47 protein-coding genes and 2 pseudogenes are annotated in these 51,664 nt (G+C 63.4%); 24 read left to right on the top strand and 25 right to left on the bottom strand.

The genetic code is table 11. The features are described from left to right. Positions 1-219 precede the first annotated feature (219 nt). From dapE to ACFOKJ_RS13160, 4 genes are all read right to left on the bottom strand, one after another. Complete coding sequence (gene dapE / locus ACFOKJ_RS13175) at positions 220-1,347, bottom strand: succinyl-diaminopimelate desuccinylase (RefSeq protein WP_390280321.1); 1,128 nt, start codon at positions 1,345-1,347, stop codon at positions 220-222. Further along, positions 1,344-1,694: an ArsC family reductase gene (locus ACFOKJ_RS13170; protein ID WP_390280319.1), complete on the bottom strand. Its 351-nt coding sequence runs from the start codon at positions 1,692-1,694 to the stop codon at positions 1,344-1,346. Before ACFOKJ_RS13170 ends, dapE begins: the two co-directional genes overlap by 4 nt. A gap of 133 nt (positions 1,695-1,827) precedes the next feature. Continuing rightward, positions 1,828-2,943, bottom strand: a complete 1,116-nt coding sequence (locus tag ACFOKJ_RS13165) for a PilT/PilU family type 4a pilus ATPase (protein ID WP_390280317.1) — start codon at positions 2,941-2,943, stop codon at positions 1,828-1,830. Positions 2,944-3,122: 179 nt separating this feature from the next. Then, positions 3,123-3,851: a peptidylprolyl isomerase gene (locus ACFOKJ_RS13160; RefSeq protein WP_390280315.1), complete on the bottom strand. Its 729-nt coding sequence runs from the start codon at positions 3,849-3,851 to the stop codon at positions 3,123-3,125. Between the two features lie 395 nt (positions 3,852-4,246). Here ACFOKJ_RS13160 and ACFOKJ_RS13155 point away from each other — a divergent pair, with 395 nt between their 5' ends. The 3 genes from ACFOKJ_RS13155 to ACFOKJ_RS13145 all read left to right on the top strand — a co-directional run bounded on the left by ACFOKJ_RS13155 (position 4,247) and on the right by ACFOKJ_RS13145 (position 6,948). Further along, positions 4,247-4,747: a GNAT family N-acetyltransferase gene (locus tag ACFOKJ_RS13155; RefSeq protein ID WP_390280313.1), complete on the top strand. Its 501-nt coding sequence runs from the start codon at positions 4,247-4,249 to the stop codon at positions 4,745-4,747. Positions 4,748-4,854: 107 nt separating this feature from the next. Further along, a complete protein-coding gene (locus ACFOKJ_RS13150) occupies positions 4,855-6,108 on the top strand; it encodes a nitronate monooxygenase (RefSeq protein ID WP_390280311.1) in 1,254 nt (417 codons plus the stop codon). Positions 6,109-6,261: 153 nt separating this feature from the next. After that, a complete protein-coding gene (locus ACFOKJ_RS13145; protein WP_390280309.1) occupies positions 6,262-6,948 on the top strand; it encodes a MarC family protein in 687 nt (228 codons plus the stop codon). A 240-nt stretch (positions 6,949-7,188) separates the two neighbouring features. On the opposite strand, the gene ACFOKJ_RS13140 is transcribed toward ACFOKJ_RS13145, so the two are convergent. Further along, on the bottom strand, positions 7,189-7,455 hold the full coding sequence (locus ACFOKJ_RS13140) for a SemiSWEET transporter (RefSeq protein ID WP_390280307.1): 267 nt from the start codon (positions 7,453-7,455) through the stop codon (positions 7,189-7,191). 138 nt (positions 7,456-7,593) lie between these two features. Between ACFOKJ_RS13140 and ACFOKJ_RS13135 the strand changes: the two genes are divergently transcribed. Together ACFOKJ_RS13135 and ACFOKJ_RS13130 are read left to right on the top strand one after the other, a co-directional pair. Next, entirely contained in the window at positions 7,594-8,352 is a 759-nt protein-coding gene (locus ACFOKJ_RS13135) for a sulfite exporter TauE/SafE family protein (RefSeq protein WP_390280305.1), read from the top strand. Positions 8,353-8,596: 244 nt separating this feature from the next. After that, positions 8,597-9,295, top strand: coding sequence for a TerC family protein (locus ACFOKJ_RS13130; RefSeq protein ID WP_390280303.1), 699 nt, complete (start codon positions 8,597-8,599; stop codon positions 9,293-9,295). Between the two features lie 54 nt (positions 9,296-9,349). On the opposite strand, the gene ACFOKJ_RS13125 is transcribed toward ACFOKJ_RS13130, so the two are convergent. Beyond that, complete coding sequence (locus ACFOKJ_RS13125) at positions 9,350-9,688, bottom strand: cysteine-rich CWC family protein (protein ID WP_390280301.1); 339 nt, start codon at positions 9,686-9,688, stop codon at positions 9,350-9,352. Next, positions 9,685-10,260 carry a HutD/Ves family protein gene (locus ACFOKJ_RS13120; protein ID WP_390280299.1) on the bottom strand — a complete coding sequence of 192 codons (576 nt, stop codon included), beginning with the start codon at positions 10,258-10,260 and terminating at the stop codon, positions 9,685-9,687. The genes ACFOKJ_RS13125 and ACFOKJ_RS13120 overlap by 4 nt, the downstream gene beginning before the upstream one ends. A 57-nt stretch (positions 10,261-10,317) precedes the next feature. On the opposite strand from ACFOKJ_RS13120, the gene ACFOKJ_RS13115 reads away from it, so the two are divergent. Together ACFOKJ_RS13115 and ACFOKJ_RS13110 are read left to right on the top strand one after the other, a co-directional pair. Then, positions 10,318-10,860 (top strand): GNAT family N-acetyltransferase, encoded by a 543-nt coding sequence (locus ACFOKJ_RS13115; RefSeq protein ID WP_390280297.1) that lies wholly within the window; start codon positions 10,318-10,320, stop codon positions 10,858-10,860. 140 nt (positions 10,861-11,000) lie between these two features. Then, positions 11,001-12,197 carry an amino acid aminotransferase gene (locus tag ACFOKJ_RS13110; RefSeq protein WP_390280328.1) on the top strand — a complete coding sequence of 399 codons (1,197 nt, stop codon included), beginning with the start codon at positions 11,001-11,003 and terminating at the stop codon, positions 12,195-12,197. A 128-nt stretch (positions 12,198-12,325) separates the two neighbouring features. Here ACFOKJ_RS13110 and ACFOKJ_RS13105 read toward each other — a convergent pair whose 3' ends face one another. The 3 genes and pseudogenes from ACFOKJ_RS13105 to ACFOKJ_RS13095 all read right to left on the bottom strand — a co-directional run. Beyond that, positions 12,326-12,703 (bottom strand): glycine zipper domain-containing protein, encoded by a 378-nt coding sequence (locus ACFOKJ_RS13105; protein ID WP_390280295.1) that lies wholly within the window; start codon positions 12,701-12,703, stop codon positions 12,326-12,328. 381 nt (positions 12,704-13,084) lie between these two features. Then, positions 13,085-13,438 carry a CZB domain-containing protein gene (locus ACFOKJ_RS13100; protein ID WP_390280326.1) on the bottom strand — a complete coding sequence of 118 codons (354 nt, stop codon included), beginning with the start codon at positions 13,436-13,438 and terminating at the stop codon, positions 13,085-13,087. A gap of 78 nt (positions 13,439-13,516) precedes the next feature. Next, positions 13,517-13,780 (bottom strand): annotated as a pseudogene (locus ACFOKJ_RS13095) (methyl-accepting chemotaxis protein); the annotation flags it as partial. A 915-nt stretch (positions 13,781-14,695) separates the two neighbouring features. On the opposite strand from ACFOKJ_RS13095, the gene ACFOKJ_RS13090 reads away from it, so the two are divergent. Next, complete coding sequence (locus ACFOKJ_RS13090) at positions 14,696-16,576, top strand: ATP-binding protein (RefSeq protein WP_390280293.1); 1,881 nt, start codon at positions 14,696-14,698, stop codon at positions 16,574-16,576. Continuing rightward, positions 16,569-17,900, top strand: a complete 1,332-nt coding sequence (locus ACFOKJ_RS13085; protein WP_390280290.1) for a two-component response regulator AauR — start codon at positions 16,569-16,571, stop codon at positions 17,898-17,900. The genes ACFOKJ_RS13090 and ACFOKJ_RS13085 overlap by 8 nt, the downstream gene beginning before the upstream one ends. A gap of 19 nt (positions 17,901-17,919) precedes the next feature. On the opposite strand, the gene ACFOKJ_RS13080 is transcribed toward ACFOKJ_RS13085, so the two are convergent. Beyond that, a complete protein-coding gene (locus ACFOKJ_RS13080; RefSeq protein WP_390280288.1) occupies positions 17,920-18,660 on the bottom strand; it encodes a fimbrial biogenesis chaperone in 741 nt (246 codons plus the stop codon). Positions 18,661-18,681: 21 nt separating this feature from the next. Then, positions 18,682-19,188, bottom strand: coding sequence for a fimbrial protein (locus ACFOKJ_RS13075; protein WP_390280286.1), 507 nt, complete (start codon positions 19,186-19,188; stop codon positions 18,682-18,684). Positions 19,189-19,737: 549 nt separating this feature from the next. Here ACFOKJ_RS13075 and ACFOKJ_RS13070 point away from each other — a divergent pair. Then, positions 19,738-20,316: an RBBP9/YdeN family alpha/beta hydrolase gene (locus ACFOKJ_RS13070; RefSeq protein WP_390280283.1), complete on the top strand. Its 579-nt coding sequence runs from the start codon at positions 19,738-19,740 to the stop codon at positions 20,314-20,316. A 24-nt stretch (positions 20,317-20,340) separates the two neighbouring features. Here ACFOKJ_RS13070 and ACFOKJ_RS13065 read toward each other — a convergent pair whose 3' ends face one another. Then, entirely contained in the window at positions 20,341-20,859 is a 519-nt protein-coding gene (locus tag ACFOKJ_RS13065) for a methylated-DNA--[protein]-cysteine S-methyltransferase (protein ID WP_390280281.1), read from the bottom strand. A gap of 162 nt (positions 20,860-21,021) precedes the next feature. On the opposite strand from ACFOKJ_RS13065, the gene ACFOKJ_RS13060 reads away from it, so the two are divergent. After that, complete coding sequence (locus ACFOKJ_RS13060; protein ID WP_390280279.1) at positions 21,022-22,422, top strand: NAD(P)/FAD-dependent oxidoreductase; 1,401 nt, start codon at positions 21,022-21,024, stop codon at positions 22,420-22,422. Between the two features lie 96 nt (positions 22,423-22,518). Here ACFOKJ_RS13060 and ACFOKJ_RS13055 read toward each other — a convergent pair whose 3' ends face one another. Continuing rightward, positions 22,519-22,803: a BON domain-containing protein gene (locus ACFOKJ_RS13055; RefSeq protein WP_390280277.1), complete on the bottom strand. Its 285-nt coding sequence runs from the start codon at positions 22,801-22,803 to the stop codon at positions 22,519-22,521. A gap of 308 nt (positions 22,804-23,111) precedes the next feature. Here ACFOKJ_RS13055 and ACFOKJ_RS13050 point away from each other — a divergent pair, with 308 nt between their 5' ends. From ACFOKJ_RS13050 to ACFOKJ_RS13020, 7 genes are all read left to right on the top strand, one after another. Then, positions 23,112-23,525, top strand: coding sequence for a type IV pilin protein (locus tag ACFOKJ_RS13050; protein WP_390280274.1), 414 nt, complete (start codon positions 23,112-23,114; stop codon positions 23,523-23,525). Beyond that, positions 23,522-23,989 (top strand): GspH/FimT family pseudopilin, encoded by a 468-nt coding sequence (locus ACFOKJ_RS13045; RefSeq protein ID WP_390280272.1) that lies wholly within the window; start codon positions 23,522-23,524, stop codon positions 23,987-23,989. Before ACFOKJ_RS13050 ends, ACFOKJ_RS13045 begins: the two co-directional genes overlap by 4 nt. Before the next feature lie 2 nt (positions 23,990-23,991). Further along, a complete protein-coding gene (gene pilV, locus ACFOKJ_RS13040; RefSeq protein ID WP_390280270.1) occupies positions 23,992-24,591 on the top strand; it encodes a type IV pilus modification protein PilV in 600 nt (199 codons plus the stop codon). A gap of 2 nt (positions 24,592-24,593) precedes the next feature. Beyond that, positions 24,594-25,652, top strand: coding sequence for a PilW family protein (locus ACFOKJ_RS13035; RefSeq protein ID WP_390280268.1), 1,059 nt, complete (start codon positions 24,594-24,596; stop codon positions 25,650-25,652). Beyond that, complete coding sequence (locus tag ACFOKJ_RS13030) at positions 25,652-26,113, top strand: PilX N-terminal domain-containing pilus assembly protein (RefSeq protein ID WP_390280266.1); 462 nt, start codon at positions 25,652-25,654, stop codon at positions 26,111-26,113. Before ACFOKJ_RS13035 ends, ACFOKJ_RS13030 begins: the two co-directional genes overlap by 1 nt. Before the next feature lie 20 nt (positions 26,114-26,133). After that, positions 26,134-29,310: a pilus assembly protein gene (locus ACFOKJ_RS13025; RefSeq protein WP_390280264.1), complete on the top strand. Its 3,177-nt coding sequence runs from the start codon at positions 26,134-26,136 to the stop codon at positions 29,308-29,310. A gap of 220 nt (positions 29,311-29,530) precedes the next feature. Then, entirely contained in the window at positions 29,531-29,971 is a 441-nt protein-coding gene (locus tag ACFOKJ_RS13020) for a ProQ/FINO family protein (protein ID WP_390280324.1), read from the top strand. Positions 29,972-30,293: 322 nt separating this feature from the next. Here the strand turns inward: ACFOKJ_RS13020 and ACFOKJ_RS13015 are convergent, their stop codons facing one another. Next, entirely contained in the window at positions 30,294-31,172 is an 879-nt protein-coding gene (locus ACFOKJ_RS13015; RefSeq protein WP_390280262.1) for a LysR substrate-binding domain-containing protein, read from the bottom strand. A gap of 112 nt (positions 31,173-31,284) precedes the next feature. Between ACFOKJ_RS13015 and ACFOKJ_RS13010 the strand changes: the two genes are divergently transcribed. From ACFOKJ_RS13010 to ACFOKJ_RS12995, 4 genes and pseudogenes are all read left to right on the top strand, one after another. Further along, entirely contained in the window at positions 31,285-32,439 is a 1,155-nt protein-coding gene (locus ACFOKJ_RS13010) for a methionine aminotransferase (protein WP_390280260.1), read from the top strand. A 10-nt stretch (positions 32,440-32,449) separates the two neighbouring features. Further along, a complete protein-coding gene (locus tag ACFOKJ_RS13005; RefSeq protein WP_390280258.1) occupies positions 32,450-33,256 on the top strand; it encodes a carbon-nitrogen hydrolase family protein in 807 nt (268 codons plus the stop codon). A 33-nt stretch (positions 33,257-33,289) separates the two neighbouring features. Then, on the top strand, positions 33,290-34,057 hold the full coding sequence (locus ACFOKJ_RS13000) for a transporter substrate-binding domain-containing protein (RefSeq protein WP_390280257.1): 768 nt from the start codon (positions 33,290-33,292) through the stop codon (positions 34,055-34,057). A gap of 307 nt (positions 34,058-34,364) precedes the next feature. Continuing rightward, positions 34,365-34,499, top strand: a pseudogene (locus ACFOKJ_RS12995) (IS1595 family transposase); the annotation flags it as partial. Positions 34,500-35,229: 730 nt separating this feature from the next. Here ACFOKJ_RS12995 and ACFOKJ_RS12990 read toward each other — a convergent pair. The 8 genes from ACFOKJ_RS12990 to ada all read right to left on the bottom strand — a co-directional run bounded on the left by ACFOKJ_RS12990 (position 35,230) and on the right by ada (position 46,538). Next, entirely contained in the window at positions 35,230-35,550 is a 321-nt protein-coding gene (locus ACFOKJ_RS12990; protein ID WP_390280255.1) for a YdbL family protein, read from the bottom strand. A 9-nt stretch (positions 35,551-35,559) separates the two neighbouring features. Beyond that, positions 35,560-35,739 (bottom strand): YnbE family lipoprotein, encoded by a 180-nt coding sequence (locus tag ACFOKJ_RS12985; RefSeq protein ID WP_088968300.1) that lies wholly within the window; start codon positions 35,737-35,739, stop codon positions 35,560-35,562. Then, on the bottom strand, positions 35,736-38,441 hold the full coding sequence (locus ACFOKJ_RS12980; protein ID WP_390280252.1) for an intermembrane phospholipid transport protein YdbH family protein: 2,706 nt from the start codon (positions 38,439-38,441) through the stop codon (positions 35,736-35,738). Before ACFOKJ_RS12980 ends, ACFOKJ_RS12985 begins: the two co-directional genes overlap by 4 nt. Next, positions 38,438-40,780, bottom strand: a complete 2,343-nt coding sequence (locus ACFOKJ_RS12975) for a putative bifunctional diguanylate cyclase/phosphodiesterase (RefSeq protein WP_390280250.1) — start codon at positions 40,778-40,780, stop codon at positions 38,438-38,440. The genes ACFOKJ_RS12980 and ACFOKJ_RS12975 overlap by 4 nt, the downstream gene beginning before the upstream one ends. A gap of 70 nt (positions 40,781-40,850) precedes the next feature. Continuing rightward, positions 40,851-43,046 (bottom strand): patatin-like phospholipase family protein, encoded by a 2,196-nt coding sequence (locus tag ACFOKJ_RS12970; RefSeq protein ID WP_390280247.1) that lies wholly within the window; start codon positions 43,044-43,046, stop codon positions 40,851-40,853. Between the two features lie 487 nt (positions 43,047-43,533). Continuing rightward, the gene (locus ACFOKJ_RS12965; protein WP_390280245.1) at positions 43,534-44,436 is read right to left on the bottom strand and encodes a DNA-3-methyladenine glycosylase family protein; all 903 of its coding nucleotides are present in this window, start codon (positions 44,434-44,436) and stop codon (positions 43,534-43,536) included. 367 nt (positions 44,437-44,803) lie between these two features. Next, positions 44,804-45,457, bottom strand: a complete 654-nt coding sequence (gene alkB, locus ACFOKJ_RS12960; protein ID WP_390280243.1) for a DNA oxidative demethylase AlkB — start codon at positions 45,455-45,457, stop codon at positions 44,804-44,806. Further along, on the bottom strand, positions 45,447-46,538 hold the full coding sequence (gene ada / locus ACFOKJ_RS12955) for a bifunctional DNA-binding transcriptional regulator/O6-methylguanine-DNA methyltransferase Ada (protein ID WP_390280241.1): 1,092 nt from the start codon (positions 46,536-46,538) through the stop codon (positions 45,447-45,449). Before ada ends, alkB begins: the two co-directional genes overlap by 11 nt. A gap of 228 nt (positions 46,539-46,766) precedes the next feature. Here ada and ahpC point away from each other — a divergent pair, with 228 nt between their 5' ends. After that, a complete protein-coding gene (gene ahpC, locus ACFOKJ_RS12950; protein WP_144372445.1) occupies positions 46,767-47,330 on the top strand; it encodes an alkyl hydroperoxide reductase subunit C in 564 nt (187 codons plus the stop codon). Between the two features lie 174 nt (positions 47,331-47,504). After that, positions 47,505-49,079, top strand: a complete 1,575-nt coding sequence (ahpF, locus tag ACFOKJ_RS12945) for an alkyl hydroperoxide reductase subunit F (RefSeq protein WP_390280239.1) — start codon at positions 47,505-47,507, stop codon at positions 49,077-49,079. Between the two features lie 265 nt (positions 49,080-49,344). Here ahpF and ACFOKJ_RS12940 read toward each other — a convergent pair whose 3' ends face one another. Beyond that, complete coding sequence (locus ACFOKJ_RS12940) at positions 49,345-50,220, bottom strand: hypothetical protein (protein WP_390280237.1); 876 nt, start codon at positions 50,218-50,220, stop codon at positions 49,345-49,347. A 93-nt stretch (positions 50,221-50,313) separates the two neighbouring features. Continuing rightward, positions 50,314-50,889 carry an NADPH-dependent F420 reductase gene (locus ACFOKJ_RS12935; RefSeq protein ID WP_390280235.1) on the bottom strand — a complete coding sequence of 192 codons (576 nt, stop codon included), beginning with the start codon at positions 50,887-50,889 and terminating at the stop codon, positions 50,314-50,316. Positions 50,890-51,664: the final 775 nt, after the last annotated feature.

Raw genomic sequence — 51,664 nt, 5'->3', positions numbered from 1 at the left:
TCGAGCTGGGCAAGCAGACGTTGAAAGGATTGGGTATCCATCATCGCGCTCCTGGTGAGGTGCTTGCTTCAGCTTAGTTACCAACTCGTAATTGGGACATAGCCAAAAAAAAACCGCACGGTGTCGTGCGGTTTTTTGTGCCGGCAGGTAGGGCGATCCGCCAATGTAGTTGGTAGCCCGGATAAGCCGCAGGCGCATCCGGGAAACGGCTAGGCGACCTTATCCCAGCAGCTTGTGCAGCGTCTTCTCGTACACCTGCGACAGCGGCTCGATGTCGTCCACGCTCACGCATTCGTTCAGCTTGTGGATGCTGGCGTTGATCGGGCCGAACTCCACCAGTTCACGGGCGATGCGCTTGATGAAGCGGCCATCGGAGGTGCCGCCGGTGGTGGACAGCTGGGTTGTCACGCCGACTACTTCGTGAATGGCGCTGCTGATGGCATCGGTGAGGCGTCCGGGCTGGGTGATGAACGGGTTGCCGGACAGCGCCCAGTGCAGCTCGTAGGCCAGGCCGTGGCTGTCCAGGATCTGGTGCACGCGATCCTTCAGCGTTTCCGCCGTATGTTCGGTGGAGAAGCGGAAGTTGAACTTGATGTCACAGTGGCCGGGAATCACGTTCACCGCGCCGGTGCCGGCGTGGATGTTGGAGATCTGCCAGCTGGTGGGCGGGAAGTAGTCGTTGCCATGGTCCCATACCTCGGCGGCCAGCTCGGCCAGTGCCGGTGCCGCCAGGTGAATGGGGTTCTTCGCCAGGTGAGGGTAGGCGATGTGGCCCTGGATGCCATGCACCACCAGGTGGCCGGACAGTGAGCCGCGGCGGCCGTTCTTGATGGTGTCGCCGAAGACCTGGTCCGAGGTCGGCTCGCCCACGATGCAGTAGTCGATATGTTGGCCGCGCGCCTCCAGTGCATCCACCACGCGCACGGTGCCGTCGGTGGCCACGCCTTCCTCGTCCGAGGTGATCAGGAAGGCGATGATGCCGTCGTGCTCCGGTTTGGCGGCCACGAAGCGCTCGGTGGCAGTGATGAAGGCGGCCAGCGAGGCTTTCATGTCGGCGGCGCCGCGGCCGAACAGGTGGCCGTTGCGGATGGTGGGGTGGAACGGGTGGCTCTGCCACTGTTCCACTGGGCCGGTGGGCACCACGTCGGTATGGCCGGCAAAGCACAGCAGCGGGCCGCTGTGGCCGCGATGCGCCCAGAAGTTGCTCACGTCGCCAAACGGCATGCGCTCGATGGTGAAGCCCATGTCTTCCAGGCGGGCGATCATCAACTCCTGGCAACCCTCGTCACGCGGGGTGATGGAGTCCAGCTGCATCAGGTCCTGGGTCAGTTGCAGTGTCGTGCTCATTTGCCGAAGGCCTCCTGCCAGATCTCTGCCTTGAAGCCCACGCTCAGCTTGCCGGCATGGTCCAGCACCGGGCGCTTGATGATGGACGGTTTGACCTGCAGCAGGGCAATGGCGCTCTCGGCGCTGGCCGCCTGGGCTTTTTCCGCATCGCTGAGCGCACGCCAGGTGGTGCCGGCGCGGTTGATCAGCTTGTCGAGGCCGATGTCGGCGATCCAGCGCTGCAGCAGCGCGGCGTCTACGCCCTGTTTCTTGAAGTCGTGGAACTGGAAATCCAGATCATTGGCGGTCAGCCACAGGCGGGCTTTCTTGACCGTGTCGCAATTGGGAATGCCGTACAGGGTAATCATGGGTGTGTGGTGCCTATTGCTGTCTATGGCCGGCGCCAGACGGGCGCCGTGGCGGTAACTGGCGGCCATTGTGGCGAAAGCTGCTGATGGCTGCAATCGGCAGCGCTGCGGCCAAGGGTTGGCCGCAGCTTGCTCAGTGCTGCAGGGTGAAGCCGGAAAAGCTGGCACCTTCGTCGTTGCTGGCGGTGCCGCCGCTTTCGTGGTTGATCAGCCAGTACAGGTTGGTGGGCGAGTCGGCGTACTGCATGGCGGTGTCCAGGCTGATGTGGCCGGCCTTGTACAGGCGGAACAGCGATTGCTCGAAGGTCTGCGAGCCATCGCTCATGCTGGCCTCGATCGCCTCCTTGATCTTGCCGATTTCGCCGTTGCGGATCAGTTCGGCAATGTGCGGCGAGTTGATCAGCAGCTCCATCGCCGGGCGGCGCTTGCCGTCCACGGTGGGCACCAGACGCTGCGACAGCACTGCCTTCAGCGTTTCCGCCAGATCCATCAGCAGCGCGTTGCGGTTTTCCAGCGGGAAGAAACTGATGATGCGGTTCAGCGTGTGATAACTGTTGTTGCCGTGCAGGGTGGAGATGCACAGGTGGCCGGACTGCGCGTAGTTGATGGCGTGGGTAAGGGTTTCCGCATCGCGGATCTCGCCGATCATCAGCACATCCGGCGCCTCGCGCATGGCGTTTTTCAGCGCATTGCTGTAGCTCAGGGTGTCGATGCCGATTTCGCGCTGGTTGACGATGCTTTTCTTGTGCTGGAACACAAATTCGATCGGGTCTTCCACCGTCAGGATATGGCCGCTGATACTGCGGTTGCGGTGGTCCAGCATGGCCGCCACGGTAGTGCTCTTGCCGGAGCCGGTGGAGCCTACCACGAACACCAGGCCACGCTTGAGGTGTACCAGTTCCTGCAGGCTGGTGGGCAGGTTGAGGCCCTCCAGGCTGGGAATCACCGGCGCGATGAAGCGGATCACGATGGCGACATCACCGCGCTGGCGAAAGATGTTCACCCGGAAGTTGCCGAGGTCTTCCACCTGGCGGCCGAAGTTCATCTCCAGCGTGGTTTCGAACTCGGTGATTTCTTCCTCGTTCATCAGGCTGTAGGCCAGCCGTTTGACGTGTTCGCCGGTAAAGGCCTTGTCGTTGACCGGCATGATGGTGCCTTCGATCTTGATCTGCGGCGCCATGTCGGCAGTGAAAAACAGGTCGCTGGCCTTCTTGTCGGCCATCAGCTTGAAAAACGGATACATCAGCATCGGTCTTGCCCCGGCTTGGAACGGATAGTGCTAAGTCTAGTCGGAAGCGTGCCGGGCGGCGAAATGTTTCTGAATGTAAATTTGCAGTATGTAAATTCGGTAGAGACAACAACGGCCGGAAGCCCGGCCGTTGTTGATGGCGACAGCAGCCCCGCGCGGTGCGCAAGGGCCGGTGTGCATTACTGCATCTTGAAACCCTGGATATCGGCAGCCTGAACCAGCTTGCTCAGGTACTCGTGCATGGCCTGACGGGCAGCCATTTCGTTCAGGTATTGCTGCAGACGCGGCTTGACGTCATCCAGGCTGATCTGGCCGCCTTCGCTGCGCTCGGTCACCTGAATGATGTGGTAGCCGAACTGGGTTTCCACCAGGTTCGGGGTGATGTTGCCTGCGGCGGTGCTGAATACCGCCTGCTCGAACTCCGGCACCATCTGGCCGCGGCCGAACTGGCCCAGCGCGCCGCCTTGCTGGCTGGACGGGCAGGAGGAGTGTTCGCGAGCCAGGTCGGCAAAGCGTGCCGGGTTGGCCTGTACATCGGCCAGTACGCCTTCGGCCTTGGCGCGGGTCAGCGATTTGGCCAGCTCGTCAGCAGCTTCGGTCTTGAACAGGATGTGGCTGGCAGCCGCGCTGTCGCCCTGGCGGAAGTATTCCGGGTGGGCAGTGTAGTAGGCCTCGCAGGCGGCATCGTCCACCGGGGCGAATTGCAGTTCCTTGTCCAGCAGGGCGCCGATGGCTTCGCCTTCGTTGGCATTGTCAAAGCCGGCGGCACGCGCGGCTTCCAGCAACAGGCGATGCAGGATCAGCTGCTGGGTGGCAGCTTCGCGCGGGGACGGGGTGTCTTCGTGGTTCGGCAGCTCGGCTTGCACCATGGCTTCGGTAATTTCGACACCGTTGACGGTAATGGTCATGAAAGTTTCCTGTGAGATAAAGGGTTGTGTCTTGCGAATGGAGATGCAAGCAAAAAGGCGCCAGCAAGCCAGATATGGGCGTGGGCGGCAAAATCAACAGTGCCGGCAGGGAAATCAGCGAACTTGCCGCTGGATTTTGCCCTGGGTCGGCATTCCTGTTACCTTGCGGCTGCCCCGCGTATCGGTGGCGGTACCTTGCCAGCAAGTGGCAGGCTTGTCACCCGCCCAGAGGGAGTAGGGCACTTCGAAAAAGCCGGATTTCCTGTTCAGACGAGGTGCCGACAACGCAGACGCGCAGCTTCGGTTTGCCATGCAGGAAGGCTTTTTTGCAGGTAGTGCGATATCGCAACCAACGCTGGCGTTTTTCGAGGTGCCCGGCAGATCAAGGAGTCGCCATGCAGCCCATCCGTACTTCGCGCTTGATCCTGCGCGAATTCACCCTGGACGATACCGCCGTGGTGCTGGGGGTGTTGAATGATCCAGACTTCATCCGCTTCGTGACTGATCGTGGCGTGCGTAGCGTGGCGCAGGCACGCGCCTATCTGAGCGAGGGGCCACTGGCCAGCTATGCCCGCCACGGACACGGACTGTGGTGTGTCGAACGGCTGGAAGACGGTCTGGCACTGGGCATGTGCGGCCTGATTCGCCGCGACAACATGCCGCATGTCGATCTTGGCTATGCGCTGTTGCAGCATGCCCGTGGCCAGGGCTATGCCCGCGAAGCAGCACAGGCCTGCCTGGCGCATGGTCGCGATGTGCTGCAACTGGACCGAGTGGTGGCCTACATCGACCCGGCCAACAGCGCTTCGGCGCGGGTGCTGGAGTCGCTTGGCATGCGTTTTGGCGGCATGGTGGCGTTTCCGGGAGTGGCCGGCGACACCGCGCTATATGAATAGCGGCGGGCTGTGCGCATCGTTTATACCTGCTCTTAAGTGAGTAAAAACTCTATGGCGGACGCTTTGCCGTATAATGCCGCCCAGTCCTACGGAGAGTGTAGTTAGAAATGAAATGTGTTGATGATTTCCGCCTGCGCCTGGGCGAGCACGAGCTGGTGCCGATCATGCAGGGCGGTATGGGCGTGGATATTTCCACTGCCTCGCTGGCGCTGGAAGTGGCCCGTCTCGGTGGTATCGGCCATATCTCGGATGCGATGGTGCCCACCGTGGCCGACCGCCGCTTCAATACCAAGTACGTCAAGAACAAGCTCAAACAGTACAAGTTCAACGTCGAGAACACCGACAAGTCGGTGGTGAAGTTCGACCTGCAGGAGCTGGCCGACGCCACTCGCATGCACGTGCGCAGCGCGATGGATGCCAAGCAGGGTAATGGTCTGATTTTCATCAACTGCATGGAAAAGCTGACCATGAACGCGCCGAAGGAAACGCTGAAGGTGCGCATGCACGCGGCGCTGGATGCCGGCATCGACGGCATCACCCTGGCAGCCGGTCTGCACCTGGGCTCCTTTGCGCTGATCGAGGATCACCCGCGTTTCCGCGAGGCCAAGCTGGGCATCATCGTGTCCTCGCTGCGCGCGCTGCAGCTGTTCCTGAAAAAGACCGCGCGTACCAAGCGCCAGCCGGACTACGTGGTGATCGAAGGCCCGCTGGCCGGTGGTCACCTCGGCTTCGGCATGGACTGGGACCAGTACAACCTGGCCGATATCGTGGTGGAGATCCGCGACTGGCTGAAGGCGGAGAACCTGGACATTCCGCTGATCGCCGCCGGCGGCATCTTTACCGGCAGCGATGCGGTGCGGTTTCTGGAAATGGGTGCCAGCGGCGTGCAGGTGGCCACCCGCTTCACCGTGACGCACGAGTGCGGCCTGCCGGACAAGATCAAGCAGGAGTACTTCCGCGCTGATGAGGAAGACATCGAAGTCAACCAGCTGTCGCCCACCGGTTACCCGATGCGCATGATCAAGCAGTGCCCGGCCATCGGCGACGGCATCCGCCCGAACTGCGAAGCCTACGGCTACCTGCTGGATGCCAGCGGCAGCTGCCAGTACATCGAGGCCTACAACCGCGAAGTGGCCGCCCACCCGGGCGAGCGTCGCGTCAAGGTAATGGACAAGACCTGTCTGTGTACCCACATGCGCAACTTCGATTGCTGGACCTGCGGCCAGTACACCTACCGGCTGAAGGACACTACCGTGCGCAAGGCTGATGGCAGCTACCAGCTGTTGAGCGCCGAGCATGTGTTCCGCGACTACCAGTTCAGCAAGGACGACCAGATCGCGCTGCCGGCAGTGGAAGCGTAATCCGCAGCCAGCCAGCAAAACGCCGCACATTGTGCGGCGTTTTTGTTTTCGCGGCAGATGTTGCGGCCAACGTTGGCCGCAATGCTAGAATCGCGGCGATTATCAATAGAATATGCCGGTGCGCCAAGGCGTAAATCCGGCAGGAGCCCCCGCATGAGTCCGATGTTGTCGCTGTTCGTCAGCAAGTTCCTGTTCGTGGCCGCAGCCTTGCTGCCCATCATCAATCCGCCGGGGCTGGTGCCGTTCTTCATCTCGATGACCTCGCACAACAGCCAGGCGCAGCGGGCGTTCCTGGCGCGGCGTATTGCCATCTACTGCTTCCTGTTGCTGCTGGGCAGCATGTATATCGGCGGCTTCGTGCTGAGTTTCTTCGGCGTGTCACTGCCGGTGGTGCAGATTTCCGGCGGCCTGCTGATCACCATTGCCGCCTGGCGCATGCTGAACGACAACCCGGCGGAAAACACGCCCGGCGTGGCCGAACTGGAAAACCGCGAAACGCTGAAGCAGCGTGCCTTCTACCCGCTGACCTTTCCGATGACGGTGGGGCCGGGCTCGATTTCGGTGGCCATTACCGTCGGCGCCTCGCTCACTAGCAGCGGCAAGGCGCTGGTGAAGTTCACCGTGGCGCCGCTGGCGGCGGTGGCGGCGGTGTCGGTGACCTGCCTGCTGATCTGGTGGTGCCTGCTGCACGCCGACAAGTTCCTGCGCTATCTGGGCCAGACCGGGGCGGTGGTGTTCCTGCGCCTGACCGCGTTCATCCTGCTGTGCCTGGGGGTGCAGATCATCTGGGAAGGCTTAAGCGGGCTGCTGGAGCCGCTGTTGCACGGTGTGGCCAGGTAAACACGCGCCGCGCACATGACAAGGCCCCGCGTAGCGGGGCCTTGTCCGAGTGTTGACAAAGTCCTTTTGCCTCGCAAAAGGACTTTGTTTTGTAAACAGGAAGGCTGCCGATTCAAGCGCTTAACTGGCGCGGCCCGGCTTTGCCGGGTCCGGCAATGCATAAATGGGTAGTTTGTCAGCAGCCTGACAAGGCCCCGCTGCGCGGGGCCTTGTGCTTTCTGTCATGACTGGCCTGTCCGCTTAGCCGCGGTCGCGCGCAACCTGGCGCAATTTCATCGCCAGGATGACGGACGACAGCAGCAGGGTGATGCCGTTGGCCGCAACTACCGGTACCGAGCCGATGGACCAGCCATACAGCAGCCACAGTACGGTACCGCTGACGAACATCAGATACATCGCCAGCGAGATGCTGCGGGTATCGCGGCTTTTCAGGGTGTGCAGCACCTGCGGCAGGAAGCTGCCGGTGGTGAGCAGGGCGGCGATGTAGCCGAGTTGTTCCATGGTCATGATGCTGGCCGTATTGACAGAAAATGACATTGTGCCTGAGTCCGTCGGTAGCCGGCCGACTACCGCGCTGTTTTGCCGCGATATCTGCCAGCTTGCGGCAATCCCGTTACAATGGCGCCTTTTTTGCCGGGATCTCTCATGCTGACACTGGGGTTTCTGTGTCTGTTCGCCTTTCTGGCGGGCTTGATCGATGCGGCGGTGGGCGGTGGCGGGCTGATCCAGATACCGGCGCTGTTCAACGCGCTGCCGCAGTCATCGGTGGCCACGCTGTTCGGCACCAATAAGATGTCATCGGCGTTTGGCACGCTGTCCGCGGCGCGTTCCTACCTGCGGCGCGTGCGCCTGCCGTGGCGGCTGGTGCTGCCGGCCACCGGTGCGGCGTTTGCGATGTCCTTTGCCGGCGCGGCGGCGGTAAGCCTGATTCCGCGCGAGGTGATGCGGCCGCTGGTGGTGGTGCTGCTGATCGGCATGGCCATCTACACCTTCCGCAAGAAGGACCTGGGCAAGCTGCACCAGCCGGTGAGCATCGGCCGGCGCGAGATGCTGCTGGGCGTGGCCATCGGCGGCGGCATCGGCTTTTACGACGGGCTGTTCGGCCCGGGCACCGGCAGCTTCCTGATGTTCCTGTTCGTGCGGTTTTTTGCCTTCGATTTCCTGCACGCTTCGGCGGCGGCCAAGGTGGTCAACCTGGCAACCAATGTGGCGGCACTGTGCTTTTTCATTCCCAGCGGCAATGTGCTGTACAGCTACGCGCTGCCGATGGCGGTGTGCAATGTGGCTGGCGCACTGACCGGCTCGTGGATTGCCATGCGCAAGGGCGCCGGCTTCGTGCGCGTGCTGTTTCTGCTACTGGTGACGGTGCTGATCTGCAAGCTGCTATGGGACATGCTGCACTGAAGGGCGCCTCGAAAAACCCGGCTTTCCGATCGTGTTAAGTCACGGCGAGACAAGGCGCGAACGGAAAATGTCGACGCGGCATATGTTTGATATGTAAGGAGACATTTTTCGTGAGCAACGCAGTATCGCGACGAAATCTGGCGTTTTTCGAGGTGTCCTGACAGCTTTTTGAAAGTTTGACCTGCGATACTGCCGCTGACAGACAGGGCGGTACGCCTGAATTCCATGAGGAGGGTAGTAGACAATGTTTGAAATGCTTGGTGAAAGCACGTTCTGGGTATCGGTGCTGCAGATCATCATGATCGACATCCTGCTGGGCGGCGACAACGCGGTAGTGATCGCGCTGGCCTGCCGCAGCCTGCCGGAAGAGCAGCGCAAGAAAGGCATCTTCTGGGGCGTGATCGGCGCCATCGGCCTGCGCGTGGCACTGATTGCCTTCGCGCTGCAGATCCTGGATATCCCGTTCCTGAAGCTGGCCGGCGGTCTGCTGCTGCTGTGGATCGGCATGAAGCTGCTGGTGGGTGAAGACGACGACGGTCACGACGTGAAGGGCAGCACCCACCTGTGGGGCGCGGTGAAGACCATCATCGTGGCGGACGCGGTGATGAGCTTCGACAACGTGATCGCAGTGGCGGGCGCGGCGCATGGCAGCCTGGCGCTGGTGGTGTTCGGCATCGTGGTTTCCATCCCCATCATCGTGTGGGGCAGCCAGCTGGTGCTGAAGCTGATGGATCGCTTCCCGATCGTGATTACCGTCGGTGGCGGCCTGCTGGGCTGGATCGGCGGCTCGATGCTGCTGACCGACCGCGGTCTGCTGGACTACGTGGGTGTGCTGCCGGGCTGGTCGCACCAGCTGGGTGGCGCAGTGGGCGCGGCGCTGGTGGTACTTACCGGCACCATGCTGGCCAAGCGCAAGGCCATGGCGGAAGTGCGCAGCGAGTAATTCCTGCGGCTGCCACAAATGACAACCCCGGCCACTGAGCCGGGGTTGTTGTTTTTAGCTTGCGGCCAACTGCTGCAGGCAGCGTGGGCACAGGCAATCGCCAGATTGATTGTCCGCCGGCGCCGCCAGCAGTGGCGGCAGGTCGGCGCACCAGCAGCCTCCCAGCTTGCCTCCGGTGCCGCATTGAAAGGCTTGGCCGCATTGGCTGCAGGCCAGCTGGCGAATCTCGCCAGGCGTGCGCAGCACCTGCAGGCGCTCCAGCACCGCCAGCTTTTGCGCATCGCTGGCGGTGGGCCAGCCGGCGATCTCGGCGCAGGTGCGCAGGCAGCCGGTGCAGTAGCGGCCGCTGGCGTCCAGTTCGCAGATGCCGATGCAGGGCGAGGCCACGCTCATGCCGGCTGCACCGCGACCAGGATCAGGCTGCAGTTGCCGGTGGGCTGCAACTGCAGTTCCGTCGCGCCGTCTAGCCACAATGCATCCCAGCGCCCCAGTGATTGTTGATCGCTGCTGCCGGTCACCTGCAGCGCCTCGCCCTCGGCCAGCAACAGCAGGGCTGGGCCGCTGGTGTGCAAAGCCTGCTCGTCTTGCAGGCTCAGGCGTGTGGCCTGGTGGCTGGCGGCGCCGCGGCGGGTCATCACGTTGAAATCCTGTACCTTGCCGGCCAGGCGCTGGCTGCTGATGGCGCGGCCGCCATCGAATACGTACAGCTCGCCGCCCGGCTGCAGCGTGGTGAGCGGCTGCCCGTTTTCCAGCAAGCAGAGACCGCCGCCGCTGAGCAGGCCCAGCGTACGGTCGATGCCGGAAAAATCGGAGAACGGGCCGTCGCTGTCCACATCGGCAATGCTGATGCGCAGGGTGAAGTTGTCGAGGTTGGCCGCAGGCGGCTGGATCAGCAGCTGGCGGGTAATGCCGCCACCGTTTTTCCACGGGGTGGCCGCCAGATCGGCAAAGCGGATGACTTGCATGGTTTGTCTCGTTATCGATAGGTGGGTAGCATGCCCGGATGATTGCCGGAGCCTACCATGTCCGATCCCATTCTGAGTGTCGCCGTCGCCGAAGATGCCGCCCTGCTGGCCGATCTGCACCTGCGCAGCTGGCGCGTGGCTTACCGTGGCGTGTTGCCGGATGCCTATCTGGATGGTAATTGCGCTGCACAGATGCACGACAAGTGGCAGCAGCGCATGGCGGCGCCTGCCGGCGAATATGTCATCTGTATCGCACGGGTCGATGGCGAAGCCGCCGGCTTTGTCTGCCTGCAGCCGGGCTTTTTGCCGGAACAGGGCATCTATCTGGACAACCTGCATGTGTTGCCGGCGTGGCAGGGCTGTGGCTTGGGCAAGCTGCTGCTGGCCTGGGCCGCGGCGCTGCTACAGCGGCACTGGACGGGGCAGGCACTGCTGCTGCATGTGCTGGATGATAACCAGCCGGCGCGGCAGGTATACCGGCGGCTGGGCGGAATGGAAACAAAACTGCCGGATGAGGTCATGGCCGATGGCGTGCAGGTAAAGGTTAGCCAGGTGACGTGGCAGGATGTGCCAGCTTTGCTGTTGCGGCTGCAATCCTGACGCATACGGGTCAAGCCCCTTGTCGCAGCGCGGCAGCAGGGGGCGTGTTAAACTTCGGCATCCGGTTTTCATCACCTGGCAGGTTGGCCGCAGGCGGCCTGCCACCCGTGCATTTTATGGAGCCCCGCATGTCCTCTTCGATTTTCGCCGCCGTCGAGATGGCCCCGCGTGACCCGATCCTGGGTCTGAACGAAGCCTTCAACGCCGATACCCGCACCAGCAAGGTGAATCTGGGTGTTGGCGTTTATTACGATGATAACGGCAAGATCCCGCTGCTGGCCGCCGTGAAGGCTGCCGAGAAAGCCCGTCTGGAAGCCATGCCGCCGCGCGGCTACCAGCCGATCGAAGGCCCGGTTGCCTACAACCAGGCTGTGCAAAATCTGCTGTTCGGTACCGACAGCGAGCTGACCGCCGCTGGCCGCGTGGTTACCGCCCAGGCACTGGGTGGCACCGGCGCGCTGAAGATCGGTGGCGACTTCCTCAAGCGCCTGAACCCGAGCGCCAAGGTATACATCAGCGATCCGTCGTGGGAAAACCACCGCGCGCTGTTCGAAGCCGCCGGTTTCGAGGTGGAAAACTACCCGTACTACGATGCGGCTACCCGTGGCGTGAACTTTGCCGGCATGAAGTCCTTCCTGCTGGGCCTGGATGCCGGTTCCATCATCATCCTGCACGCCTGCTGCCACAACCCGACCGGCGCCGACCTGTCCGACGCCCAGTGGGCCGAGGTGGTGGAAGTCTGCCGTGAACGCGGCCTGGTGCCGTTCCTCGACATGGCCTACCAGGGCTTTGCCGAAGGCATCGCCCAGGATGCGGTGGCAGTGAACCTGTTCTCTGCTTCCGGCCTGCAGTTCTTCGTGTCCAGCTCCTTCTCCAAGAGCTTCTCGCTGTACGGCGAGCGTGTAGGCGCGCTGTCCATCGTGACTGCCAGCAAGGAAGAAGCTGCGCGCGTGCTGTCGCAACTGAAGCGCGTGATCCGCACCAACTACTCCAACCCGCCGATCCACGGTGGCGCGGTAGTGGCCGCGGTACTGGGCAGCAGCGAGCTGCGCCAGATGTGGGAAGACGAGCTGGCTGGCATGCGTGATCGCATCCGCACCATGCGTAGTGGCCTGGTAGACGCCATCAAGGCCCAGGGTGTGGCGCAGGACTTCAGCTTCGTGATCCAGCAGCGCGGCATGTTCTCCTACACCGGTCTGTCCGCAGCCCAGGTAGAGCGCCTGAAGGAAGAGTTCGGCATCTACGCCGTGTCCACCGGCCGTATCTGCCTGGCGGCACTGAACAGCAAGAACATCGGCGCCGTAGCCGAAGCGATTGCCCAGGTGGTGAAAGCCTAAGCGCCAGTCGCTACTCGCCAAAAAGCCGCGGCAGTTGCCGCGGCTTGAAAGTGTCACAAAGCCCTTCCGCACGCGGAAGGGCTTTGTTTTGTAAACAGGAAGGCTGCCGGTTGAAACACCTGGCTGGATCAGTCGTCGTCACCCCAGCGCTCATGCTTGTCCCAGCGACCGCGGTCGCCCCAGGGGCCATGACGGTGATGCTTCTTGTAGGGCTTGACCACGTAGTACACCGGGCGCGGCTGTACCGGTACCGCATACACCACCCGTTGCGGGCGCGGCTCGCGCACAATCACGCGTTGTTCGCGCTGCTGGGTGAGGATTACGCCGGTAGCGCCACCGATGGCACCGCCGATGATGGCACCGTCACGGCCACCTACACTCTGGCCGATGGCAGCGCCTGCTGCACCACCGATGGCGCCGCCCAGCACGCCGTCCAGATGGTCGGCCATGGCGTAGGACGCCGACAGGGAGAGCAGGGTGGCAGTGACTAGAGTAGTGATTCGCATGGTGATTCTCCTGTGCGCTAAGTTCATGCCCGTAGTCTAGCCATGCGCGCAGGCAGCTTTGCTGCAGTCTTGTGGCAGCTTTTTGACAGTGTGTGACAGTCTCCCGCCGCTTGTCGGCCAGTCGTCAGCCGCTTAACGACTGTTTATCGTCTTGCCAGTGATCTGCCTTGCCTCCCGTGCCCCGAAAAGCAAATCGCCCCGCACAGGCGGAGCGATGGAGGGTGCTGACAAAGGCCTTTCGCCACGCGAAAGGCCTTTGTTTTGTAAACAGGAAGGCTGCCGATGCAAACGCTTGGCTGGAGCGGCCCGGCTTTGCCGGGTCCGGCAATCCATAAGTGGGAAGTTTGTCAGCAGCCTGCGATGGCTGTTGGCCGCAGGATGTCAGCCGACCTTATGCTGGCAGGGCTGCTGTTCCATGGTGGTCAGGATGTCCATTACCTGCGACGACGCACGTTCCATATCGTGCAGCGCCTGAGTGGCACGGACAAAGTCTTCGGCGTGGAAGGCTTCCAGTGCCTGGCGGCCGGCTTCGTGTACCCGTTCGTGCGGTGCTTCCAGCTGGTTGTAATTGCTGCTGCCGCGGCACTCGTTGTAACCGCGGCCTTCGTAGTACCACTTGCCCAGCCGGCAGTGACGGTGGCTTGAAACCTGGTCTGCTTGCAGATCGTGGTAGCCGATGAAGGCCTTGTAGATATCCAGCTTGAACACGATGTGGTCCAGCTTTACCACTTCCATGAAGCTGGTGTTGGTGCCGGCGGCAATCACATTGGCCATTGCCTCGCTATCCTGTACCAGCTTGCGGATTGCCGTCGCCACGGAATGGCCGGTCTGGCGATAGCCTTCCGCCTGGGCAGCGGCCTCGGCCACCTGCTGCTTGGTAGAGCTGGACGCAGTGTCGACCTCGCTTACCAGGCTGGAGATTTCATTGGTGGCTTGCGCAGTGCGCTCGGCCAGCTTGCGTACTTCGTCGGCCACCACAGCAAAGCCACGGCCCTGTTCGCCGGCGCGCGCGGCTTCGATTGCGGCGTTCAGTGCCAGCAGATTGGTCTGGTCGGCCACGTCCTTGATCAGCTGCACGAATTGCTGGATGCGGCCGGTCTTGTCGCTGAGCGCATCCATTTGCTGTGCGGTCTGTGCCTGTGCTTCGGCAATGTGCTGGAAGCTGTCGGTGAGGGTGTCCACCGCCTGACGGGTTTCGTCCAGGCTGGTCACGGCATCGCTGGCGAGTTCGAATTTGTCTTCCAGCATGGTGGCCAATTCGGCGAACGAGGCTCGGATCGATGCGGTGCTGTCGCAGAACTGGCCGAACGGGGCGCGGTAGACTTCGCGCTTGGTGTTTTGACGGCTTTCTTCCTGCTGTGCGTTGGTATGTTGCTGCAGTTCCTGCCGGCTGGCGTCCAGCTGCTGTTGCAATGCCTGACGTTGTTGTTCCAGCTGCTGCAGTTGTGCTTCCAGGGCGGCTATTTTTTTACGGTTGCCAAACATCTGTGACTCCAAGCTGTTGCCGCTGATCAGGCAGCGGTGTCCCTACATCTGCGCATGATACCGATTTGTCACACATTGTTATTTGCCTTTATGCAGTATTTCGCTCATTAGTGCGCATGGCGTGTCCGGCTGGAGGAGTACGAGCGTACGGATTTCCGAACGGCGACGGCGTGCTTATACGGCTATCCGGTTGGGCTTGCTGGGTGTTGCTTGTTAAGTGTTTGATTTTTATGGTGTGGCGCTGGGGAGAAAAGCTGGCCCGCTACGTGCTAATAGACAGGTAGTCGAAACCCGTTCGACACGTAGTAAAAAAAACACCACGGGAACGAGCAAAACCTGTCCGGCAAAGACCGGACGGCGTAGGCCGCTCCGCAGCGCGGAGCGGCCTAACCGCCTAACACCCTGCCGCTACGGCATGCATCCCCCGCCAGCCTGGCAATTCTGGCCCCGCATCATGGGCTGTGATAGAACGCAGCATCACTATCGAATGCACTGCCCACCGTCGACATGATTACTTCCCGCGTCCGCAAGTCCTTGATCTGGGGCGTCATCCTCGTGCTGCTGGTATTGCTCTGCAGCCTGCTTACCTATCGCATTTCCTATCGCAGCGGCGTGGAGTCGCTGCGCGAGAACGGCCATCGCCAGCTGGAGCTGCATGCTCGCGGCGTGGAAAGCGAAATCGAACGTTACATCTGGCTGCCGCGCGTGCTGGGCCTGCACCAGCCCACGCTGCAGCTGCTGAAGGATGACCAGCCTTCGCAACGGCGCACCGACGACCGCTTTGCCCATCTGCGGCGCGAGGTGAACGAATACCTGGAAGGCATGACCAGCCGCAGCGGCACGCTGGCGCTGTACGTGCTGGATGTTAGCGGGCAGGTGCTGGCCGCCAGCAACTGGCGCCGCATCGACAGCTATGTCGGCGAGGACCTGTCTACCCGGCCGTATTTTGTCGAGGCGATGAATGGTGGCCAGGGGCAGTTCTATGGCCTGGACAGCCTGTCCGGCGAGCCTGGCTATTACTTGTCCAGCCCGCTGCGGGTGGGCGATCGCATCATCGGCGTGGCGGTGGTCAAGGTGCGGCTGGCGCAGATGGAGCAGGGCTGGCGCAAGGCCAACTCCAATGTGGTGGTGTCGGACGAGAACGATGTGATCATCCTGGCCACCAATCCGGCCTGGCATCTGCGTGCCATGCGGGCGATCTCCGCCGAGCGGCGCCAGCAGCTGGCGCTGAGCCTGCAATACCACTGGGAGCTGCTGCCGGAGCTGTCGCTATCGGAGCGCAGCGAACTGGCGCCGGGGCTGGAGCAATGGGGGGTGGGCGATGAGAAGAACCCGCTGCGCATTCACCGCTACCTGGTGCAGTCGCGCACCCTGAACGACACCCGCTGGACACTGACCCTGCTCAGCCCGCTGGGCGAGGTGCGTGCGGCGGCGCTGACGCATGCCTTGCTGGCAGCGGCGTTGGCGGCCTTTGTCACCCTGCTGATCATCGCCATGAACGAGCGGCGCAAGGCGGTGGCCACCAAGCTGGCCGCACGCGAGGCGCTGGAAGCGGCCAACAGCGAACTGGAACGTCGGATTACCGAACGCACCGCCGATCTCAAATCCAGCAATGACCGGCTGCGCGCCGAGATCCAGGAGCGCGAGCAGGCCGAGCAGAGCTTGCGGCGCACCCAGAATGAACTGATCCAGGCCGGCAAGCTGGCGGTGATAGGCCAGATGTCCACCGGCATCGCCCACGAACTCAACCAGCCGCTGGCAGCACTGCGCACCCTGTCCGGCAACACCATCAAGTTTCTGCAGCGCGGGCAGCAGGACATTGCTGCGGCCAACCTCACTACTATCGGAGAATTGGTGGAGCGCATGGGCAAGATCACCGCCTCGCTGCGCTCCTTCGCCCGTCGTTCCGAGCATGCCGGCGGTCGCGCGCGGCTGGTGGCGGCGGTGGATGCCGCGCTGTTCCTGCTGCATCCGCGGCTGAGCCGCGAGCCGGCCAGCGTGGAGCAGCATATCGACGACGTGGAGCTGGCCATCGACCAGACCCGGCTGGAGCAGATCCTGGTGAACCTGCTGGCCAATGCGCTGGATGCATTGCAAGGCTGCAATGGTGGCCGCATCGTGCTGGCCGGTCACTGCCAGGATGGCTGCTACCGGCTGACAGTCAGCGATAACGGCAGCGGTCTGCCGGAACATGTGCTCAAGCACCTGTTCGAGCCATTCTTTACCACCAAGCCCGCCGAACGCGGCCTGGGCCTGGGCCTGACACTGTCTGCCAGCCTGGCTTCCGCCGCTGGCGGCGCGCTCACCGCCGCCCCGTCCACGCTGGGTGGCGCCGAATTCATCCTGACCCTGCCACTGTGTCCCGAGGAGGACGCGACCCATGTCTGATCAAAGCTTGCCCATCCTGTTTGTCGAGGACGACCCGCACGTACTGCTGGGCTGCCAGCAGGCGCTGCTGCTGGAGGACCTGCCGGTGGTTGGCTGTGGCAGCGCCGAAGAAGCGCTGCAAAAAATCGAGCAGGGCTTGCAGCCTGGCATCGTGATCACCGATGTGCGCCTGCCCGGCATGGACGGGCTAAGCCTGCAGCAGCGGCTGTACCAGCAGGATCGCCAGCTGCCGGTGGTAGTGATCACCGGCCATGGCGACGTGGCGATGGCGGTGCAGGCGATGAAGGACGGCGCCTACGACTTCGTGGAAAAACCGTTCTCGCCGGAACGGCTGGTGGACGTGGCGCGCCGCGCGCTGCAGCAGCGCATGCTGACGCTGGAGGTGGAAAGCCTGCGCCGCCAGCTGGACGGCCGCCAGACGCTGGAGCAGCGCATCATCGGCCGCTCCGGCCGCATCCGCGAGCTGCGCGAGCTGATCATGAACGTGGCCGATACCGCGGCCAACGTGTTGATCCTCGGCGAGACCGGCACCGGCAAGGAGCTGGTGGCCAGCTGCCTGCACGACTTCAGCCGGCGCCACAGCCACAACTACGTGGCCATCAACTGCGGCGGCCTGCCGGAAAACCTGTTCGAAAGCGAGATCTTCGGCCACGAGGCCAATGCCTTCACCGGCGCCGGCAAGCGCCGCATCGGCAAGATCGAGCACGCGCACAAGGGCACGCTGTTCCTGGACGAAGTGGAAACCATGCCCATCAACCTGCAGATCAAACTGTTGCGGGTGCTGCAGGAGCACAAGCTGGAACGGCTGGGTTCCAACCAGGCGGTGGACGTGGACTGCCGGCTGATCGCCGCCACCAAGGAGGACCTGGACCAGCTGTCGCAGCAGGGCAGGTTCCGCGCCGACTTCTACTACCGGCTGAACGTGGTGACGCTGGAGATTCCGCCGCTGCGCGAGCGGCGCGAGGATATTCCGCTGCTGTTCGACTGCTTCCTGCAGCAGGCAGCGCTGCGTTTTGACCGTGAACCGCTGGAAGTGGACCGCAAGACGCAGAGCCAGCTGATGGCGCACGACTGGCCTGGCAATGTGCGCGAGCTGCGCAACGTGGCCGAGCGCTATGCGCTGGGGCTGCCGGTGTTCAAGACCAGTGGCGGCGACAGCGTTACCACCAGCCTGGCCGAAAGTGTGGAAGCCTACGAAAAGAGCCTGATCGTGGAGGCGCTGCGCCGCCATGGCGGCAATATGACCCAGGCCAGCCAGGCACTGGGCACGCCCAAGACCACGCTGTTCGACAAGGTGAAGAAATACGGCCTGCAGCAGGGCTGAACAGACCGTATTGGCATGGTTATGGCAATAGCGGCGCCTGGTAGTCGCGCGTGGCACCGTAGTCGTCTATCGCCTGGTAGCTTACCTGGCCGCTTGCCGCGGCTGCGGCTTCGTCGGCTTCCAGCGGCAGCTCGCGGCTGCTGAACGGTGCCACCATCTCGCTGCTGAACCGGTAGCCACGGCCGGCGATGCGGGTGCTGGCCTGCGTCAGCGAGACATGGAAGGCGCTGTTGTTGCGCACTTGCAGCCAGCGGCGACTGCCCTCGCTGCGCAGCTGCCATTGCAGTTGCTGCGCGGCCTGCTCCGGGCTGCCGGGTAGCGCCTTGGGCCGGTAGAACAGCTTGATGCGGCTCCTGATGGCCAGCTGTACGTAATTCAGATCTGCCGCCTTGGGCCGTGGCGGCACATCCAGCACATTCAGCCAGAACACGCTTTCGCGGTCCGCCGGCAAGGTGGCTCCGGTAAACATCAGGCGCAGACTCTGCCCCTTGTCCGGATCGAGGCGGAAGATCGGCGGTGTCAGCAGGAACGGCGCGTCGGCCTTGCTCGGACTGGTGCCGGCCTCGGTGCTGTCCACCCAGGCCTGCACCAGTGCCGGTTCCTTGCCGACATTGTCCAGCCGTATCGTCACTTCGCGCTGTTCCGCCGGGTAGACGATGCGCGTGCCGGTAATCACCACATTGGCCTGTGCCGGCACGGTTGCGGCCAACAGCACGGCCGCCAGCAGGCGAGTCAGGAACTGGGGGGCGAGTCGTTGCATGGCGGCGTTTCCTGGCTGGGGTCAGTTGTAGCTGACGGTGTATTTCACCGTGCTGGTCACGCTGCCGGGGCCGGTCTGGCCGGTGGCGTAATACTGTGCGTAATAGTCCAGGCTGGCGGCACCGGCAGCGATATTCACCTGCTGGGAGTTAGTGTTGGTGTTGAGGTTGATGGCATTGCCCTGATTGTTCAGCAGCTGCACTTCCACATTGGCGGCGGAGCCGGCATTGAGCAGATTGCCATCGGCGGCAATGGTATTGCCGGCCTCGAAGTAGGTCTGCGCCTGGGTGGCGGTACAGCTGCTGAGCTGGATGCTGAACTTGGTGCTGCCAGCGGTCTGGCCACTGCTTTTCAGGCTGGCGGTGGACAGGGTGGGCAGATTCACGGTGATGTTGTTGCCGGTGCCGTTATTGATGGTGCAGGTATTGGCGGTAAGCGAGCCGTTTACCGTGATGGTGCCATCGGATGCCTGTGCTGCTGCAGTTGCCAGGGTCAGGATTGCGGTAGTGATGATAGCCAGAGTTTTCATGTCGATTCCTAGTGTCAAAATGGTTTGCGGTATGGCTTGCCTAGATCTGGAATCCCGTAATAACGCTGGCAGGCGGGCAGAACTGGCGGTGGCTCTTTTTTGTGTCCAACTGTTAACCGAGCCGATGTGGCGATCCTAGGGAGTTAGCCGCCATTTTTTGATAGGAAAAGTATTAAACGAGGCGCGAATTTCGTTTCTTTTTCAACTTAATGCTAAAGAATTTGCCGGTGTCAGTTTTCAATTGTTTTGAATAAACCATGGGCATGGTTTGCATGCCAGACCTGGCATGCAGGCGCAACCAGCTGCAAGTGACCAGCCCAGCGGAAGCAGATGGTTGCCATGTCAGGCGCGGTAACTGCAGGCAACGCGGTATGGCAACAACAGCTGCGACTTTCGCCACGTTGTGGTGCGGTTCATGCGGGCAGGGGCAATGCTGGTGTATCGCGCAATTTGATATTTCAAAGCGCGATAACAAAACAATATTTAAGTATTTTTGGAAATATATGATTCGAGGTAGAGTCGCGCCAGACTTTTGACCGGAGCCATGCCATGCATGCCGACTTTGCCGCCTTCGACTACATCATCCAGCCCGGCTGGAACAACTCCCTGCCGGAGCACTGGCAAAGCCACTGGCAGCAGCTGCTGGGCGCCCGGCGGGTGGGCAACCACGAGTGGCATGCGCCGCAGCTGGCGGACTGGCTACAGGGGCTGGATGCTGCGCTAGGTGCTGCCAGCAAGCCGGTGATCGTGATTGCGCACAGCCTGGGCTGCGCCACGGTTGCACACTATGCGGCGCGTCATGGCCGGCAGCTGGCCGGCGCGTTGCTGGTGGCCCCGGCGGACGTAGAGCGCGCCAGCGCACCGGCGCAGCTGCAGCCATTCGCGCCGCTGCCGGATGCGGCGCTGCCGTTTCCCTCGCTGGTGGTGGCCAGCGACAACGACCCGTTCAGCCTGCCGCTGCGCAGCGTGCGCATGGCCACGCGCTGGCACAGCCGGCTGTACTGGCTGCGCGATGCCGGCCACATCAACGTGGCGTCCGGTCATCGGCAGTGGGAGCAGGGGCTGGTGTACCTGCGTGAGCTGATTGCCCTGATTCACGCCGCCAATCCGCAGACGGTGTCGGCCTGATGTGAGGCGTTGGCCGCAGGCTGGCTACAGGAACAGCGCCGGCGGGGTATGGCTCATCTCGAACTGCAGCAGGGCGGCCTTCAGCGGCAGGCCGCCGGCATAGCCGGTGAGTTTGCCGTCGCTGCCGATCACCCGGTGGCAGGGCACGATCAGCGCAATGGGGTTGGTGGCATTGGCGCGGCCCACCGCACGGGCGGCGCCCTCATCGCCCAGCCGGCGCGCCAGCTCGCCATAGCTGATGGTGCTGCCGTAGGGAATGCGGCACAGCTCGGCCCACACCCGCTGCTGGAATGCGCTGCCACCCGGCGCCAGCGGCAGCGTGAACTCGCGGCGGCTGCCGTCCTGGTACTGCTGCAGCTGGCGTGCCACCTCGCCCAGTGCCGCATCGTCGCGCGGCGTACCTTTCAGATGGGCGCGTTCCAGCTCGCGCTCGATATTGAATTCCAGCCGCAGCAGAGCGCCCTGCTGGTTCAGCCAGGCGGCCACGCAGCCAAAACGGGTGTCGATCAGGCCATAGCAGGCGGCAATGGTGGTATCCGGCATGGAGAACTGGCCCTGGAAGCAAAGCCGGGACAATACCACCGCTGCCGGTCGTGGAAAATGGCTGCGCCGTGCGCCAACCTGATATCCCGCTCGGCTGAGTGCTGACCGGCTGCCTGCGGCTTGCTATGCTGCGGCAGCCGTTTCCGGCACAAGGGGAAAAGCATGCTGCAGGCAAGCAAGATCAGTTTGTGGATGGACCAGCTACCAGCCGAGTCACTGCGCCCGCGCGCTGCACTGCGTGGCAGCCTGCAGGCCGATGTGGTGATCATCGGCGCCGGTTATACCGGGCTGTGGACCGCGTATTACCTGAAGCGCAGCCAGCCGGCGCTGCGGGTGGTGGTGCTGGAGGCGCAGATTGCCGGTTACGGTGCCTCCGGGCGCAATGGTGGCTGGGTGATGGGCGAGCTGGCCGGCGAGGACACCCTGCTGGCCGGGCTGGATGCCGCTACCCGCCAGCGCTGCCAGGCCTTGCTGCGCGATATCCCGGACGAGGTTGGCCGCGTGCTGGCGCGCGAGCGGCTGGACTGCGATTACCGCAAGGGCGGGGTGCTGTACTGCGCTGCGCGCTACCCGGAGCAGGAGCAGCGGCTGCGCGCGCAGCTGGCCGACTGGCAGCGCCACGGCCACGGCGACGCGGACTTCCGCTGGCTGGATGTGCCGGCGTTGCAGCAACAGCTGCGGCTCGCCGGTGCCTATGGCGCGGTGTATTCGCCGCATGTGGCCACCATCCAGCCGGCGCGGCTGGTGCGGGAACTGGCGCGGCGAGTGGAGGAAATGGGCGTGCTGCTGTTCGAGCACAGCCCGGTGCTGCGCATCGAGGGGCGCGAGGCGGTTACCGCGCATGGCCGGGTAAGCGGCGAATGGCTGGTACCGGCGGTGGAAGCCTATGCCGCCAGCCTGGGTGGGGTTCGCAGCCGGCAGATCGCGGTGCAGAGCCTGATCATTGCCACCGAGCCGCTGCCGCAGGCGCTGTGGGACGACATCGGCCTGGCTGCCGGCCAGGCGTTCAGCGATTTCGGCCACCTGGTCAGCTATGGCCAGCGCAGCGCCGATAACCGGCTGATTCTTGGCGCGCGCGGCGGCTACCGTTTCGGAGGCCGGCTGCGGCAGTCATTCACGCTGTCGGCAGCGGAGGTCGGCCAGCGCCAGCGCCTGCTGCTGACGCTGTTCCCGCAGCTGGTCGGGGTGCGCATCAGCCATGGCTGGGGCGGCAACCTGGGCATGGCGCGCGGCTTTCACCCGCAGATCGTGGTGGATCGCGAACGGGGCATCTTGCAGGCCGGTGGCTATGGTGGCGAAGGCGTGGGCGCCAGCAATCTGGCGGGGCGCACCATGGCGGCGCTGATTGGCGGCGAGATGGGGGAGCTGGCGCTGCTGCCCTGGCTTACCACCCCGGCAGCCTGCCGGCAGTGGGAGCCGGAGCCGCTACGCTGGCTGGGCTATCACGCCATCCTGCGCAGCTTCGACTGGGAAGACCGTGTGCTGCAGCGACAACAGTCGCCGGTCTGGCAGCGGCGGCTGGCGCAGCGACTGGCTGCCGGCATGGCGGGCCTGATGCAGTAGGCGTGATTACGAAGCCGCGGTCCTAACGCCACTGCCACAACACTCCCCTGCTGCGGAAGGGAAGAGTTGGCCGCAGAGCTGCGGCCAGGGCAATACTTACTGCTTGGGCATGATGTTGTTGAACACGAACTTCACGCCGGCCACTTTCTCGGCAATGCTGCCTACCTCGGCCATCTGCAGGCCTTCATCCACCGCGCCATCGATAGTGACATTGCCATCCTTGGCGGCAATCTTCAGATTGAATGCCTTCAGCGTGGTGTTGCTGTCGATGGCGGCCTTCACGTCGCCAGCCAGTTTCAGGTCTTCGGCTTCGCCGGCAACAGCTTGCAGGCTGCAGGCGAACAGGATGGCGGCAGTGGACAGCTTGAGCAGTTTTTTCACGGTTATCTCCCTTGAGCTTGCCCTGGATTTCAGGGCTGTTGCAGGGATGGTAAGACGGTTCTGTTACGGAAATATTTATCGAAAGAAATGGCGGGGAGTGGCGGCGAAAACCGGGTCTCTAGCCGGCGGAGGTGGCTCTGAAGTTGGCTGTCCGTCGCATGTCTGCCCGTGTGTCAGGCTGTTGCGCGGCATCAGATTCGATATTTCATATTAAGATGAGATTATCTACCAGCGTGCCTCCTGCTTTGGGTCGTTACGGCAGGATGGGACGCTATACTGAAACATTCTGCGGTGAAGGGAAGGGTTAGATGCCGGTCAAACAACAGACAAGCCGTAGCCAGCACGGGGTGACGTTGATCGAGTTGATGATCGTGGTGGTCATCCTCGGGGTGATTGCCGCCTTTGCCTATCCGTCCTACACCGCCTATGTGATCAAGACCAACCGGGCGGCGGCGATGTCCTACATGACGGAAATAGCCGCCAAGCAGGAGGAGTTCGTGCTGGATGCGCGCCGTTACGCCGGCAGCATCGCCTCGCTGGGCATTACCACGCCGACCGATGTGGCCAAGTTCTACACCGTTACCGTGACGGCGTTCAATGCTTCAACGCCAGTTGCCTATTCGGTGGTAGCCACACCGCTTTCCTCCTCCATGCAGGCTGCGGATGGCGCGCTGACGCTGAAATCCAGCGGCGAGAAGCTGCCTGCGGACAAATGGCAATGAGCACACCGTTACGACGCCCGATGCTGGGCTTCACCATTCTGGAGCTGATCATCGCCTTTGCGCTGCTGGCGGTGGTGACGGCGTTCGCGGTGCCGTCGTTCCAGACCTTCATTGCCCGCAACCGGGTGAAGTCAGCCTCCGAGCAGTTGCAGTCCGCGCTGTTTTATATCCGTTCCGAGGCGCTGAAGCGTAACCAGACAGTGACCCTGACCTGTAATGCCGGCGGCTGCCAGCAGGGCTGGGTGATTACCAGCGGCGCCTCCGCCACCCAGCTGGCGGTGCAGGGGCCGTTCAACGACAGCCGGCTGAATGTCAGTGGCACCACTACCACTGCCGCCGTGAACCGCAATGGCCGTGCTGCGGCTACAGCGGCGTTTACTGTCAGTCGGTCGGATGCCGGGCAGCAGCGCTGTGTGCGGCTGTATCTGTCCGGCTTGTCCGATGTGCGTGATTCCGGGTGCTAGCCATGCGAAGCGGTTGCGGCCAACAAGCGGGTTTTTCCCTGATCGAAGTGCTGGTGTCGCTGTTGATCCTGTTGATCGGCTTCATGGGTGTGGCAGCGCTGAGCATGCGTGCCAACCAGGTGGAGTTCGAGTCCTACCAGCGGGCACAGGCACTGGTGCTGGTGGATGACATGGCGCAACGGGTGCGCGCCAACCAGCACGCGGCCTACTGTTATTACAGCTACACCGTTACCGGTACCAGCGGTGTGCAGTATCTGGGGGCTGGCGCCAATGTGGCGGCCAATACCTGCGTGGCTTCCGGCGGCGTATCGGTGGATGCCACCACCATGGCGGAAGACGATCTGCGCGACTGGGATGCGCAGCTGGACGGCGCGGCGATCAATGATGGCGGCAGCTCTGCCGGCGCCATGATCGATGCGCGCGGCTGTATCACGCAGGATGCTTCCAGGGGTGTGCTGATCCAGTTGTCCTGGCATGCCAAGACCATATCGAATGCCCCGTCTGCCGGCCTGACGTGCGGCCAGCAGGGCGGTGTGGATGATCAATATCGCAGGGTAGTGGCACGATGGGTGAAAATTCTCGACCTGACTCCAGGCTACTGACCGTGAAACGGCGGCAGGCTGGCCTTAGCATCATCGAGATCATGATCGCGATGACGCTGGGCCTGTTGCTGCTGACGGCGGTGGGGGCATTCTATGTTGCCCAGAGCCGCAACCAGCGTGAACTGAGCAACCAGTTTGGCCAGATCGAGAACGGTCGCTATGCGCTCGACGTGCTGACCAGATACCTGGAAAACGCCGGCTACTACGGCCACTACGTGTACATGGACGAGTTTCCCAGGGCTACCGACACCATGCCGGCAGCTTGCGAAACCGACCCGCAATACCTCTACCTGACCAGCACCGGCACCAATGCGCTGGCGTTTGCGGTGCAGGGGGCGGCATCGCCCACCATGGCGGCTACCTTTCCCTGTCTGAACAGCAGCAATCTGTATGCCGACAATGACGCACTGCTGGTGCGCTCGGTGGACCCTACCATTGTCGCTTCCGGCGTGCTGAATGCCCGCAACGTCTACCTGCAGGCGGTGGCGCGGCTGAATTACCCGGCGATTGCCACCGGTGCCAATGCCGCATCCTTCACCCTGACCAGCCTGTCCGGTACGCCTGGCGACATTCGCCGCTACCCGGTGCGTATTTTCTACGTGTCGCGCTGCGTGGAGGCCTCGGGCGGGGTATGTGCCAGCGGTTCCGATAGCCCCACGCTGCACATGCTGGAGCTGGGCGACACCGGCAGCAGTACCGGTTTCACCGATTCGCCTCTGGTGGAAAACATCGAGCGGCTGGTGGTGGAGTACGGTCTGGACATGGCCGGCAGCAACCATACCTACAAGGATGCCTCCGGCACCCGCGTGCTGCAGCATGATGGCACGCCGGATGTCTATCGCCGCCAGCCGTCCACTACCGATGAATGGGCGCGGGTGGTGGCGCTGCGCCTCACTGTGGTGGCGCGCGCGGCCAACATTACCGCCGGCTACACCGATACCCGCAGCTACACGCTGGCATCCGGCGTCAGCTACACCCCCAGCGGTACTGCGGCCAACTACCGGCGCAAGCTGTTCCGCAAGACGGTGTACCTGACCAATGTCGGAACAAGGAGAGAATAGTGAGCCGGCGACCCACGGGCAATATCCTGTTCATGACCCTGATGTTCCTGCTGATTTCCACCATTCTGGTGACGCTGGGCATCAAGCTGGGCATGTCGCACCTGCGCATCGTGGCCAATAGCCAGGCGCATGACGAAGCGCTGAACGCCGCACAGCAGGTGCTGGATCAGATCGTGCACCAGCCGGCCAGCGCCGCGCTGGACCCGATTGCCAACCCGGATGCCTATCCGCAGACCTTCCAGGTGGATGCCGATAAGGATGGCAGCAACGATTACAGCGTGGTGGTGGCGCGCCCCACCTGCGAAGGCTTTCGCGAGATCGACGACTCGTCGGTGAGCTACCAGACCTATGCCGTGCAGTGGGACTTCCAGGCGGTGGTCACCGATAGTCGCACCGGCACCACGGTCACCACCCATCAGGGTATCCGGGTGCTGACCAAGGATTCCGACCCCTGCAGCTAGCAGGCGGCGAAGGAGCAAGCATGAAAAACTGGTTGATGGCAGTGTGGCTGGGCGTATTTGCGCTGGGCAGCCAGGCGGTGGAACTGCAGAAGCAGGACATCGATATCTTCCTCAGCAACCCGACGGTGGTGAACAGCGGCAGCGCGCCCAATGTGCTGATCGTGCTGGACAACACTGCCAACTGGAATACACCGTTCGATGCGGAAAAGACCGCGCTGACCAACCTGTTTTCCACGCTGACCTCGGGTGTGTTCAACATCGGCCTGATGATGTTCTCCGAGACCGGTGGCGGCAATGACAACATCGATGGCGGCTACATGCGCTATGCGGTGCAGAACATGGACAGTGCTCATCTGAGCGCGCTCTCCACCGTTGTCACCGGCCTGCACAAGAACAACGACAAGAGCAACGGTGGCAAGCTCGGCCAGACCATGCGCGAGGCCTATCTGTACTTCAAGGGCGCCACCGCCTATTCCGGGCTGAAGGTGAAGCGTGACTACAATGCGTTCACGCCGGCCAACAGCAGCGGTACCGTCTATAACAGCCCCTCTGACGGCGTGTGTCAGAAGAACTTCATCATCTTCATCAATAATGGCCCGGTGCAGGACAATACGTCCGATACCACCTCGGCCAAGACCGCGCTTGCATCGGCGGGCGGCAACACCACCACCATCCCGCTGTCGCCCAGCGGCAGCCAGGACAATGTGGGTGACGAGTGGGCGCGCTTCATGAACGGCACTGATGTCAACAACAGCGTGGCCGGGCAGCAGAACATCATCACCTACACCATCGAAGTGCAACCCAGCACTACCGGCCAGGGTCCGGGCATGACCGCGCTGCTCAAGAGCATGGCCAACGTCGGTGGCGGCCGTTATATCAGCATTGCCAACCCGCTTAGCACTGACGAGCTGAAAAAGGCGTTGCAGGATGTGTTTGACGAGATCCTGTCGGTGAACAGCGTGTTCACCTCGGCGGCGGTAACCAACAGCGTCAACAACTACGGCACCAACCTGGATCAGGTCTACGTGGGCATGTTCCGTGCCGATGCCGATGCCAAGCCGCGCTGGCATGGCAACCTCAAGCACTACCGGCTGGGGCTGTCCGGCAACCAGTATGTGTATCTGGATCAGAACGGCAATACCGTGGTGAACAGCCTGGGTCAGGTGACCGATACCACCACCAGCTACTGGACCACCAGTTCCAGTTTCTGGACTGCGGCCATCTATCCCAACGAGCAGGTGCCGGGCGGCATTTCCGACGCGCCGGATGGTTCGCTCACCATCAAGGGTGGGGCGGCGCAGCACCTGCGCGAAGACAACCTGAGCAGCGACAACCGCACGCTGTATACCTGCATCGGCTGCACCACCAGCACGGTGGCTTTGCCTGACGACCCGGTTACCACCACCGACCCCACGCTGTTCAAGGACAGCAATGCCGGCATTACCGCCGGCATGCTGGGGGCGGCGGATGCCACCGCGCGCACCAACCTGATCAACTGGGTACGTGGCCGCAATACCAAGGCTGAAGACCCGACTACCGGTGCCACTACCGGGGTGCGTGGCTATGTGCTGGGCGACGTGGTGCACTCCAGCCCGCTGGCCATCAACTACAACCGTAGCGGCCAGCCGACCAACCGTGACGTAGTGGTGTACTACGGCGGCAATGACGGCATGCTGCACGCGGTGAAAGGTGGCGCCAATAACGCCGATGGCGACGAGCTGTGGTCCTTCGTGCCGCAAGAATTTTTCTCTGGCCTCAAGCGGCTGTACGACAACACCGTGCTGCTGTCGTCGGCGAATACCAAGCCGTATTTCTTCGATGGCGCGCTGGCGAGCTACCTGCTGGATGCCGATGGCGACCGGCGTTACGACAATACCGGCAAGACCGACGCCGCCACCATGGACAAGGTGTACCTGTATGCCACCGCCCGCCGTGGTGGCCGGCTGATTTATGCCTTCGATGTCAGCAGCCCGTCGCAGCCGAAATTCCTGTGGAAGCGGCTCAATACCGATACTGGCTTCAACGAGCTGGGGCAGACCTGGTCGCGGCCCAAGGTGGCCAAGATTGCCGGCCACAGCAACCCGGTGCTGATTTTCGGCGGCGGCTACGATGCTGCGGCCAACGATGACTACCCGCGTACCACCGCCAGCATGGGGCGGGCGATTTTCGTGGTGGATGCCTTTACCGGCGCGCTGGTGTGGAAAGCGGTGCCGGCCAGCACCAGCAGTGATTGCGATACCGCTACCTGCAGCAAGATCAGCGGCCTGGACTACAGCATCCCGGCGGCTATCGCCACCGTGGACCGGGACCTGAACGGCAACCTGGACCGGCTGTATGCCGCCGACACCGGCGGCAATGTGTGGCGGGTGGATCTGGGGCTGGATACATCGGTATCTCCCAGCAAGCCCACCTTCAGCGTGCACAAGATTGCCAGCCTTGGTGGCAGCGGTGCCGACCAGCGCAAGTTCCTGTACGAGCCGGACGTGGTGCTGGGGGAAAGTACCGACCGGGTGCAGGTGGGTTCCGGTGACCGTGAAAAGCCGTTCAGCACCGATGTGCAGGACATGTTCTTTTCCATCAAGGACCCGGGCCTGATCAGCAACGTGATCACCACGCCCTACGAAATCACCGACCTGTACGATGCTACCGCCAACCTGGTGCAGCTGGGCAACACCACCGAACAGGCTACCGCGCAGAGCAGTCTGGCCAGCAGCAAGGGCTGGTATATCCGCCTGAACGGCAATCTGAGCAGTCGCGACCTCGGCTGCAGCCTGCGCAGCGGCGAGCGGGCTTCCGGCAAGGCGGTGACGCTCAACGGCATTCTGTACTTTGCCACCTTCCTGCCGGATTACGTGTACACCTACTCGGCGGAAACCGGCTGCACGGCAACCAAGAACTACAACATCAACTCCTGCAGCCCATCGCTGGGGCAGGCCCGGGTCTACCTGCTGAATTTTGCCGATGGCTCGGCCTACAGCGATGCCACCGACAGCCAGGCCGGCTGGGCGATGACCGACCGCTACATCACGGTGGGCAGTGGCTTTCTTGGCGACCCGACGGTGGCATCGCAGACCGACAGTGACGGCAATATCGTGGACATTCCGCTGTTCGGCCTGATCTCCGACCCGGGCGGGCTGTCCGGTGCACTGGGCAAGAAACTGCGCAGCAAGGTGTACTGGTACGAGATTACCGACTGAAGCATCGGCGGCATCCTGACTACCGGCACTGTGCGTTGCCGGTAGTTTTTTTGCCTGTTGCATGCTTCTGGTATGCCGGTAGTCGGTGGCAAGCTGGCCGGCGCTGGCGCACTGGTATACAATCCGCGCCAATTATTTGTTTGTGAAACAGAACTCTGTACCTGCTCCTGGGGCAGACAGGCATCACCCCGTGAAGAATTCCATGAAAGACAAAGCTAAAGTGGCTAACGAAACCGCGCTGGGTGCAGCGCTGAAAAATGCGGTACAGAGCCTGAGCAAGAAAAGCCAGACCGAGATGATCGCCGCCCACGTGTACGCCAAGTACGACGTGTTCAAGCAGTTCCGCCCGCTGGCGCTGGGCATTCACGAGGCGCTGATCGCCGCGTTGCCGCAGTTCGACGCGCAACTGGTATCGCGCGTGCTGGCCAACCACTGCCGCCGTCAGCGCTACCTGAAGGCGCTGGCCCGTGGTGGCAAGCGTTTCGATCTGGCGCTGAAAGCAGTGGGCGAAGTCACTGCCGAGGAAAAGGCCGCTGCCGAGCGCATGTGCCAGGCTCGCGCCGACAAGGCCGCGCCGAAGGCGGAAGCCGCTCCAGCGGTAGTAGAAGCTCCGGTTACTGCGCCGGTAGCCGACACCGCAGGCGAAGCCAGCGCCGAATAAGCGCCGCTTTCCCCAGTTCACAACACCGGCCTCGCGCCGGTGTTGTTGTTTTTGCGGCCAATGTTGGCCGCAGTAGGGCGGAAGCCGCACAGTGGCGTTCCGCCAGCGTCACGGTGCAATGCCATTGCAGGGTGGCGGATCGCCCGTTGGGCATCCGCCCTACGTGGTGGTAGCTCGTAGCCCGGATAAGCCTCCGGCGCATCCGGGAAAACGGCTCATTGGTAGGGTGGGCAAAGGCCACTGGCCGTGCCCACCAGTCCGGCGGTAATGGTGGGCACGTTGGGCTTAGCCCACCCTACCGAAGATACGGCTATGTTCCTGTTTAGCCGCAGCGCGCCAGCAGCCAGTCGCGCAGCCCATGCACCGCCGGGCGGGCCTCGTCCGGCTTGCAGGCCAGCGCAAACGCGTAGCCGCTGTGCCATGGCGGCGAGAACGGGGCCAGCAGCTCGCCGGCGGCCAGCTCCGGTGCCAGCAGGGTGACATCACCCAGGGTGATGCCGTAGCCCTGCAGCGCGGCGTTCATCGCCTGGTCCAGGGTGTCGAATACCGTGCCGCCGCGGTAGTCCACCGTGCCGGCCCCGCGCCAGGCCAGCCACTGCCGCCAGTCGCGCTTGTCGTGCGAGGGGTGCAGCAGCGGGAACTGCGCCAGATCCGCCTCGCGAGCCAACGGCAGGCCCAGCTGTTGCAACAGCCGCGGCGCCAGCACCGGCGTCAGCTCCTCGGTGAACAGCAGTTGCTCGTTGTCGGCCAGCGCATTGCGCGGTTTGTAAACGATGGCGAGATCCACGTCTTCCTGCGCGAAGTTCACCGCGTGATCATGCACCCCGGCCAGCTGCACCGGCGTGTCCGGCACCTGGGTGGCAAAGTCGCGCAATGCCGGCAGCAGCCAGCGCACCACACAGCTGGGTGCCTTGATGCGCAGCGGGCTGGTGAGCGCCGCCGCCGCGTCCATACCCTGTTCCAGCACCTGAAAACCCCGCTGTACATAGCTAAGCAGCAGTTCGCCCTGGGCCGATAGCCGCAGGCTGCGCGCATAGCGGTGGAACAGCGGGTAGCCCAGATGTGCCTCCAGCTGCGCCACCTGCTTGCTTACTGCGCCCTGGGTCAGACACAGCTCGTTGGCGGCGCGGGTGAAGCTCTGGTGGCGGGCGGCGGCTTCGAACACCGACAGCGCATACAGGGGAGGGGTCTTGCGCGGCATGCTGCGCTCCATGGCTGAATTTTTCTCAGCCATAACATGCCGATAAATCGTTTGTCGCACAAGTGGCCATCGCGTTGAATAGCGACATAACACCACAACGCGGCGAGATACCATGCACACCCCCATTGCCCAACGCTCCAAGCTGCCCCACGTCGGCACCACCATCTTTACCGTCATTGGCCAACTGGCTGCCAAGCACCAGGCCATCAACCTGTCGCAGGGCGCACCCAACTTCCCGTGCAGCGAGGCGCTGGTGCGCTACGCCCACGAGGCGATGCAGGCCGGCCACAACCAGTACGCGCCGATGAGCGGCCTGCCGGCGCTGCGCCAGGCTATCGTCGACAAGGTAGAGGCGCTGTACGGCCAACGTTACGACGTGGACAGCGAGGTAACGGTGATGGCCAGCGCCAGCGAGGCGCTGTTCTCGGCGGTAACCGCGCTGGTGCACGAAGGCGACGAGGTGATCGTGTTCGAGCCGGCCTTCGATAGCTACATCCCGATGATCGAGCTGCAGGGCGCCACCCCGGTGGTAATCAAGCTGTCGGCACCGGAATTCGCCATCCCCTGGGATGACGTGGCGGCGCGTATCACCCCGCGCACGCGCATGATCCTGCTCAATACCCCGCACAACCCCACCGGCACAGTGCTGTCCGCTGCCGACGTGGCGCGGCTGGAAGCGATTACCGAGGGCACCGACATCGTGGTGCTGTCCGACGAGGTGTACGAGCACGTGGTGTTCGACGGCGAGCTGCATCACAGCATGAGCCGCCACCCAAGGTTGGCCGCACGCTCGGTGGTGGTGACTTCCTTTGGCAAGACCTTCCACGTTACCGGTTGGCGCGTGGGCTACTGCCTGGCGCCGCAAGCGCTGATGGACGAAATCCGCAAGGTGCACCAGTTCGCCATGTTCGCCGCCGATACCCCGATGCAGTATGCACTGGCGCGGTTGATGGCCGAACCGGAGCATTACCTTGGCCTGTCCGCCTTCTACCAGCAAAAGCGCGACGTGCTGGTGGACGCGCTGGCGGCATCGCCGCTGCAGCTGATTCCCAGCCGCGGCAGCTTCTTCCTGCTGGCAAGCTTCGCCCACCTGTCGGACGAGAGCGACAGCAGCTTTGTGCAGCGGCTGATTACCCAGCACGGCGTGGCCACCATTCCGGTGTCGGCGTTCTACCGCGATGGCACCGACCAGCGCGTGATCCGCCTGTCGTTCGCCAAGGACGAGGCCACTCTGCGCGCCGGCGCCGAGCGCCTGTGCCGCATCTGAGGAGCAGCGCATGAGTCACACCTTTACCGCTGCCGCCGTGCAGATGGTGTCCGGCGACGACCTGGCGGCCAACCTGGCGCGTGCCGAGGCGCTGGTGGCCGAGGCCGCAGGACGTGGCGCCCAGCTGTTGGCGCTGCCGGAATACTTCTACCTGATGCCGGCGGACGAGCAGGCACGGCTGGCAATTACCGAGCCGTTCGGCGCCGGCCCGCTGCAGCAGCGTATGGCGGCGTTGGCCGCACGCCACGGCATCTGGCTGCTGGCCGGCACCCTGCCGCTACGCGGTAGCCAGCCGCAGCGCTTCTGCAACAGCAGCCTGCTTTACAGCCCGCAAGGGCAGTGCGCGGCGCGCTACGACAAGATCCACCTGTTCGGCTTTGACGACGGCAAGGAGCGCTATGCCGAGGCCGACACCATGCAGCCGGGCTGCGAGGTGACCAGCGCCGACACGCCGTGGGGCAGCATGCGGCTGTCGGTGTGCTACGACCTGCGCTTCCCCGAGCTGTACCGCCACGGCCCGGCGCCGGCGATCATCACCGCCCCGGCCGCCTTTACCCACACCACCGGGCAGGCGCACTGGGAGCTGCTGCTGCGCAGTCGCGCGGTGGAAAACCTCGCCTTTGTCATTGCCCCCGGTCAGGGCGGCGTGCACCCGGGCGGCAAACGCACATTCGGCCACAGCATGATCGTCGACCCCTGGGGGCAGGTACTGGCCTGCCATGCCGAGGGCGAGGGCATCGCGCTGGCCACACTGGATCTAGACAGGCAACAGACCTGGCGCACGCGCCTGCCGGCGCTGCAACACCGTCGCTTTTAAGCTGACACGTACTACAAACCATCAGGAGAAATCATGAAACGCAAGATCGCATTTGCCGCACTGCTGCTGTCCCCGCTGTTTGTTCAGTCCGCTCTGGCCGCTGACAAACTGGTGATCGCCACCGACGCCACCTACCCGCCGTTCGAATTCGTCGACGCCAGCGGCAAGGTGGCCGGTTTCGAGGTGGATTTCGCCTACGCCGTATGCAAGGCCATGGCCACTCCGTGTGAAGTCATCAACCAGCCGTGGGATGGTCTGATCCCCGGCCTGCAGGCCAAGAAGTACGACGCCATCATGTCGTCAATGAACATCACCGACAAACGTCGCCAGGTAGTGGATTTCAGCAAGGTGTACTACCTGATGCAGAACCGCTTCGTTGGCCGCAAGGGCGTGCAGCTGTCCAGTGACCTGAAAGACAAGGTAATCGCGGTGCAGACCGGCACCCCGCAGGACAGCTATGTGACCCAGAATTTCAAGGCCGCGACCATCAAGCGTTATGTCAACGCGCAGGACCCGATGCTGGAGCTGACCGCCGGCCGTGCCGACTTCACCTTCGGCAACACCGTGCAGCTGCAGAAGGGCTTCCTGGATACCGCCAACGGCAAGGCCTTCGCCTTTACCGGCCCGGTATTCGATGGCCGCAAGGACAAGGTGCTGGGCGAAGGCGTGGCGGTGGCATTGCGCAAGGCTGACGGTGCGCTGAAGGAGCGCTTCAACAAGGCCATCGACCAGGTGAAGAGCAGCGGCGAATACGCGGCACTGCTGAAGAAACACAAGCTGGATGGCCTGCTGGAAGACTGATTTGCCGTTTTGGACTGGTAAGCCTGTTTCCCCTGCCGCGTGAGCCGCAGGGGGGTTTTTCTTGTCGGCTACGCATGGCCACGGGGCAGAAAGTCTTTTTTAGCCACGGAATACACGGAAGGCACGGAAAAAACCTGGCCACGAAAACCACGAAACAACACGAAAAAGCCTTCCTGTCTTGTGGTTTTCTTCCGTGCCTTTCGTGGCAATAAACCAGTCCGTAGCCCGGATAAGCGCAGCGCATCCGGGGGCAGAGGTAGAACCATGTGTTTCCCCGGATGCGCCTACGGCTTATCCGGGCTACAGGCTGGCCCGTCTGCGCAAATCCGAGCAGTGGTTCGATTATGGTACGGCGCTGATTCAGGGGCGTACCATCCGCGATGCAGTCGAGCAGTGCGGTGTCAGTAATAACACTGCCTTTCTGTGCTGTCATTGCTGGCTGTGCAATGTGTCAAGGGTGCCGTCTTTCAAAAAACCTTCTAATAAATAAAGTGACAGCCATTGATGCAAATTCAACAAAGAAAACAAAAGTTGGTATTAGCCAAGTTGCAACCAATAGCCATAAAGACAAAAGTACACTGCCGCTTTCATTTTTCAAGCCATCAGGAACTCTCAAATATTCTATTTAATCGACAAAATCATCTTTGTTTAGGTCGTATTTGTGATATTCATGCCAATAATTGCCGTAGTAAGCAATGGAGATAAAAAGACCAATCAAAAGAAAGACAGACGACAAGGCAAAAATCCGACGAAACAACCCAATCTTCTGAAATTTAGGGAAAAAATACCCTAGAACAACCCTAAATAAAACTAGCCCACAGAAAATGTGCAAAGTTTCAGTTGCATCGCCAATTAAAAAAACCACAGTCCGTAAAAAATCTGACATCTCCACCTCTTGGTTTAATTGGGAGTCAAGACCTCAATTCGCATTTTCCATTTTGGTTTTTGGAGGTCAGGATGGGTCACAACCCTTGTAAACGGGTACGGGTGCCCTCCTGACAGCTCAGTCCGTAGTGGAAACTCATGGCTCGGCTCCTGTCTCGGATGCGCTGTATTTGCCACCTCCCTACAGGCTGGCTTCGGGCAAAAAGCAACTGCAGACAAAAAAATACCGCCCACTCGCACGAGGGGCGGTATCGGTTCGCCAGCGCCTTACTGCCAGCGAACCTCGCCTACTTTTTTACCCATTGGCCATTGGCTTTGACATAGGTGCCGGGTGCGGCCTTGTCGATGGCTTTCTGGCCGGCCAGGGCGGCTACCTGGTCGATGGTGGCGCCGTTTTTCTTGGCGATGGCATCGTAGGCTTCACGGCGCTTGGCGTTGATGTCGGCAGCCAGGGCCACTGCGTCCGGTGTGGATTTCACCACGCCCAGGTAGCCATCCGGCTGCTCGCCTACCAGGCCCTGGGTCTTGGCGCTGCCCAGGTCCAGCGCCATGGCGAGACTGCTGCAGACCAGCAGGCCAATGGCCATCCAACGTGCTGCTGTTTTCATGTCGTGCTCCTAGAACAATCCGCTATCGGTAGTGAGGCTGTCGACGTCTTTTTCCACCTTCAGGCGGATTTCGTGGTCGATCTTCACGTTCAGGTTGATGGTAATCGGCTCCTTGGGCACCTCCAGTGCCACCCGCGGGGTGCAGGCGGCCAGCAGGGCCAGGAGCGGTATCAGCCAGACAGGTTTCATGGCTTGCTCTCCGTTACAGGGTTGCGTGTGCCGCCGCCGGACTGGCGTTGCAGCACACTGCGGGATATGTCGTCGCTGATGCGCAGGCTGCGCAGCAACTCCAGGATGTTTTCGCTGTGACTGTAGTTCAGGACCACCGGCTGGCGGTTTTGTTTCGGGTTGACGCCTTTCAGCGTTACCTGTGCATCCAGTACGCCGCTGGCCGCCATATTGAGCGTGGCCTGAAAGTCGTTTACATCCAGCTCGCTGAGCATGTCCAGCGCCAGCTGCACTGCCTGGTTGGATTGTGCCATGGCACGCACGCTGGCGCCTGGAGGCACGCGCAGGGTCAGCTCGCCCTCGTTGCGCAGCAGGCCATTCTGCACCGCCACGCCGCGCGGCAGCAACTGCAGCGGCAGCAAGCCGCCGACGCGGCCGGTGAGCTGTACCGTGGCGGGTTGTTCGTTCTTTTGCAGCGCGGTGATGGCTGCCAGGTCGATAGCGTGCACCGTTACCGGCTGGAAGGCGGAGGAGGGCCACTGCAGTTGTCCGGCGCTTACGCTGCCGCCCAGCACGCGGGCCTGTACATCGCTAAGCTGCCAGTCGTGCAGGTCGGAGCGCAGTGCCAGCCGGATGTCCTGCAACGGGGTGCCCACATCCAGCAGCGCCAGCTGCAGCGGGCCATCGCTGTGCAGCTGCACGCCGGCGGGGCTGGCGGCCAGGCTCAGCCGGCCCTTGCCACCACTGGCGAGGATGCCGCCCCAGTCCAGTGCCAGGCCGCTGATGTCGGCATTGCCGTTCAGCTGCCATTGTTTGTCCCAGCGCCATTGCAGCCGGCTGGCCAGCTGGCCCTGTTGCAGGGTGACATCCAGCCCGCGGCTCATGGCGGCGGAAAGCGGGGTGTCGATCGCGAGGCTGCCAGCCGCGCCGCTGCCCTGACGGCGGGCGCTCAGCTGCAGCTGGCTGCGCCAGGCCGGCAGTTGCAGGCTGGCGTTGGCCGCATTGCCTGCCAGCTGGATGCGGCCATTGAGCGCCGGCAGCACCCAGCGGCTGGCTACCGCACCGGCGGCTTCCAGCTGCAAGCTGCCGTTGGCGCCATGGCCAACGCTGCCATCGCTGTTTAACACGCTGCCGGCGGTGAGGCTCAGCGGCTTGAGCAGCACCCCGCCCAGCATGCCCTGGCCGATGGCCAGCCGGCTGCCGGGCAGCAGCTGCCAGTTGCCGGGCTGGCCTTGCCAGTTGGCGGTCAGCTGCAGCTCGCCGCCCTGGCTGTAGAACGGCAGCCGGCTGCTGGCCTGGATGTCGCCCTGCCAGCGCGTGCCCTGTTGCCGGGCGCTCAGCTTGCCCTGCAGCGGGCAGTCCTGATAGTGGCCGCGGATATCGGCCTGCAGTTGTGGCTGCTGCGGGCGGATGCCGTCCACCGGCAGGCTGGCGCGGATATCCAGCTGCGGCGCCTGTACGTGCAGATCCAGCGGCTTGCCACGCGCGCCTTGCGGGCCGAGCTGCCCCTGCCAGCGGCCATCCAGCCGGTAGCCGGCATGCTTGCCGGCCAGGGTCAGCGCACCTTGCCACTGCCAGCTGCCATCGCCCCAGCGCAGGGTGCTGTCATCGCTGTTCAGCTGCAGTTGCTGGTAGTGCAGGCGGAATGGCAGTCGGCCGCTGCCGGCTACTGCCAGTGGCAATTGCAAGGCTTGCGGCCAACGCAATACCGCACCCTGCGGCAGACGCAGACTGGCGGGCGCCAGGGTCAGCTGCCGCTTGGCCCAGCGCAGTGGAATGCGTCCCTGCAGCGTGCTGCCTGCCAGTTGCAGCAGGCCGCTGCCTTGCTGCAGCGATTGATGATCCGGTTGCAGTTGCAGGTCGACGCTGCCTTGCGGGCCGTGTGCCAGCAGGCGGACTTGCAGGCTATGCACGCTGTCCAGATCGCCGCCGGCTTGCAGCACATGCCCGGCTTGCAACTGCCAGCCCGCCGGCAGCGCCAGTGGCTGGGCCAGGCTGCTGGCCAGCTGCCACTGGCGGTTGTCCAGCCCTAGTTGCAGCCGGGCCGCGGCCCGCTGTGGCTGCCCCTGGTAGCCCAGTTGCCGGCCATCGGCCTCCAGTTTGGCGCTGAGGGTGCCGGGCAGCCAGCGGCCGCTGCCGCGCAGCTGGAGCTCGCCCAGCATGCCGGGGTAGAGGCTGGCCGCATGCAGCAGGGCGGTGGCATGCCATTGGCCCGCGGCCCGCTGGTAGTCGAGTTGCAGCTGGTTTTGTTGTTGCCTGGCCTGCAGCTGCCAGTGGCCGGCCTGCTGGCGAATCGCCAGCGCCAGCGGGGGCAGCGCTGCCGCCTGCAGCCGGGCAATGTGCAGCTGGAACGCCGGCAGGTCGGCGGCCGGCGGGGAGGGTATCTGCCGGGTTTTGGCTGCCTGCGGGCAGCTGAACAGCTGTAGCTGCTGCAGCTCGATGCGCAGCGGCTGCCAGTCGCTGATGCGCAGGCCGCTGCCTTCCGCCGTCAGGCAACCCTGCTGCCGCCATTGCCAGCGGGCGATGCCGGGGCCTTGCTGCCAGCCCAGGCCGCTTAGCTGCAGGCCTTGCTGCTGCAGCCACCAGCGGCCGCCCCAGGCTGCGGCGAGCAGCGCCAGTGCCAGCAGTAGCAGCAGTGTCAGTACCAGCACGGCAAGGCGGCGCCAGCGCCGGGGTGGGCGCGGCGGTGGCGTGGCTGGCGTGTGGTCGGCGGGCTGACTCATGCCTGGTCCGGCTTGGCCAGCTGCTGGCGTAGGGCGTCGAATTCCGCCACCGGCAGCGGGCGGCTGAACAGATAGCCCTGGTAGGCATCGCAGTGGTGGGCGCGCAGGAAGTCGCGCTGCTCGGTGGTTTCCACGCCTTCGGCAATCACCTGCAAGCCCAGGCCGTTGCCCATGGCGATGATGGTCTGCGCGATGATGGCATCGTTGCGGCTGTGCGGCAGATTGAGGATGAAGGATTTGTCGATTTTCAATTCGTCCAGCGGCAGCCGCGACAGGTAGGACAGCGAGGAGTTGCCGGTGCCGAAGTCATCCAGCGAGAAGCTGATGCCAAGCGCGCGCAGTGCCTGCATCTTGGCCATGGTGTCATCGACATTGTCCAGCACCATGCTCTCGGTCAGCTCGATCTTCAGCTGCGCGGGCGCGGCGCCGCTGTCGCGCAGCGCGGCGTTGACCTGTTCTACAAAATCCGGCTGGCGGAACTGGCGCGCGCTGACATTCACCGCCAGTTGCGGCATGGGGACGCCCAGCGCCTGCCAGCTGGCCAGCTGGCGGCAGGCAGTCTGCAGCACCCATTGGCCGATGGGCAGGATCTGGCCGCTTTCTTCCGCCAGTGGAATGAAGTGATCTGGTGGAATCATGCCGCGCGCCGGGTGTTGCCAGCGCAGCAGCGCTTCGGCGCCAGCCAGTTGTCGCTGGTCGTTCAGCTGCGCCTGGTAGTACAGCTGCAGCTGGCCGCATTCCAGCGCCAGGTACAGGTCGCCGCTCAACTGGCTGCGTTCTTCTAGCTCGGCCTGCATGGTGGGGTCGAAGAAGCGCAAGGTGTCGCGGCCAGCGGCCTTGGCCTGGTACATGGCCATGTCGGCATACTTGAGCAGGGTTTCCGCCGATTCGCCGTGGCCGAGGAACAGGGCAATACCGATGCTGGCACTGGCATGGAAGCTGGTATCGCCCAGCTGGAACGGTAGCGCCAGCACCTCGCGCAGCTTGTCTACGATATTGCCGGTGAGCGTGGCCGCTTCCTGCGGGCCATGACCCAGCTGCTCCAGCAGCAGTACGAATTCATCGCCGCCAAGGCGTGCCACTGTGTCCGATTCACGCACATGGCGCGACAGGCGCACGGCGGTTTCCACCAGCAGCTGGTCGCCCACGTCGTGGCCGCGGGTATCGTTCAGCACCTTGAAATGATCCAGGTCGAGGAACACCAGTGCCCCGTATTGCCGATTGCGTTCGCTGGCGGCCAGCGCATGCTGTATGCGGTCCTGCAGCAGGCGGCGATTGGGCAGCTGGGTCAGCGGGTCGTAGTAGGCCAGGCGGTGGATTTCCGCCTCGGCTTCGCGGTGGTCGGTAATGTCGGAGAAGGCACCGATGAAGTGGGTGATATTGCCCTGTTCATCATGCACGGCGGAAATGGTGAGCCACGCAAGAAACAGGCCGCCATTCTTGCGCCGGTTCCATACCTCGCCCTGCCAGTAACCGCTGCTGTGGATCTGCAGCCACATGGCGCGAAAGAATGCCTCGTCGTGGCGGCCGGACTTCAGCAGCGCCGGGCTTTTCCCCAGTACGTCTTCCGCGCTGTAGCCGGACAGGCTGCTGAAGGCGCGATTGACGCGCACGATCACGCCATCCGGCCGGGTCAGCAGCATGCCCTGCTGCGACTCGAAGGCAATGGCGGCGATGCGCAGCTCCGCTTCGATCTGCTTGCGCGCGGTAATGTCGCGCGAAATGCCGAACATGCCGCATACCTGGCCATGGCTGTCGTGCAGCGGTCCCTTGGTCGCCAGGTAGATCAACTCGCCATCCTGGGTATCTACGGTTTCCTCAAAGGAAAGGGTGCGGTTCTCCATCATCACCTGCAGATCGTTGGCACGAACCGCCCGGGCCTGTTCCGGCGGAAACAGCTGGCTGTCGTCCAGCAGCAGGGCCTGCGCCGCTGGCACGCCGGTTACACGGCTGGCTTCCTGGTTGAACAGCAGGTAGCGCCCCTGGCTGTCCTTCGCAAAGATGGCGTCCGAGGAGTTGTTGCTGATCTCGGTCAGCAGGCGCTGGGCATCGGCCTTGGCCTGCAGCGCCGCCTGCTCGCGTGCGGCCAGCTGTGCGGCCAGGTCCAGCTGGCGGCGCACCATGCCATACAGCAGCAGGGTGGTTACCGCCACGAACAACCAGCCCTTGAGCATGCTCACCAGGGTCAGGGTATCCGGGTCGTGAAACAGCGCCGCTGCCAGCTGGTCGGAAAACAGGATCCACAGCGCGGCAAAGACGGCGTATACCAGCGCCGGGCGCAAGGCGGATGGGCTGGCCGTAGCGGTGGTGGTTTCGGTGGCGGGACGGGTAGGCATCATCTTCCTGCAAGCAATGGCGGTGGTGCTGCCGGCATGGCGGCAGCCTGGCGGTATGTTTGGCTAGTGGGCATCAGTATTCCACCCCCAGGTTCAGGTAGCCGGTCAGCTGTCCGTGGCGGGCATGGCCGATGCCCAGAAACAGCGGCCCGAGCAGGGTGTCGGCGCCCACGAACAGCGAGGCGCCTGGCAGCCAGCCACTATCCTGGTTGGTGCTGATCAGCGACCACATCTTGCCCACCTCGGCCGAGCCGCCCAGGTACAACCCGGTGCCGATGGCGGAAGGCAGGCTGGCCACGCGCCAGGACATCATGCCACGTGCAAACAGCATCTGCCGGCCCAGCAGCTCGCCCGGCTGGTAGCCGGACAGGTAGCGGAAGCCACCCAGCTCGAACACATTGGTGTTGTCATCAGGATCACTGTAGCCACCGCGCAGGCTGAAATGCCAGCTGATATCGCGCTGGTCGGTAGTGACCGCATCCAGCGAAAAGGTGCCGCTGGGCGGCGGCAGCGGCTGGCCATCGCGCCCTTGCTGCGGTGCGCGTGCTTCCAGTGTGGCGGCATAGCCGCTGCGCGGCCAGCGCGGGTTGTCCAGCTGGTCCAGCGCCAGCTTCAGCCGCAGGCCCTGTTCGCGATTGCTGTAGTCATTGAGATTGTCGCTGCGCGAGCCCACCGTCAGCTGCAGCTGGTCGTTGCTGCGGTACCAGCCGGCGCGAATCTCGCCCAGCTCGCCAAAACGCCAGCCGGCATCGGCAAACAGGCTGCGGGTGGTGCGGTTGTACTGCGCCTCCGGCTGGTGGTGCGCCACGTACAGCGAATAATCCTTTTCGCGATAGTTGCCGGACAGGCTGACAAACAGCGGCGAATTGGCCCATAGCGGCTGGTACCACTCGGCGTTGTAATTGGGCTCTTCTCCCACCCTGGCCTCCGCCAGCAGGCTGCCGCCGGCGGCATTCAGCCAGCTGCGGCGGTATTCACCCAGCAGCGAAAAGGTGGCGTTGCCTTGCGAGCTGGAACGCAACTCCAGGCCGGTGCGCAGATAGTTCGGCCCGGTGCTGCGCTCCTGCGCATTGACCTGCGCCACGCTCTGGCCCTCCTGCTGCTGCAGCGTGTAATCCAGCTTTTCCAGATCCCCCTCGGCAAACACATCCTGCAGCCGCTGGTGGAAGCTGGCCAGCCCCAGGCGGCTGCCGATAGCGAGTTTCTCCGCAATGGCCTGCGGGTTGCTGTAACGCAGCTCGCCGGCCAGCTCCACCCGGTCGATGCGTGTCGGTGTGGCGCGTGGATGGGATGCCAGCCACTGCCGGTAGTGATCCTCGGAAACCGTCAGCTGCGCCAACTGCGGCGCCAGCGCGCGCGCCGCCTGGCGGCCGGCTTCGATGATGCGGGCGTTGGCCGCAAAATCGGCGGGGGTGATGCCGTCCAGCTGCGGGCGGATCAGGATATCGTCCGGCCCCAGCTTCGCCAGCGACTCCTTGCTGTTGCGCGCCACCATCAGGTATGTGGTCTGGTCCAGCACATTCAGGAAGTTGTTCAGCTGCTCGCGCGGCACCGCCGGCGTGCCCACGTCGATCACGATCAGCACATCGGCGCAGCGGCCTTTCAGCTCCTCCACCGGCAGCTGCCGCGCCAGGCCGCCATCCACCAGCAGGCGGCCGCCGGATTCCACCGCGGCGAACATGCCCGGCACCGCCATGCTGGCGCGCATCGCCAGGCTCAGGTCGCCCTGGTCGAACACCACCGCATCGCCGTTTTCCAGGTCGGTGGCCACCGCGCGGAACGGAATGCCCAGTGCGTCGAAGCTGTCGACATTGCGCGCGCCGGTGAGCTGGCGGATGAACAGATCGATGGCCTGGGCATTGATGGCCGCCGGCGGCAGCCGCAGCTGGCCATCGCGGTAGCCGAAGGTGAGGTCGAAGTAGTTCCGGGCATCGTTGTGCTTGCGCTGGTACGGCACATCCTCGCGCCGTGGCTTGCCGGACAGCAGGCTGTCCCAGTCGGCGGCGGCAAACTGCTGCTCCAGCGCCTGCAGACTCTGGCCGCTGGCATAGGCGCCGCCAATCAGCGCGCCGGCACTGGTGCCGGCGATGCAGCTGATGGGAATGCGCAGTTTTTCCAGCTCCTGCAGCACGCCCAGGTGGGCAAAGCCACGCGCGCCGCCACCGCCCAGCACCACGCCAACCCGCGGCGGGTTGGCCGCGTGTACGGCGGGGGAGGCGAGCAGCAGTGAGAGCAGCAGGGCAAGTATGTGATAGACCGAACGCAGCATTGCAACGCATACCGATAAATACGGGTATGCCGATTATATACGTCAGGGCCGCTGCTGACCTTGGCTATCCGCTGCTGGTGGGAGCCCGTAGCCCGGATAAGCCGCAGGCGCATCCGGGGGCGCGCTGGTCTGCCCATGGCCCGGATGTGCTGGATTTGCCCCCGGATGCGCTGCGCTTATCCGGGCTACATGCGGGGATGGCGATAGGGCCAGGTCTGATTTTTTGCCACGGAATCCACGGAAATCACGGAAGAAAGGTAAACCGGCTGGAAGGCTTTCTCGTGTTGTTTCGTGGCTTTGGTGGCCGGGGTTTTTTCTGGGCTTTCTGTGGGTTCTGTGGCTAAGAAAAGAGATTTTTGCCACGAAACCCACGAAAAACACGAACGGGGGTGTCGGTTGGCGGGCTGGGGGGCGGTATGGTCAGGTCTGGTTTTTTGTTTCGAGGCATTCATGGCTTTTGTGGCCATTTTTTCCTCGCGTGGCGATATCAGTAGCCGTCGCTGCTCTGCATCGCCCACAGGTGTGCCGCCACCAGTGCGCGCCACGGTGAAAACGGCGCCAGCCAGGCTTCCACCTCGGCGGCTTCCAGCTTGTCGTCCCGTGCCAGCAGGCGCTGCAGGTTGCGCCGTACCGCTACGTCGCCGTGCAGCGAGCCATCCAGCCAGGCGAAGCCGCGCAGCAGCGCGTAGCTGATGGTCCACGGGCCGATGCCGCGTATCGCCGCCAGCTGTTTGCCGATCTGCGCCGCGTCTGGCGCGAACTGCCATGCGGCCAACGGTAGCTCGCCGCTGGCCACTATTGCTGCCAGCCGCAACAGGGTTTGCGCCTTGCCCTGGGTGAAACCGGCGGCGCGCAGGCTGGCTTCGTCCATGCCGGCCGCGCAGTCGGCATCCGGCAGGCAGTACAGCCCGCTGCTGTGGCGCCGGCCGGCGGCCTGGATGAAGCGGCGGCGTATCGATACCGCGGCGGCCACGCTGATCTGCTGGCCGATGATGGCCCAGGCCAGCGCCTCGAAACCGCTGCTGGTCTGCGGTACCCGCAGCCCGCTTTGCCGTGCCAGCAACGGCCCCAGCTGCGGGTGGCCAGCTACGACGGCCTCGAAGGCTTCCACCGGCTGGGTGAGACCCAGCATGTGGCGCACGGTACTGGCTAGCAGTGCCTCGTCATCGCGGCGGGAGGCGCCGTCCAGCAGCAGGCTGGCCTCGGCCTGTTGCGGCTGCAGTGCAATGCGCAGCAGCGCCGGCTGGCCATGCCACAGCAGGCCCTTTTCCAGCGTCTGCTCGTAAACGCGCTCTGCTACTTGCTGTGCATCGCGGCGGTGAAAATCCAGAAAGCCGTCGGCGCGGAAGTTGGCCGGTAATGGCATGTGGCAGTGCAGGGTGGTGGTCATCACGGGCTTCGGTAGAAAAGGTTGGCCGCAAGGCTAATTGCAGCAGGCTGGCTTGTCATCGTAATACCGTAGCCCGGATAAGCCGCAGGCGCATCCGGGGTCTGGCTACGGTGGCTGGCGTTCCCGGATGCGCTGATTTCCCCGGATGCGCTGCGCTTATCCGGGCTACCAACTGGGCGGGCGATAGGGCCAGGTCTGGTTTTTGCCACGGAATCCACGGAAACCACGGAAGAAAGGCAAACCGGTTGGAAGGTTTTTCGTGTTGTTTCGTGGCTTTCGTGGCCAGTTTTTTCTGTGTTTTCCGTGTCTTCCGTGGCTAAAAAAGATTTTCTGTTTTGTGGCTTTCGTGGCCAGGAACAAGCGGCGCTTACCCCGCCAGGCGGAAGGTGAGGTTGATGCGGCATTCGCCCAGCAGTGGGTGGCTACCGCCGGCCAGTGGCAGCACGCCGTGGTAGCGCAGCCGGTCCGGCCCGCCCCATACCAGGATGTCGCCGTGGCGCAGCGTCAGCCGTGCGCAGCGTGCGCTGCGGCGCAGGCCGCCCAGCTCGAACACCGCCGGCAGGCCGAGCGATAGCGACACGATGGGCGCGGAAAAATCGCGCTCGTCCTTGTCCTGATGCAGCGACAGCTTGCAGCCCGGCACGTAGCGGTTGATCAGGCAGGCATCCGGCACGAAGCCGGCAAAGCCGGCGCGGTTGGCCGCATCGCCGGCCAGCGCGCGCCAGCTGTCCGGCATCGCCGGCCATGGCTGGCCGCTGCCGGGGTCGATGCGGCTGTAGCGGTAGCCATGGTGGTCGGATACCCAGCCAAGCGTGCCGCAGCTGGTGGTGGCCACGCCCATGCGGTAGCCGCCGGGGGTGACCATGTGGCGGAACGGCGCCTGTGCGGCGATGCGCTGGATGTCGGCCAGCAGTGCTGCGGCCAGCGGCGCGGCCATGCCATGCAGCAGCACGGTGCCGGCGGCCAGACGTTCGGCGTGCGGTTCCTCTCCCGGCGGTGGGGCGAACAGGTCATCCATCATTTTGAGAGTCCCGACTGCCAGCTTCGCGCGCCAGCAGTTCTGCCTTGCGCGCGATGCCCCAGCGATAGCCGGACAGGCTGCCGTCGGTGCGCACCACGCGGTGGCAGGGTATCGCCACCGCCAGCGCGTTGGCCGCACAGGCCTGTGCCACCGCCCGTACCGCGCGCGGCGCGCCAATACGCTGCGCCACCTCGCTGTAGCTCAGTGTCTGCCCCGGTGGAATGGCTCGCAGCGCCTGCCATACCCGCTGCTGGAAGGCGGTGCCGCGGATGTCCAGCGGCAGCGCCAGCCCCTGCTGCGGCGCCTCCACGAAGCCCACCACCTGCGCCACCAGCTGTTCGTAGCCGGCGTCACCGCCGATCAGGTTGGCCGCAGGAAAGCGATCCTGCAGCTCGCGCAGCAGGCTGTCGGCATCGTCGCCCAGCAGTATCGCGCAGATGCCGCGCTCGCTTTGCGCCACCAGCAGCGCACCCAGGCTGCACTGGGCAATGGCGAAGCGGATGTCCTGTGCCTTGCCGCCGGCGCGCCATGCGCTGGGCGTCATGCCCAGCAGCGCGGCGGATTCCTCGTAAAAGCGGCTGCTGGCGTTGTAGCCGGCCTGGTAGATGGCCTCGGTCACCGATGGCGTCTGCTGCAGTGACTGGCGCAGGCGCGCGGCGCGGTGGGCACTGGCATAGGCCTTGGGGCTGAGCCCGGTGGCGGCCTTGAACACCCGCTGCAGGTGATAGGGGCTGAGCCCGGCGCTGGCGGCCAGCTCGGCCAGCGTGGGCGGCTGTTCGGCATCCTCGATCTGGCGGCACAGGCGGGCGATCAGCGCCGCCTGCTGCTGCGCCGGCGATGCGGCATCCGGCCGGCAGCGGCGGCAGGGGCGGTAGCCGGCGGCGCTGGCTGCAGCGGCGTCCGGGTAGAAGCGCACGTTCTCCGGCCGCGCGTGGCGCGACGGGCAGCTGGGGCGGCAGTAGATGCCGGTGCTGCGTACCGCGTACACGAACTGGCCGTCGGCGGCGGCATCGCGCGCCAGCACTGCCTGCCAGCGCGGGTCGGCGCTGCTATCGCTGTTGTCATGTTTCCGGTGGCTCATGGTGCGACTCCAAACACTGATGCCCTGACTGTAGCCGGCGTGCCATCGCGCCACACTCCGCTGCTTGCGATCAAATCCATTTATTGGCGGCGATAAAAAAATTAAAACTATTTGAAAAAAACAATCAATTGGAATTGGCTATCACGCTGCGGCAAGATGCACCCATCGACAACGACGCAACGCCACCCGGTACCGCCGGTGGCATTTCATCCAAGCAAGGAGCCAAGCATGTCCATCATCAATAGCCAGATCAAGCCGTTCGCCAGCAAAGCCTTCCACAATGGCCAGTTCATCGACGTGACTGACCAGACCCTGCTGGGCAAGTGGTCGGTAGTGTTCTTCTACCCGGCGGACTTCACCTTCGTATGCCCGACCGAACTGGGCGACCTGGCTGACCTGTACCCGGAATTCCAGAAGCTGGGCGTGGAAATCTACTCGGTATCCACCGACACCCACTTCACCCACAAAGCGTGGCACGACACTTCCGACACCATCAAGAAAATCCAGTACCCGATGCTGGCTGACCCCACCCACCTGATCTCGCGCAATTTCGGCGTGCTGATCGAGGAAGCCGGCCTGGCCGACCGCGGCACCTTCGTGATCGACCCGGAAGGCAAGATCCAGATCGTGGAAATCAACGCCGGTGGCGTGGGCCGCGATGCCGCCGAGCTGCTGCGCAAGGTGAAGGCTGCCCAGTACGTGGCCGCCCACCCGGGTGAAGTGTGCCCGGCCAAGTGGAAGGAAGGCGATGCCACCCTGGCACCGTCGCTGGACCTGGTAGGCAAGATTTAAGCTCTGCCGCCGCGTGCCTGAGTGCACGTGACAAGCTTGTACCTGATGGCCCGGCTGACCTCTCCCGGCCGGTGCCATCACCACCCGACATTCATTGCCGGGTGCCCCGGAAAACGGCCTTGCGGCCAACCCTGAAGCCGCTTTCCCGGGTACCCGTATACCAAGGAGCACATCATGCTGGACAACACCATCAAGACCCAACTGCAAGCCTATCTCACCAAGCTGCAATTCCCGATCGAACTGGTGGCCTCGCTGGACAGCGGAGCCAAGGACGAGGAAGTGCGTGGCCTGCTGGCCGATATCGCCAGCCTGTCGGACAAGGTGAGCGTGCGTTTTGACGGCAGCGATGCCCGCAAGCCGTCGTTCAGTGTTGGCCGCGTAGGTGAGCCTGCTGCCCGCGTCAGTTTTGCCGGTGTGCCGCTGGGCCACGAATTCACCTCGCTGGTGCTGGCGCTGTTGCAGGTGGGCGGCCACCCATCCAAGGCCGGGCAGGAGCTGATCCAGCAGGTAACAGACCTGCCTGGCGAGTTCCGCTTCGAAACCTATATCTCGCTGTCGTGCCAGAACTGCCCGGACGTGGTGCAGGCGCTGAACCTGATGGCGGTGCTGAACCCGAACATCCGCCACACCATGATCGACGGCGCCTTGTTCCAGGACGAGGTGTCCGCCCGCCAGATCATGTCGGTACCCACCGTGTACCTGAACGGCGAAGTGTTCGGCCAGGGCCGCATGGGGCTGGAAGAGATTGTCGCCAGGCTGGATACCGGCGCCGCTGCTCGCGATGCCGAGAAGCTGGCACAGAAAGACGCCTTCGACGTATTGGTGGTGGGCGGAGGCCCGGCAGGTGCAGCGGCGGCCATCTACACTGCGCGCAAGGGCATTCGTACCGGCGTGGTGGCCGAGCGTTTCGGCGGCCAGGTGCTGGACACCATGGGTATCGAGAACTTCATTTCGGTGAAGGAAACCGAAGGCCCGAAACTGGCGATGGCGCTGGAACAGCACGTCAGGGAGTACGACGTGGATGTGATGAATCTGCAGCGCGCCAGCAAGCTGGTTCCGGCCAGTGAAAGCGCCAGCGGGCTTACCGAAGTGCAGCTGCAAAGCGGCGCCACGCTGCGCGCCAAAACCGTGATCATCGCTACCGGTGCGCGCTGGCGCGAAATGAACGTGCCGGGCGAGCAGCAATACCGCAACAAGGGTGTGGCCTACTGCCCGCACTGCGACGGCCCGCTGTTCAAGGGCAAGCGCGTGGCGGTGATTGGCGGTGGCAACTCCGGCGTGGAGGCCGCCATCGATCTGGCCGGCATCGTGTCGCACGTTACCCTGCTGGAATTCGGCGATGCCATGCGTGCCGACGCCGTGCTGCAGCACAAGCTGCGCAGCCTGCCCAACGTGACGGTGATCCTGCAGGCGCAGACCACCGAAGTCTCCGGTGACGGCAGCAAGGTGAACGGCCTGCGCTACACCGACCGCGTCAGCGGCGAAGCGCGCCATATCGAACTGGAAGGCATCTTCGTGCAGATCGGCCTGCTGCCGAACACCGACTGGCTGCGTGGCAGCGTGGAGCTCTCCAGCCGTGGCGAGATCCTGGTTGGCCGCCATCAGGACACCACCGTACCCGGCGTGTTCGCCGCCGGCGATGTGACCGACGTGCCGTACAAGCAGATCATCATCGCCATGGGCGAGGGCGCCAAGGCCGCGCTGGGCGCCTTCGACCACCTGATCCGCAGCGGCGTGGCTTCCAGCTGAAACAGTAACTTTTGGCCACGAAAGCCACGAAAAAACGCGAAAGAGTGTGGCTGCTATCGAGCTACGTGGGCGAGATGGCAAGGTCTGGTTTTTTGCCACGGAAAGCACGGAAGAAAGTCAAACAGGCTGGCAGGTTTTTTCGTGTTGCTTCGTGGGTTTCGTGGTCAGGGTTTTTTCTGTGCTTTCCGTGTATTCCGTGGCTGGAAAAAGCGAATTTCGCCCCGTCATTCCTTGTGATGCGGGGCGTTTTTTTCAGCCGCCGGCGCTAGTTGCCGGCTTCCTGTCGTTCCAGCGTCCGCAGTGAGGCGATGGCGCTGGGGGTGAGCCAGAACTCGTAGGCGGCCAGCAGGCTGCGTTGCCAGGTTTTGTCCGCCAGGTTGCTGTTGAATACATCAATCGCCTGCTGGCCTTGCGGCGTGCGCTGGCAGGCGATGACTGCCGGCAGCAGGCCGCCGCCTTCCATCACCGGCAGGAATGCCGTGTCGCGCGTGGCTTCGCTGGGCACGCCGCCGCTGTCATATTCGTCGAACGGGTAACCAAGGAAGGCATCGATGCGCCCGGAGCGCAGCATCTTCAGATTGGTGGGGCCGCTGAGGGTGACCACATTGCCTGCCCTGGCATCCAGATAGGGCTGCAGCACGCTGTTGATGCTGCCACCGAATACTCGCGACTGGCTGACGCCCAGCCGGCGGTAGGGGTTCTGCAGCAGCTTGCCCAACTGGATGGCCTGGTTGCCGTTCTGGTACTGCTTCAGGTGTGGCAGCCAGTGCTTCAGGGTGATCATGCCGTTGGGCAGTATCTTCATGTATGGCTGGCTGAAGATCAGGTATTGCTCGCGTGCGGGCGTTTGCAGCAGGCCGGTGGTGCAGCGCACGCCTCCGGTCTTGCGCATTTCCAGCTCGATGCGCGGGGCTATGGCATGTACTTGCCTGGGGGGCAGGGAGGACATCCGCGGGTTCATGGCCTTGATCAGCAGATCCATGAAGCCCTGACCGGCCAGCTTGCCCTCGGTCACGGTGTACGGCTCGGCGCTGAGTGTGACCCAGGTCAGTTCCACATTCAGTGGCTCCGCCGCCAGCGCTGCCGTGGGCAGGCCAAGCAGCAGTGCCGGCAGCAGGAGGCGGGGCAGGAGAGTCGGCATGGCGTGCTGCCATTTCTATAAGCGGTGCAGATAACACTATAGTGCAGCAGCGCATGGCCGCCAGTTGTGCTGCGGCCAAGCCTGGCGCGCCGCCTAGCGCACCAGCCGGAAGCCCATGTTCGGCCCCAGCCCCTGCACATAAGCCAGGCGGATATTGAGCAGCGCCATCGGTTCCAGATAGCGCGCCATCTGCAGCGGGCCGGCATCCACCGCGTCGAAACCCAGCGCATCCACCATGTCCAGCACGGTCTGCTTGGCGGCGGCATCGTCGCCGGCTACCAGCCCCACCAGCTGCTCGCCCTTGACGTGGCCGGTGTGCATGGTGGCGGCAAAGCAGGTATTGAAGGCCTTGATCACCTTGGCCGCAGGCAGTTTCTGCTGCAGTTGCTCGGCGCCGCTGGTGTCGAAGCCGGCTGCCAGATGCAGGCTTTCGGTCAGCAGATTGGTGGCATCCACCACCACCTTGCCGTCGGCAGCCACCCCCAGCGCGGCTACCACGTTGTCTGTTTCGCTATACGGCATGGCCAGGATGATCAGCTCGCTGGCCAGCGCAGTCTGATGAACGTGTTGCGGGTCGCGGCCAACGGCCTGTACCTGGTGCCCCAGTTGCGACAGCCCGGCCTGCAGTGCCGAGCCGACATTGCCCTTGCCGATGATGGCGATGCGCATGATGGTCTCCTTGCCGGTTTGGCCGGCGTAATTACGGCTTTTTATCGATGCTTCAGTGAAGACTATCAGGCGGGTGGATGCCAGTGGCGCTGCTGGCCGGCAGTGTGGGTGGTATGGGCAAGTCGGGTTTTTTGCCACGAACCCCACGAAAAAACACGAAAGGGTGTGGCTGCTGCGGGGCAGGGTGGGTGCGTGGGGCGGGTCTGGTTTTTTGCCACGGAACCCACGGAAAACACGGAAGAAAGGCAAACAGACTGGGAAGTTTTTTCGTGTTGCTTCGTGGGTTTCGTGGCCGGGATTTTTCTGTGCCTTCAGTGGGTTCTGTGGCGAACAAAAAGAGATTTTTGCCACGAACCCCACGAAAAAACACGAAAGGGTGTGGCTGCTGCGGGACAGGGTGGGTGCGCGGGGCGGGTCTGGTTTTTTGCCAAGGAATCCACGGAAAGCACGGAAGAAAGGCAAACAGGCTTGAAGGTTGTTTCGTGTTGCTTCGTGGGTTTCGTGGCCGGGATTTTTTCTGTGCCTTCCGTATATTCCGTGGCTAAGAAAAAGAGATTTTTGCCATGAAAGCCAGAGCGCCAGTAGCCCGGATAAGCCGCAGGCGCATCCGGGGAGGCGCGTGATCCGGCCCCTGAGCCGAGAGTGCTCGATTTGCCCCCGGATGCGCTACGCTTATCCGGGCTTGTATGTTCTGTCTGCGCGCTTATGAAGTAGCGGATAAGGGCGCCGAGGTGGAGGGACGATCCGGGCTATCTGCCGTGTCAGCGGACAGACT

It is taken from the genome of Vogesella amnigena, assembly GCF_042648905.1.
Classification (GTDB): domain Bacteria; phylum Pseudomonadota; class Gammaproteobacteria; order Burkholderiales; family Chromobacteriaceae; genus Vogesella; species Vogesella amnigena.
Note: the sequence above shows the minus strand (reverse complement) of the source record. Positions and strands in the feature narration are given on the sequence as shown.

Coding starts and splice junctions, on each gene's coding strand:
- dapE (WP_390280321.1), bottom strand. CDS start 1,347: ATGAGCACGACACTGCAACTGACCCAGGACCTGATGCAGCTGGACTCC.
- ACFOKJ_RS13170 (WP_390280319.1), bottom strand. CDS start 1,694: ATGATTACCCTGTACGGCATTCCCAATTGCGACACGGTCAAGAAAGCC.
- ACFOKJ_RS13165 (WP_390280317.1), bottom strand. CDS start 2,943: ATGCTGATGTATCCGTTTTTCAAGCTGATGGCCGACAAGAAGGCCAGC.
- ACFOKJ_RS13160 (WP_390280315.1), bottom strand. CDS start 3,851: ATGACCATTACCGTCAACGGTGTCGAAATTACCGAAGCCATGGTGCAA.
- ACFOKJ_RS13155 (WP_390280313.1), top strand. CDS start 4,247: ATGCAGCCCATCCGTACTTCGCGCTTGATCCTGCGCGAATTCACCCTG.
- ACFOKJ_RS13150 (WP_390280311.1), top strand. CDS start 4,855: ATGAAATGTGTTGATGATTTCCGCCTGCGCCTGGGCGAGCACGAGCTG.
- ACFOKJ_RS13145 (WP_390280309.1), top strand. CDS start 6,262: ATGAGTCCGATGTTGTCGCTGTTCGTCAGCAAGTTCCTGTTCGTGGCC.
- ACFOKJ_RS13140 (WP_390280307.1), bottom strand. CDS start 7,455: ATGACCATGGAACAACTCGGCTACATCGCCGCCCTGCTCACCACCGGC.
- ACFOKJ_RS13135 (WP_390280305.1), top strand. CDS start 7,594: ATGCTGACACTGGGGTTTCTGTGTCTGTTCGCCTTTCTGGCGGGCTTG.
- ACFOKJ_RS13130 (WP_390280303.1), top strand. CDS start 8,597: ATGTTTGAAATGCTTGGTGAAAGCACGTTCTGGGTATCGGTGCTGCAG.
- ACFOKJ_RS13125 (WP_390280301.1), bottom strand. CDS start 9,688: ATGAGCGTGGCCTCGCCCTGCATCGGCATCTGCGAACTGGACGCCAGC.
- ACFOKJ_RS13120 (WP_390280299.1), bottom strand. CDS start 10,260: ATGCAAGTCATCCGCTTTGCCGATCTGGCGGCCACCCCGTGGAAAAAC.
- ACFOKJ_RS13115 (WP_390280297.1), top strand. CDS start 10,318: ATGTCCGATCCCATTCTGAGTGTCGCCGTCGCCGAAGATGCCGCCCTG.
- ACFOKJ_RS13105 (WP_390280295.1), bottom strand. CDS start 12,703: ATGCGAATCACTACTCTAGTCACTGCCACCCTGCTCTCCCTGTCGGCG.
- ACFOKJ_RS13100 (WP_390280326.1), bottom strand. CDS start 13,438: ATGGAAGTGGTAAAGCTGGACCACATCGTGTTCAAGCTGGATATCTAC.
- ACFOKJ_RS13090 (WP_390280293.1), top strand. CDS start 14,696: ATGATTACTTCCCGCGTCCGCAAGTCCTTGATCTGGGGCGTCATCCTC.
- ACFOKJ_RS13085 (WP_390280290.1), top strand. CDS start 16,569: ATGTCTGATCAAAGCTTGCCCATCCTGTTTGTCGAGGACGACCCGCAC.
- ACFOKJ_RS13080 (WP_390280288.1), bottom strand. CDS start 18,660: ATGCAACGACTCGCCCCCCAGTTCCTGACTCGCCTGCTGGCGGCCGTG.
- ACFOKJ_RS13075 (WP_390280286.1), bottom strand. CDS start 19,188: ATGAAAACTCTGGCTATCATCACTACCGCAATCCTGACCCTGGCAACT.
- ACFOKJ_RS13070 (WP_390280283.1), top strand. CDS start 19,738: ATGCATGCCGACTTTGCCGCCTTCGACTACATCATCCAGCCCGGCTGG.
- ACFOKJ_RS13065 (WP_390280281.1), bottom strand. CDS start 20,859: ATGCCGGATACCACCATTGCCGCCTGCTATGGCCTGATCGACACCCGT.
- ACFOKJ_RS13060 (WP_390280279.1), top strand. CDS start 21,022: ATGCTGCAGGCAAGCAAGATCAGTTTGTGGATGGACCAGCTACCAGCC.
- ACFOKJ_RS13050 (WP_390280274.1), top strand. CDS start 23,112: ATGCCGGTCAAACAACAGACAAGCCGTAGCCAGCACGGGGTGACGTTG.
- ACFOKJ_RS13045 (WP_390280272.1), top strand. CDS start 23,522: ATGAGCACACCGTTACGACGCCCGATGCTGGGCTTCACCATTCTGGAG.
- pilV (WP_390280270.1), top strand. CDS start 23,992: ATGCGAAGCGGTTGCGGCCAACAAGCGGGTTTTTCCCTGATCGAAGTG.
- ACFOKJ_RS13025 (WP_390280264.1), top strand. CDS start 26,134: ATGAAAAACTGGTTGATGGCAGTGTGGCTGGGCGTATTTGCGCTGGGC.
- ACFOKJ_RS13015 (WP_390280262.1), bottom strand. CDS start 31,172: ATGCCGCGCAAGACCCCTCCCCTGTATGCGCTGTCGGTGTTCGAAGCC.
- ACFOKJ_RS13010 (WP_390280260.1), top strand. CDS start 31,285: ATGCACACCCCCATTGCCCAACGCTCCAAGCTGCCCCACGTCGGCACC.
- ACFOKJ_RS13005 (WP_390280258.1), top strand. CDS start 32,450: ATGAGTCACACCTTTACCGCTGCCGCCGTGCAGATGGTGTCCGGCGAC.
- ACFOKJ_RS13000 (WP_390280257.1), top strand. CDS start 33,290: ATGAAACGCAAGATCGCATTTGCCGCACTGCTGCTGTCCCCGCTGTTT.
- ACFOKJ_RS12990 (WP_390280255.1), bottom strand. CDS start 35,550: ATGAAAACAGCAGCACGTTGGATGGCCATTGGCCTGCTGGTCTGCAGC.
- ACFOKJ_RS12985 (WP_088968300.1), bottom strand. CDS start 35,739: ATGAAACCTGTCTGGCTGATACCGCTCCTGGCCCTGCTGGCCGCCTGC.
- ACFOKJ_RS12980 (WP_390280252.1), bottom strand. CDS start 38,441: ATGAGTCAGCCCGCCGACCACACGCCAGCCACGCCACCGCCGCGCCCA.
- ACFOKJ_RS12975 (WP_390280250.1), bottom strand. CDS start 40,780: ATGATGCCTACCCGTCCCGCCACCGAAACCACCACCGCTACGGCCAGC.
- ACFOKJ_RS12970 (WP_390280247.1), bottom strand. CDS start 43,046: ATGCTGCGTTCGGTCTATCACATACTTGCCCTGCTGCTCTCACTGCTG.
- ACFOKJ_RS12965 (WP_390280245.1), bottom strand. CDS start 44,436: ATGACCACCACCCTGCACTGCCACATGCCATTACCGGCCAACTTCCGC.
- alkB (WP_390280243.1), bottom strand. CDS start 45,457: ATGATGGATGACCTGTTCGCCCCACCGCCGGGAGAGGAACCGCACGCC.
- ada (WP_390280241.1), bottom strand. CDS start 46,538: ATGAGCCACCGGAAACATGACAACAGCGATAGCAGCGCCGACCCGCGC.
- ahpC (WP_144372445.1), top strand. CDS start 46,767: ATGTCCATCATCAATAGCCAGATCAAGCCGTTCGCCAGCAAAGCCTTC.
- ahpF (WP_390280239.1), top strand. CDS start 47,505: ATGCTGGACAACACCATCAAGACCCAACTGCAAGCCTATCTCACCAAG.
- ACFOKJ_RS12940 (WP_390280237.1), bottom strand. CDS start 50,220: ATGCCGACTCTCCTGCCCCGCCTCCTGCTGCCGGCACTGCTGCTTGGC.
- ACFOKJ_RS12935 (WP_390280235.1), bottom strand. CDS start 50,889: ATGCGCATCGCCATCATCGGCAAGGGCAATGTCGGCTCGGCACTGCAG.